We start from the raw sequence: 57671 nt of genomic DNA, 5'->3' as shown, positions 1-57671 counted from the left end.
CAGGATCGACGAAGCCAGCTCGACGATGTCCTGCGAATCCGCGTCCACCTTCGACATCGTGATTTTCTCAGGCGTGATGCCCGGTGCGACGGTGGCGGTGGCAAGCGTCGTCGTCTTCGTGCCGGCAACGTCGAAGCGCACCGGCTTGTCCAGCTTCCAGCCCGGATTGAGGTAGGCCGCATCCGGCGCGCGCAGCTGCTCGACGATCATGCCGTTGGCATCGCGCCGGTAAAACGTGACCCCGTGCAGGACCATGCCATTGCCGGTCCCCTCCAGCGACTGCGCCAGCAGGAGATCCCGCCCGTCGGCAAGGTACAGGTTGCTCTTTGCCCCGGCCTTCTTGGGGATCGGGCCATAATCCACGGCCTGCCAGGCATCGAGCGTGGCGCTGGCACGGGTTACGACGCGTTCGTTGAAGCCGAAGCTGAGCACCGATACGGCGAGCGCCGTCAGCATCAGCGGCGCCAGGATCTGGTGCGCGGACAGGCCCGCCGCCTTCATCGAGATGACTTCACTGTTCTGGTTCAGCGTCGCCAGGGTGATGATCGTCGCCAGCAGAACCGAATAAGGCAGGAATCGCGCGATCAGCTGGGGGATGCGCAAGCTTACGTAGTAGAACAGCTGCGCCTCGCCATTGCCCGAATAGGCCAGGATATCGCCGCTCTCACCGAGCAGGTCGAGCACCTGCAGCACCAGCACGAGCATGAGCAGCACCGCGACGATGCGGGTGATGAAGAGCCGCGCGAGGTAGAGCGTCAGCGAGCGCGAGGGAAAGAATTCAAGCTGCATGTCAGGACGGATCCGCTGAGGCCGGGAGGAGCGGGCCGCGACGCTTGCGGCGCAGCAGTGACTTCAGGCGCTTGCTGACGCTCTCGGCGCCTTTTTCGAGCCAGCCGATCGCCTGTCCGCCCGGTACATAGGCGACGCGGTAGTACATCAGGAGAATCAGCAACGCGAGCACCAGGAACGGCCCCCACAGGCCGATGATCGGATTGATCCGCCCCAGCGCGGCGACGTCCGCCGCGTACTGGTTCACCTTGTGATAGGCCACGACCATGACGATAGAGACGAACAGGCCGAGCGAAGAGCTCGATCGCTTGGGCGGGATTGCAAGCGCCACCGCGAGCAGCGGCAGCAGCAGCATCATGATCACTTCGACCAGGCGGTAGTTGAAGTTCGCCTGGCTCGCCACGCGCTCCTGCCTGGGCCTCTCGTCGCTCCAGCCCAGCTTCATCAGTTCAGGCAGGAGATACTCGCGGTCCTCGCCGCCGCGTTTGCGGAACTTCTCGATCTGCGGCAGGTCGATCGGCAGGTCGTGGCGGGTGAAGCTGAGGACGCGCGGGCTGCTGCCCGGCATATCCTGGATGATCTGGCCCTGCTCGAGCCGCAGGATGACAGTGTCGGGCGCGCCCTGCAGCGCAAGGAACTGGCCCTCGCGCGCGGAGATCGAGAGCACCTGCCCCTTCTCGTTGGCGACGCGCGCGAAGATACCGATGAGACGGCGCCCATCGTCGCGGCTCTCATCGATGCGCAGCGCAATTCGGTCCTTGAGCGCGGTAAATTCGCCCACCTTGATCGAGGCGCCCAGTGCACCGGACTTCAGCTCGTAGTTGAGCTGCTCGTAATAATAGCGCGAGAGCGGCTGCAGGTAGCCCACGATGGCCAGGTTGAGGCCGGCCAAGACGATCGTGATCAGGTACGGCACGCGCAGGAGCCGCGTATAGCTCAGCCCCACGGCACGCATGACGTCCAGTTCGCTGGACGTGGCGAGCTTGCGAAAGGCGAGCAGGATGCCGAGCATCAGGCCCAGCGGTATCGCCAGGCTGGCATATTCCGGCAGCAGGTTGGCGAGCATCTTGAACACGACGCCCACGGGACCGCCCTGCGTTGCGACGAAGTCGAACAGGCGCAGCATCTTGTCGAGCACGAGCAAGGAAGCCGCCAGCAGGAAGATGCCGAGCATGGGCATCAGCACGAGGCGGAAGATGTAGCGATCGATGGCGCTGAAGAATTTCACGTGTTCGTCGTCACATTACCGTCCTTCCTCTGGCCCTTAACGGCTAGCCGCGGCGGGCGAAAGGCATTTGTCGGCCTAACCCCGATAAGCTGGGCCTTTGAGGGCGCAGTGCGACCCAATGGCAGCCTCCGCCGTCCCAAGCGCAGGATCGCGCCCGACGCGGGACATCCTGCCTCGTGCCGCATGGACTATTGAACTTTCGGAAAGTGCAGGCGGTTCCCCGCCGAACGATCGGCGGGCAATCAGGCCTTTTCGAGGGTGCACTGCAGGGGATGCTGGTTCTGCCGGGCGAAATCCATCACCTGGTTCACCTTGGTCTCGGCGATCTCGTAAGGAAAGATGCCGCAGACGCCGACGCCCTTCTGATGCACGTGAAGCATGACGCGGGTCGCCTGCTCAAGATCCATCTGGAAGAATCGCTTGAGGACCATCACCACGAATTCCATCGGGGTATAGTCGTCATTGAGCATCAGCACCTTGAACTGGCTCGGCTTTTTGGGCTTTGCGCGGGTCTTGGTGGCGATGCCGACCTGCTCGTCGCCACCCGGGTTGCGGGTGGAATCATCATCGTCCCCACAGCGCATGGGCGAGGGACGGAAGAGATCTGAATCGGCTGGATCGGGATGCATGGCGGTTAGAATATCGTAACGGAGCACTGAACTACAAGATGCCCCGGCCAGATAGTACGATTTTCACGCTTGGCCGACCGGGTGCGCCATTGCCACCCGGTCGGCCATTATGCGTGCAATCCTTAGAGCGAGGTCTGGCGGACCTTCTCCATGGCCATGCTGACGCGGCCCGAGATCGGGGCCATCACGTCGCTCATGAGCTTGAGCATGGCTTCGCTGTTCTTCGAGCTGTAGGCGACAGCGCTGTCGAAGTTCTTGCGCATCATATCGCCCTGGATCTTGAAAAAGTCGGTCGGCGACTTGGCAGCGGCGAGTTCCTTGATGTCGCCCGACATGGTTTCGAAGGTCGAGCGACCTTCCGAAACGATCTCGGAGCCAAGGCCCTGCATGCCTTCGGCGAAGATCTTGCCGGATTCCATGACGGCTTCGACGTTGCCCTTGGTGAATTCGTTCACTTCACCCATCATGGTGGTGCTCTTTTCGAATGCGGCCTTGGCCTTGGCCTGGGCCTCGGTCATCGCCTGCTGAATTCCTGCGAAGTTAGCGCTCATGTCCATTGATTGTTCCTCGAGCATGAAGTTGGTGAAAAGTCCTGCGAATACGGGTGACTTGGCATCGACGGTCTTGGGCGCCGCCTTGGTTTGAGGTGCTGCGGGCTTGGCCGTAGCAGGCTTTACCTTTGCGACCTCCAGCGCCGGCTTGGCCGGAGCGGCCTTGACCGGAGCGACGGGTGCCGGCTTCGGCTTGGCAACCGCAGCTGGCTTCGACTTGGCGGCGGCAGCCTTGGGCTTCACCGCAGTCTTGGGTTTGACGGCCGCCTTGGGGGCAGTCTTCGCCTTGGGCGCGACCTTGGCCGTCGCGGCGTCGGACGTGTCAGGCGCCGCAGCTTTCGTTTCCACGACCGGAGCCGCTTCGGGCTTGGCTTCCGTGGCCGGAGTTTCTTCGGGCTTGGATGCTTCGGTCGGGGTCACTGCAAGCTCATCCTTTTTCGCTGCTGATTCCTCTGGAGCGGCTTTCGCCGCCGTCGCCTTGGCTGACGGCTTGACGGATTTCCCGGCCTTGACCGAAGGCTCATCCGAAGCAGACGCTGCCGCCGCTTCGTAAGCCTTTTCGGCAAGCGCCTTACCCTTCTCGTCTTCGGTGCCGGCCATACGCTTCAATCCTGCTTTCCGCATTCTGCGGTCGGGCCAACTGCAGCCCGATTCGGTAGTCAGCGATTCGAGAGTTCTGTTTGTTGCGTTGCACAATACGATCTCGCACAAGCGAAGTCAATATCGAAATTGTGCGCTGCACAATAAATGCTGCGATGCAGCAATCGCGCCCGGACAAGGGATCCGGTGCGGGGCGGCAGTCCTCTCTCCAATGTCGCGCCGCAGCGCGCTGCCGATGCGACATTACCGAATTCGGCACCGCATGGGTATCCGCAATTTCCGAAGGGTTCGTGACAGTTGCGCGGAACAGCCGATTAAATTTCGGTAGCGCCGGTGATCATCGCATCACTACGGACAGGTGTTCACCGGCAACGTGCCCCCAGGAAGCGCACAGCACCGGGCGGAAACGCACCCCGCCCGGCGCGCCCTGACAGCGGCCCTATCAGCGCGTCATCACGTAGCGACCCGGCGCGTCCTCGATGACCTTGTCGCCGCGTCCGCCCGGGCGCCGCTTGCCGCGCGCGGAGACTTCTTCGTTGCCATGCGCACGAATCCACTCAATCCAGTGCGGCCACCAGCTACCCGGGTGCTCCTTGGCTCCGGCGACGAATTCCTCAAGCGTGTCGGGCGATCCGTCGTGTGTCCAGTACTGGTACTTGCCCGAGGACGGCGGATTGACCACGCCTGCGATATGCCCGGATCCTGCCAGCAGGAAGGTCTGCGGCCCGGAAAGGTAATGGGTAAACTTCCAGACGCTCGACGGCGGCGCGATGTGATCCTCGCGACCGGCCTGGACATAGGCCGGCGTGGAGATGCGATGCAGGTCGATCGGCACCCCGCAGGCGCTCAGCGAATCCGCCACGACAAGCCGGTTGTCGCGGTAGAGATCACGCAGGTAATCGCGATGCCAGCGCGCCGGCAGGTTGGTGACGTCGCCGTTCCAGTGCAGCAGGTCGAAGGCAGGATATTCCTCGCCCTTGAGGTAATTCTTCTCGACGTAGTTCCAGATCAGATCGTTGCCGCGAAGGATATTGAAGGTGGCCGCAAGATAGCGTCCGTCGACGTAGCCCTCCGGCGAAAGCTGGCCGATCGTCTCGATCTGCTGGTCGTCGACGAAGACCTTGAGGTCGCCTGCCCCTTCAAAATCGACCTGGGCGGTAAAGAAGGTCGCGCTGGCAACCTTGTCGGCCTCGCCCTTGCGCGCCAGCACGGCCAGCGTCGCCGCCAGGGTCGTCCCGGCAACGCAATAGCCGATGGTGTGGACGGCCGGCACCTTCAGCCTCTCGCGCACGTGGTCGATCGCGTCGATCTGGGCCTGGATGTAGTCGTCCCACAACAGGTCCGCCATCGAGGAGTCGGCAGACTTCCAAGAGACCATGAACACGGTCAGCCCCTGCTCGACCGCCCAGCGCACGAAGCTCTTCTTCGCGTTGAGGTCGAGGATGTAGAAGCGGTTGATCCACGGCGGGAAGATCACCAGCGGCGTTGCCAGCACCTTGTCGGTGGTGGGCGTGTACTGGATGATCTGGAACAGGTCGGTCTCGTGAACGACCTTGCCCGGCGTCACCGCAATGTTCTCGCCCAGCTTGAACGCGGCCGGGTTGGTATGCGTCAGTTGGCCCTTGCGCAGGTCGTCGAGCATATGCTCGAACCCGCGGATCAGGCTCTCGCCGCCAGTCTCGTTGGCTTTGGCCAGCGCCACCGGGTTGGTAAGCGGAAAGTTCGCCGGGCTCAGTGCATCGACAATGGTCTTCGCCGCGAACATCAGCTGCGCCTTGCGGCCCGGCTCGATGTCCTCGATCGCCTCGGCGTGCTTCATCACTTGCGAGGACAACAGGAGGTAGAGCTGGTGCAAGACCGCGAAGATCGGCTTGCTGCGCCACTCCGGATCGGCGAAGCGCCGATCGCGAAGCGGCATATGGGGATCGCCCTTCGCTTCCTCGAATGCACGCGGTCCCATGCCGTATTGGCCGAGCACGGCCGTCAATACGGCGATGACCTCGTCCCACAAGCCCTGCTGCACTTCCGGGTTGGAGAGCGGCAGCTGGCGCATCACGGCCTCGAGAGTCGCGATCCACTTCACCGGGTCGGTGTAATGCGATTTCTCACCCGACGCCTTGCTCAGCTGCTCGACCTGAAATTCGGTCCAGATCGACTGCAGGCGCGCTGCCACTTCCGCCCATTGGACGGCCTTTTCCGCGCCCTGGGAACTTTCTGCAGGCAACATCTGACCGAAGAGAGTCGCCATGCCCTTGGCCTGGCTGCGAAGCATATCCGAGAACACTTCCGTAGCATCAGTAGCCATGAATCACGAAACTCCCTTGGTTCGTGACCTAGTCTTAGTTGCACTGCACAAACTGTCGACCCCCCTTCTGGGCAAGATCCTTGCGCAATCCACGCGATCGGCATTTGCGCCGCGCGCGTAATCCCCTACAGGAAGCCACGCGGCAATCCCGCCGCCATCATGGATTTATCGAGGTCATGGAAGACGAGTTCTACCGCATCAAGCGCCTGCCGCCCTACGTCATCGCCGAAGTCAACGCGATGCGGCACGCAGCACGCCAGGCGGGACGGGACATCATCGACCTCGGCATGGGCAACCCCGACCTGCCGCCGCCGCAGCACGTGATCGACAAGCTGTGCGAAGTGGCGCAGAAGCCCGATGCCCACGGCTACTCCGCTTCTTCGGGCATTCCGGGCATACGCCGCGCCCAGGCGAACTACTATGGCCGCCGCTTCAACGTCGACCTCGATCCCGAGACCGAAGTGGTGATGACCATGGGCTCGAAGGAAGGCCTGGCCAGCCTCGCCACGGCGATCACCGCGCCGGGCGATGTCGTGCTCTCGCCCAATCCCAGCTACCCGATCCACACTTTCGGCTTCATCATCGCCGGGGCGACGATCCGCTCGGTGCCGACGACGCCGGACGAGCGCTACTGGCAGTCGCTGGAACGCGCGATGGCCTTCACCGTGCCGCGCCCGTCGATCCTGATCGTCAACTACCCGTCGAACCCCACGGCCGAAACCGTCGACCTCGCTTTCTACGAACGCCTCGTCGCCTGGGCCAAGGAGAACAAGGTCTGGATCCTGTCCGACCTTGCCTACTCAGAACTCTATTACGATGGACAGCCGACCCGTTCGATCCTCGAGGTTCCGGGCGCCAAGGACGTTGCCGTCGAGTTCACCTCGATGTCCAAGACCTTCTCCATGGCAGGCTGGCGCGTCGGCTTCGCCGTCGGCAACGCGAAGCTGATCGCCGCGCTCAAGCGCGTGAAGTCCTACCTCGACTACGGCGCCTTCACGCCGATCCAGGCTGCCGCCTGCGCAGCGCTCAACGGCCCGCAGGACATCGTCGAGAAGAACCGCGAACTGTACCAGAAGCGCCGCGACGTCATGGTCGAGGCCTTCGGACGCGCCGGGTGGGAAATCCCCAGCCCCAAGGCCTCGATGTTCGCATGGGCCCCCCTGCCTCCTGCCCTCAAGGAGATGGGCAGCCTCGAGTTCTCGAAGCAGCTTCTTACCGAAGCCGAAGTCGCGGTCGCGCCGGGCGTCGGATACGGCGAGGACGGCGAAGGTTTCGTGCGCATCGCCATGGTCGAGAACGAGCAACGGCTGCGCCAGGCCGCCCGCAACATCAAGCGCTTCCTGACCTCCAAGGGGGTCAACACACCAGGCACCTGAGGGCCTCAAACAGGCCGACATGGTATTTTCTCACATAAAAAACTGTGATTGATGTGACATTCCTGTAAGTTTTTATGTGTTGTTTTTGAATGCTCAAGTCCGACAATCTGCGTGCACGAGTTGAAGGCCTGCACGGAGATGGGGGAAATGATGGCCAGCCTGGACACCGCCAAGAATGCCGACCAGCGCAAGGGAGCCAAGCAAGGCTTCTGCTGGTTGGCCTCGGGCGACATACCCAAGGAACTGGATCTGCGGCGGTCCGGCTGGAAGCTCGTCGAGCGCGACCGGCCGAGCGAGGAATGCATCGGCATCTTTCATGCCGCCGGCCTCGACAACATGGGCTGGATGCACATCCTCGCCTCGTTCGGAGTGGAAATGCGGCGCCACGTCCTGGTAACGGGCGTGGAGCTTGCACACGAACGGGCCACGCTGCTGCAGATCGGGTTCGGCGACGTCGTTTCTTCGGATATCAGCCTCGAGGAACTGGAAGCCCGGGCCAGCCGCGTCGCCGAGGCGCTGCAATGGCTGCCGCGGCATCGCAAGATCGGCTCCCTCTCGCTCGACCTGCTCGCGCGAGAGGCCTTCGGCGACGACAAACCGCTCAATCTCAACCCGCGCGAATTCGCCCTGCTATGGCGCCTCGCGGACTGTGTCGGCCAAACCGTCAGCAAGCAGTCGCTGATCCAGGACGTCTGGCGCATGGGCTTCGTGCCGGAGACCAACAGCATCGCCGTCCACATGTCCCGGCTGCGGCGCAAGCTTTCCTTCGTGGAGCTGTCGGGCATGATCGAGACAAGCTCGCCCGGCGGTTATCGCCTTACCCTGCCCGACGATCACGAAGAGAGTCGCGGCGTCCACTCGCAGTACGGCAAAGTGGCCCCGGCGGGCTCCGGACAGGCCCGCGCCTCCAAGCACTGACTAAAATGCGCGGCGCGCGTCATCCTAGGCCTTGCCCGCGATCGCGGAGAGGTCCGCCGGCGTGTTGATGTTCGGGATCGCGCCGTCGATCTTCACCTTGCGCGCGCCGATCCTGTCGGCGAAGCGCAGCATCGAATGCTTCTCATCGCTGTGGAGCAGCGCTTCGATCGACTTCGTCGCCGAGGCCGGCCAGAGGCCGATCACCGGCTGATCGGCCAGACAGGCCGGTGCTGCGCCCAGAAGGTCGAGCAGGTTGTCGGGCAGGGACGCAACATCGACGCCGCAAGTCAGCACCGTTTCGTAGCCCTCGTCCCGCGCGTGATGCAGGGCCGCGGCGATGCCGCCCAAGGGGCCCATCCCGGGGCGCGGCCAGTCCGGCAGGGTCGGCGCAGGCGCCGTCTCGCGCCCGACCACGATCACGTGATCGCACAATCCTGCAAGCGCATCGACCGCCAGGGCAAGCAAGGTGTGCCCTTCCAACTCCGCCAGAGCCTTGTCACTGCCGAAACGACTGGATTGTCCACCTGCAAGAACGGCTCCAAGGATCATCAATGCGGCTCCACCTGCGGCCCCGCCAAGGCCGGCGCGGCAATTCGAGCCCAGCGTAGCGCAACGAAGCCCTTAGCCAAACGATAGTTTTCAACCGACGCGCGAATCGGATTGCGCCCGGCCCTGAGGGTTGCTAGGGGCGCACCTCCACAGGAACACCACCTTGGATGGCCCGATGGCGGAGTGGTGACGCAGCGGACTGCAAATCCGTATACGCCGGTTCGATTCCGGCTCGGGCCTCCATCAATCGAACTTCTGATTTAACTCACTTAAAGTTTGAGCGTCCTAACCTTGTTTGGGGTTACGCGAAGTGAGGCCGTGTGTACTTCTGGTATAGCCGCATCAGGAATTTGACCTTGAGGCGCGAGATCCAAGACGTCGATTGCTTCATCGATATACCTGGCATGAACATGGGTATATCGCTGCACCATTGCGAGTGTCTTGTGTCCGCCGCTCCACATCTTCTGAATGGTCGGCAAGTTCCCCCTATCGCGTGTCCTGTGCGGGCAGCGCACGCCTCTCGAGCATAAGCTGCGGAGACACCTTGTACAATTTGTCACTTCCTCTGGGGCGGACCCTCGAACTAACTATCGCTTGAACTCTCATGCCGAAGGAATGTGCGCAGCCGATACGGACTGCCAAATGACCTTTGTACGGATGAAACAAGCAGCCGAGGCCGAGAAAGCCGGGAGACCGCAGTGACGATTTTACATACCAAGGGCATTCTTGCCATCACTGCCTCGACTTGCGCGCTGGCCCTCGCAGCCCCGGCCCAGGCGGCCTGTGCGGACCTGGCCAGTCTCGCCATTCAGGATGGCAAGGTCACCAGCGCCGAGATCGTCTCCAAAGGAGATTTCGAGCCGCCTGCCGGCTCCGGTCTGCCGCCCGGCGTTGCCGCAGCAAGCTATTCGGATGCGCCCGCCTTCTGCCGGGTGCGTCTGAGGCTGGCGCCTTCGTCGGACTCGGACATCAACAGCGAGGTCTGGCTGCCGCTCAAAGGCTGGAACGGCAAATACGCCGGGGTCGGCAATGGTATTTGGGCCGGCTCTATCAGCTTCGCGGAACTGGGCCGCAATATTGCGCGCAACTATGCCACGGCCGCTACCGACACGGGCCATGTCGGTAATGGCATGACGGCCGAATGGGCCGTGGGACATCCGGAAAAGCTGATCGACTTCGGCTACCGTGCAGTACATGTGACGACCGTCGCGGCCAAACAGGTAATCAAGGCGTTCTATGGCCGCGCGCCGGATCTTTCCTTTTGGAACTCCTGCTCGACGGGCGGCAGGCAGGGCCTTATGGCCGCCCATCGCTATCCGGAGGATTTCGACGCGATAAGCGCCATGGCTCCGGCCAATCCGATGACGGACCTGATGACCCAGAGCATGTGGCAGGGCTGGCAGCCGCAGCGCTTCAATGTGCAGATCACGCCCGCCGATCTGGGAATGGTTCACGCCGCCGCAGTCGCGCAATGCGATACGCTGGATGGGGTCAAGGATGGGTTGATCGGCCGGCCGCAGCAATGCAGCTTCACCCCTACCAGCCTGCAGTGCAAACCCGGGCAGACAAAAGGCTGCCTGAGCGCAGGTCAGGTTTCCGCCATTGGCAACTTCTATGGCGGAGTGCGCGCCACGGACGGTACGCAGTTGTTGCCAGGCTGGCCAATCGGTTCGGAAATGCAGCTTGCCGCACTGGTCATGGGCACCGAGCCTTTCCCCGTTGCGATGAGCTATTTCCGCGACCTGGTCTATGGCGGAAGCGATCGTTGGGATTGGCGCGCGACCGATTATCGCACCTTGGCGAACGACGCGCGCCAGTTCGGCGCCGGTATACTCAATGTGCCTTCGGACGGGCTCGGTCAGTTCTTCGCGCGTGGAGGCAAGCTGCTATTGAGCCATGGCTGGACCGATGGACTGATCCCGGCAACCAATACTCTGCGCTTCTATCGGGACCTCTACTCAGCGCTCCCGCAGGAAGTCGCGCAGGACCAACTTCGCCTGTTCATGGCGCCCGGCATGGACCACTGCTCGGGCGGCGAGGGCCCGAGCGAATTCGACACGCTCGGCACTATCGACGAATGGGCGGAAACCGGCAATGCGCCCGATCGGATCGCCGCCACGCGCCCGACCCGGGCCGCAACCTTTCCGGGACAACCGCCCGCCCTGCCACGCGCACCGATGGAACGGCCGCTCTGTGCTTATCCATGGGTTGCGCAATATGACGGCAATGGCGATCCATCGTTGGCCACCAGTTTTACCTGCGGCATGCCCGACGATCTGTGAAGCAGCGCAAGGATAGCTGAGCGGGTGGCTTCGCGTCCTGGCAACCGCGAGGACATGAAGCCGCCTTCCTGTTTTCGCCCCTCGCAGCCGTCCACGCGGCCCCGCAGCGCGACTGTCCTCTTCGCTGCGGGCCACGTCGTAATTGCGCCCACTGCATTATCGCATCCTGAAACGGCTGCAGTGAATCGGGCGGAACTTCGCTGAAAACATGACAGCGCAAGGGCTCGATGAGGACTTTTGCCAAACCGAACCCGCCGGGCCCGGGAGGGCGTCCAGGCAGATAAATTCGGTGTTGATCGGGCTCATTATTCATGATAGCGGGAATAAATAATTCATTCACCAAGGAATAATGTGGTGGAAGCAGAGGGGAGAGTGGGATGAACGTCTTACATCGTAGCGTGTCTGCACTTGCGATTTGCACGACCATGGTGCTGCCGCAGATTGCTGTCGCGCAGGAGAGCAATGCACAGGCTCCACTAGGAGGTCTGGAGGAGATCGTGGTCACTGCCCAGCGCGTCAGCCAGAGCGCTCAAAAGGCGCCCTTGCCGGTCGATGTGGTAACGAGCGCGGACCTTCGTCAGCAGATCGTGACGCGGGCGGAGGACTTGTCCCGCACCTCTCCGGCGCTCGCCACCGTCGGCGGCGCGGGCGGCACGACTACTTTCTATGTGCGCGGCGTCGGCAACAACACGGTGAACGCCTATTCTGACCCGGCAATCGCGTTCAACTACGATGGGGTCTATATCGGCCGCCCCAGCTCCACCTCCGGCATGTTCTACGATCTCGCACGGGTCGAAGTGCTCAAGGGGCCGCAAGGCACGCTCTACGGCCGCAATGCGACCGGCGGCGCGATAAACGTGATCCCTAACAAGCCGCGCCTCGGCGAGGTCGGCGCCGACGCCACTATCGGCTATGGTAACTACAACTGGTGGACCGCCCAAGCCGCGGTCAATGTCCCAGCGGGCGAAGCGGTGGCCATGCGATTGGCGGGTACGCTGTCCCGGCACGACGCGTTCATGAGCGATGGCACCGGCAACCAGCGGGAATATGGTGCACGCTTCCAGATCTATGCCGAGCCTGACCCGCAACTGGATCTGCGCATTGCCGCCGACTATGCCCATCAGGGCGGCGCCAGTTCCTCGAGCTATTATGTCGGCTCCGTGGATCCGACCTTCGGTCCGAACGGATTTGCCGGCTACGAATACACGCGATCGGGCTTCTCGAGCCTGCAAGGCCTGGGCGATCCGGCATCCCAGGCATACCTCGCCTCACGGTACATTCCGCAAGTCGGTCGCGCAGGTGCGGTAAGCGATGGCACGCCGTCGAACGACAACGACTACTGGGGCGTGACGGCGGAACTCAACTACAAGACCGATATCGGCACCCTGACAATCCAGCCCGCCTGGCGCGAGGCGCACATCGATTACCGCTTCGCCAACATATTCCGCGAGGGCGGCTCGAAGGAAGACGATCGTCAGGCAAGCATCGAGGCGCGCTGGGCGGGACAGGCCGGCCCTCAGATCGACTACCTGCTTGGCGGCATATATTTCGATGAGAAGATCGGCGCCACGGCCTACTATAACCAGTGGACGCTTTCGCCCTTCCAACAGTTCGATACGCACACCAAATCCTGGGCGGGCTTCGGCAAAGTCACCTTTCGTCCCGTCGAACGGCTGAGCCTGACGGCAGCGGGACGCTATACATCGGATCGCAAGTCCTTCGACGGCACCTCGAACGTCTATATCCTGTTCTGCGGCAATCCTGCATTGGGCAATAGCTGTCCGACGCTGCCGTTCATGCCGCTCGCAACCAGCGGCGCTGAGGTCGAGAGCTTCTATGGCGCGGCAGGTATCCCGGTCACGTCAGTTCCGCTCTTCGTCTTGCCCGATGCCATCGGCGGTTCCCAAACGGCGCCATTCGTGTTGCGCTCGCCCATCGTCATCAATTCGTCCCTGAAGGACAACAAGTTCACCTACCGACTTGCGGCGCAGTACGATTTTTCGCCCAGCAACATGGTCTATGCGAGCTTCGAAACCGGCTATCATGCAGGCGGATTCTCGTTTGCGCGGGGGCTGGACAGCTATGAACCCGAAACGCTCGACGCCTATACGCTCGGTTCGAAGAACCGCTTCCTTGGCAATCGCCTGCAGCTGAATGTCGAGGCGTTCCTCTGGAAATATCGCAACCAGCAATTCAGCCAGTTCGGATACGATCTGGGCGATCCGCCCTCGACCGTGCTGCTGACCCGGAACATCGGCACCAGTACGATCAAGGGCGTCGATCTCGATGTTGAGTTCCAGGCAACGCCCGATACGCTGCTTTCCGGTAGCGTCCAGTATCTGGACACGAAATACGACAGCTTCGTCTATTATGCGCCGAATCAGGGCCTGCCGCCCAAGACGGCCTGCGGCTACAGCCCAACGACGCAAACCACGCCTGGCGGTTCGGTAGTCAACGTCTTCGAGATCGATTGCTCGGGACGGCAGGCCTTCAACGCGCCGCGGTGGTCCTTCACGGTCAACGGCGAACAGACCGTGCCGCTCGGCGACCTCAAGCTCGTACTGCAGGCCGGAACGCGATACCGCAGTTCCACCTACTTCAGTGCCGATTACCTGCCTTTCCTCAAGAGCAAGAGCAATTTCGTCACCACACTGTCCGCCACCCTGGCCGAGGCAAGCGATCGGTGGTCGATCACAGCTTACGCATTCAATGTCACGGACAGTCGGCGCCTGGTGAACGGGGTTATCAACAGCGCCGACCTATACGTAGCCGATGCCGAACAGCCGCGCACTTACGGACTTCGCGCCAGCTTCCACTATTGAGGGTAACCCGTCCTGAGAGGACCGAAATGACAGTATCAGTAAACGATCTTCAATATGTCGCGCTTGCCGTGCCCAATCTCGCGGCGGAGCGGACTTTCTTCAGCAAGACCTGGGGCCTCGAGGAAGTCGCTGAGGTGGATGGCAAGGTCTATTTCGCCACCGCCGCCTCCCCTCACCCCTATGTGATCCGGCTGCGGGAGGACGAAGAAAAGAAGACCGACCTGATCGGCTTCACCGCCAACAGCAGGCCCGATCTCGACGCATTGTTCGCGCAAGTGAAGGCAGCGGGCGCAAAAATCATTACCGAACCCGGTCCGGCCGCCGGTCCGGGTGGCGGATACGCCTTTCGCTTCTTCGATCCCGATGGCCGCGCGCTGGAGATCGTTGCGGATACAACTCCGCGCGCAATACGCAAAGTCGATGAGCATGAGGCGATCCCTCTGCAGATCAGCCATGTCGTCCTGCACTCACCGCAGCATGCGGAGCTGGAACGCTGGTATCGCGAAGTTCTTGGCTTCCGTCTGTCGGACTGGCTGGGAGACTTCATGGTCTTCCTGCGCTGCAATCCGGCCCATCATCGCCTCGCGATCCTGCCCGGCCCGCCCGCGCTCAACCACATCGCCTTCGATGTCGCCTCCATCGACGCACTGATGAAGGGGCTCGGACGCATGACACAGGCGGGCGTCCATCTACAGTGGGGACCGGGCCGGCACACCGCCGGTAACAACACCTTCAGCTACTACTCGACGCCCAACGACAACACTGTCGAATACACCTCCGATCTCGAAACGGTGGACGAGGAAAGCTGGCAGCCCACCGTCTACAAACCGGGCCTGGAGGTAATGGACCAGTGGGGCACCGGGCGCATCATCCCGGGCAATCGCCCCCATGCGGAAATGGCGCCGGACAAGGGCCTGTGGCAGGTGCCGGCATGATTGCGACTGCGCTGGTCATCGGCGGCGGCATTGGCGGCATGACGGCCGCACTTGCGCTGGCTCGCCAGGGCGTCACTGTCGAATTGATCGACGCGGATCCGAACTGGCGGGTTTACGGTGCGGGCATCAGCGTCACGGGACTGTCGCTGCGGGCTTTCGACGATCTGGGCATCCTGGATGAAGTGCGCGAGCGCGGGCACGTCGGAGCCGGGATGCGCGGACGCGCTCCGGACGGCACGGTCCTGTTCGAGACCCCGGTGCCGGAAAACCCGGCGCCGATCCAGTCGGGCGGCGGGATCATGAGGCCCGTGCTGCATGACATCCTGTCCGCGCGGGTGCGGGCGGAAGACATCGCAGTGCGCCTGGGTGTGCGCGTGGATCGGCTCGAGGATGACAGCGAGGGCGTCGACGTTCGCTTCGACGATGGCGCTGCTGGCCGATACGATCTGGTCATCGGCGCAGACGGCATCAACTCCCAAACGCGTCAGACTGTCTTCCCCAAGGCCCCTGCACCGCGCTTTACCGGGCAAGGTTGCTGGCGCGCCATCGCTCCGCGTCCGGCGGGGTTCGACCGTGCTGAAATGTTCTTCGGCGGTCCGGTCAAGGTGGGTTTCAACCCGGTCTCCGACACGGACATGTACATGTTTGTCCTCGAGCATGTACCGAATAATCCCTGGTTTTCAGAGGATATGCTCGTCGATCACCTGAAGGACCTGCTGGCCCCGTTCGGGAGTTACGTCACCGAGGTACGCGAGGGCCTGGGGCCGCAGTCGTTGGTCAATTATCGTCCACTCGAATGGCTGCTGCTCGACGAACCCTGGCACAAGGGTCGCGTCGTGCTGATCGGCGATGCCGTCCATGCAACGACGCCGCACATGGCATCGGGCGCGGGCATGGCAGTAGAGGACGGGCTGGTGCTCGCCGATGAACTGGGACGGCACGACGATATCGAGACGGCGCTGGCAGCCTTCGTGGCCCGGCGGATCGAGCGCGCGCGGCTCGTAGTGGAAAACTCGGTGCGCATTGGCGAGATCGAAATGACCGGAGGCGACCAGGTCGAAGCCAACAGAATGCTGGGCACCACCATGGCCCAGCTCCAACAGGCCTATTAGGTGATCCCGGGAGTTTGACATGAGCGACTTTGGACTGGCGACTCTGGCGCTGGACGGCAAGGCGCAGCCCGTCCTGGTCCGGGACGGCAAGGCCCTGCCACTCGCCCGGCACGGCCTGAAAGACGATCTTCTGGCCCTTCTCGACGACTGGGATGCGACCTGCGCAGCCATCGAAGGGTTGGACGAAAGCCTCTGGGCCGATGCGGTTCGCTTCGACGAGCGCGCCGCGCTCGCGCCCTTCATTCCCCGGCAGGTATTCTGCGCCGGGGCCAATTACCGCAAGCACGTGGTCGGCCTGATGATGGGCGATCCCTCGATGCGAACGGCCGAGCAGGAGAACATGACTCCAGAGGAAATACGTGCCAATGCCGAGAAGGTGATGGACGCAAAGGCTGCGACCGCCACGCCCTTCTGTTTCATCAAGCTGCCGTCGAGCGTGATCGGTCCGAATGACACGGTGATCCTGCCCCACAATGTCGAGAAGCCGGACTGGGAGCTGGAACTGGGCGTGGTAATCGGCAAGCGTTGCCGCCACGTGACGCCCGAGACTGCCATGGACTACGTCGCCGGCTTTGCCGTGGTCAACGACATCACGGCGCGCGAACTCCTGTTTCGCCGTGACGGTTCCGCGATCGGACCGGATTGGCTATCGGGCAAGAGCTTTCCGACCTTTCTTCCCTTCGGTCCGCTGATCGTGCCGAAGCAGGCTATCGCAGACCCGTACAATCTCGGCATCCGACTGTCGGTGAACGGCAGAGTCTATCAGGACGAGAGCACGGCCGACATGATGATCAGTATCGAACGCCAGATCGCCTTCCTGTCCGAACGGGTCGTGCTTCAGCCCGGCGACCTCCTCTGCACCGGCTCTCCCTATGGTAATGGCTCTGCCTTCGGGGTCTTCCTGCAGCCGGGCGATGTGATGGAAGGCAGCATCACGGGCCTTGGCAACCAGCGCAATCCCTGCGTTGCCGAAGAGATGCCGTGAGCGGGCCAGGCCACAAGTCGCCTTCGTGCGAGGTCCGGTTGGCTCAGGACTCGCGCCGGCGCAACCCGTCCAGCAGAACACGCACGACAAAGGCCTCGTAGCGCTTCTCCAGCTCTGCGAGGTCCTCCCCCTCGGGCGCCAGCATCTTCACCACGGATGCGCCGGAATGGAAGAAGTCACTCATGCCGACGATCGCGAGATGGAGAAAGAGCGGATCGTAGTCCGCCAGGGAGTCACCATCATCGCGCTGCTTGATAGCCTCGTAGACGGAAACCGGCCGCTTCTGCCATTCGCGCAGCTTCTGACGGATCTCCGGCGATTTCGCCTCGCTCAGTTCATCCGTCATCAGCCGCTGCATGTATTTAGCCGATCGGGTGAAGGCGAAGGCGGCGTGAATGAACGCTTCCAACTGGTTGACCGGGTCGATATCGGCGTCGCTGCTCAGGTCTTCAGTCGGATGGGCGAGCCGCTGCGCGACTTCGAAAAGCAGGGATTCGCGATTGCCGAAATAATAGCGGATCAATGCGGGATCGACGCCGGCCTCGCGCCCGACCGCGGCGATCGTGACTTGCGCGGGAGGCAGATCCTGCAATAGCTTGCACGTAGCTGCGATCAACGCATCGCGCCCTACGCCGTTCTCGGAGGCGATCGGTCGCCCCTGTCCGCGCTTCTTCGATTTCCTGGTCGTCATGTCGCGGACGCTAGACGCAAACATTATTCTTGTGAACAGGAATTAAGGCGCTAGAGTCGGCGCAGATGAAGGAGGCATCCAATGGCGAATTGGCCATTCACGCAAGGCGTACATGATATCGGCAACGGCGTTTACGGCTATGTTCAACCCGACGGCACCTGGGGCTGGTCCAATGCCGGCCTGATCGCATCACGCGGCGAAACGCTACTGGTCGATACATTGATGAGCCGGTCGCTCACCCGCGACATGCTGAATGATTTTGCCCGCGTACCGGGGGGAGATCATATCGACAGACTGGTCAACACCCATGCCAACCCCGATCATTTCGTCGGCAACGGACTGGTCGAAGGCGCCGAAATCATCGCCACGCGCGAAACCGCAAGCGAGATGGCCGATTTCAACCCACAGCAATTCGCCAGCCTGCCCGACAACTGGGAAAAGATGGGTGATGCGGGCGCCTTCCTCTATGAGACGATGGGCCGCAAGTTCGACTGGACCGACCTGGACTCCGTTGCCATGCCGACGCGCACATTCGAGCATCGGCTGACGTTGAGCGTGGGCGACAAGCAGGTGGACCTCGTCGACCTCGGCCCGGCGCACACGACCTCGGATACAATCCTGTGGATTCCCGACGATCGCGTGGTTTTCACCGGCGACCTGCTGTTCAACGAAGGCCACCCGATCATGTGGGAAGGCCCCGTAGAGAACTGGATCGCCGCCTGCGACCATATTATCACGCTTGACCCGCAGGTGGTCGTGCCCGGTCATGGGCCGATCACGGACAAGTCGGCTGTCGCCAGCCTGAAGGCCTATTTCGAATACGTTCGCGAGGAGACCCGCAAGCGTTATGAGGCGGGGATGGGCTGGAAGGAAACCGCGCGCGACATCAATATGCGCGAATATCGCGGCTGGACCGATCCTGAACGGATCGTCGCCAATGTCTTTTCGCTCTATCGCCAATGGGGCGTGGAGATGCCGCCCGAGGATGCGCGCGACCTGTTCGGCGAGATGGGACGCTACAGCCGTGAATTGGCGGCGCATGCTGACGGCTGCGGTCATGACCATTGATCTGAACGAAACGCATGATCCCGCACGTCGATCATGGTTCGCATCCGCCAATTCCGACGATACCGATTTTCCGATCCAGAACCTGCCGTTCGGCCTCTTTCGTTCAGCCGGCCGGACGCGAGGCGGCGTAGCGCTGGGCGATGCGATCATAGACCTTGATGCTCTGCTCGAAAGTGGCCTGATCGATGGTCTGGCGTCGAACGCAGCACGCGCGGCATCGGGGGAAACACTCGCACCTCTGCTGTCTTGCGAGCCCGCGGCGGTCAGCGCCTTGCGCGCGCGCCTCTCAGACCTTTTCCGCCGGGGCGGCGGCGGCGATCCGAACATCCTGCAGAACATGCTGGTGCCCATGGCCGAGGCAGAATTGCTGCTGCCGCTCAAACCCACAGCCTTTACTGATTTCTGCACGTCCATCGACCACATTGTCCGCATGGGCGGCGCCCCACCCAAGCTCGCGGCAATGAGCCTGCCGGTCGCCTATAACGGGCGCGCCAGTTCAGTCGCAGTCAGCGGGAAACCGGTCGTGCGCCCCAGCGGCCAGTACGAATTGCCAACGGGCAGCGGCGCAGTCAGATTCGGCCCGGAGCCGATGCTCGATTTCGAACTGGAATTCGGCGCTTGGCTGCGGGCGGGCAACGCCTTGGGAGAACCGGTGGGCATGGCCGATGCGCATGCATCGCTATTCGGCTGCTGTCTCGTCAATGACTGGTCTGCGCGCGGCATCCAGTTCTTCGAGTCCATCCTCGGCCCGCATCTGGGAAAATCATTCGCCACCACCATCAGCCCCTGGATCGTGACCATGGAAGCGCTCGCACCCTTTCGCGTAGCCGCTCGCGGGCGCGCTGAAACGGAAGCGCCCGTTCCTGCCCACCTGCTCTGTCCTGACGATCAGGCGCGTGGCGCAATCTGCGTCGAACTCACCGCCGAGCTCTCCAATAATACGGGCGCTTCGCAGCGAATTTCGCGCAGCAATCTGCGCGACCTGTTCTGGACCCTGACCCAGATGGTTGCGCATCAAGGCTCGAATGGCACTCCGCTGGAAACGGGCGACCTTATCGCTACCGGAACCGTCTCCGGCCCGCAGGATGAAGCCCGCGCCTGCCTTGCCGAGATCACCTTGCGCGGCGGGGCGCCGATCCGCCTACCCGACGGCAGCGAACGCACGATGCTGGAAGATGGCGACACGTTGACCCTGCGCGGCCGCGCTATGGCCGAGGGCTTCGTACCAATAGGATTTGGCCCTTGCGCGGGCACCATTCACCCAGCACGGAGTTTTACATGACCCTTTTCACTTGCGGCGAGCGCAAGCCGATCCCCGTGCACGCGCGAGGCAAGCACCTGGTCGTCGACATTCATTGCCACCTCGGCATTCCTGCCGCAGACGCCATAGTTCAGGCGAAGTATCCGGGACCGCCTCCCGGCATCAACGATTTCACCAGCGCCAAGACAGCTGAAGTCAACCGCGCCCAGTTCGCCAGCATCGGGCGCACTCTCAACACGCTGGACACCCGCCTCGAGGACATGGACCGACTGGGTATCGACGTGCAGGCCATCTCGCCCAGTCCGGGGCAGTACTTCTACTTCACCGACGCCGAAACCGGCCGCGATGCGGCTCGCGCCGTCAATGACGGGATGGCACAGGCGGTCGCGCAACATCCGGACCGGTTCGTCGCAATGGGCTCGGTTCCGCTGCAGAATGTCGAGATGGCTGTCACGGAAATGCGGCGCTGCGTCAAGGATCTGGATCTGCGTGGGATCGAGATCAGCACCAACGTGAACGGCATGGACTTTCATGCCGAAGCGCTGCGCCCCTTCTGGGCCGCCGCCGAAGAACTGGGTGTTCTCATCTTCATCCATCCACTCGGCTTCACGCACGCGCAGCGGATGAGCGAGTATTACTTCAATAACCTGATCGGCAATCCCCTCGAATCCACGCTGGCAATCGGCCACATGATCTTCGGCGGCGTTCTGGACCGTTATCCGGGCCTGCGCATCTGCGTGGCCCACGGAGGGGGCTATATCCCGGGTTATTGGGGCCGCATGGATCATGGATGGCGCGCACGCGGCGATTGCAGCGAACATTGTCAGCACCCGCCCTCCAGCTATCTGCGCAAACTCTGGCTCGACACACTGGTTTTCGACCGGGACGAACTGGACAACCTTGTGCGCACCCATGGCGCGGACAAGCTGTGCCTTGGCACCGATTACCCCTTCGATATGTCAGAGCCCGATCCTGTAGATTTCCATGCAAGGCTCGACGCTGCTGACCGGGCCAAAATCCTCGGCCTCAATGCAGCCGCCCTGCTGGGACTGGAGGTGACGTGAGACTGATTGACCGGGGCATGGGCAAGTATCAACATCCCGTGCTCAAAAGTCATGATCGACCTAATTGCGCAGGTGTGTAGCAATGCGGCACAGCGCGACAAGAGATGGCGCAGGAATTTGTCGAGACCGATACGCTCATCGACGCGGCGATCAGACATTTCGGCCGAATCCCGCTGGCCCGACCAGATGCCGCCATCACGTGCGTCCTGGCCCTGCCGGAACCAGCGCGGTGACCAACTCGGCCAAACGCGAGCCGGCGGCATCCCACGATAGCGCCGCAGCTCGATGGCGGCCGCGCGAGCGCTGGCGCTCCGCCAATTCGGTATCCTCCAGCAAGGTCAGGATCGCCTCCCGATAGGCCTGAGGATCGTCCGCTTCGACCAGCAGGGCCGCGTCGCCGCAGACTTCCGGCATTGCGCCAGCACGAGCCGCCACCACCGGGGTATTGCAGTGCATGGCTTCGACCGGCGGCAGCCCGAACCCTTCGGTCAAGGAAGGGAAGACGAAAGCGCCTGCCGAGCCGTAAAGCGCGCGCAGTTCGCTGTCGGAGACGAAACCGGTGAAAATCGTCCCTTCGGGCGGCCTCCAGCCAGCACGCCGGTAATCCACCTCGTCAGGGCCACCGGCGACGACCAGCCTCTGCCCCCCCGGCAAGGGCGAGGCCATGGCATCGAACACACAGCGCAGGTTCTTGTAGACCTTGGTCGATCCGATCGTCAGCAAGTAGCCGCCGGGCAGCAGCCCATGGCGGCGCAGGACGGATGCATCTTCCGCCTCCGCGAGGATATGGTTGGTCCCGTTGTGAACGACCTCGATCTTCGTTGCCGCACCGATGCCGTGCGCGATCAACGATTCCCGCGCGAAGTGCGACACGGTAAGGATCTTGCGCGCACGCCGCGCGATGCGGGGCAGAAGCACGCGATAGGCCCGCGCCTGCCGCCCGCTGTAATCGTCAGGGTAGAGGAAAGTCTGCGCATCGTGAATCATGACCACCGAATTGCCATGGGCAAGGGGAGCGAGATTGCAGAAGTTCACCAGCAAATGCCCACGTGCTCGGGCCGGCAAAGTGAGCATTTCCCATCCCTGCCCGGTGCCGAACACTCCCTTCGCCACGCTGGGAGCGAGATCCCGGAAGCTGGCAGGCACCTCCGCGCCCTGCGGTGCGAGGACCTGCACCCGGTGTGCCTCCCCGGCCCGCCGGATCAATTCACGCGCATAGAGTGCCGCCGTGCGATGCACCCCGTTGAGCGGTGCACCGAGGAATTTGCCGTTGATCGTAATGGCCACCATGATTCAGGCCACGGACCTGATTTCCAGCCGTTCGGCAAAGGCCACAGCTTCGGCATGCAGACGGACATCTGCGGCATAATAGTCCGATATGAACCTCTCCACATCCGGGCCGAGATCGATCGAGTCATACCGGCCTGCCGCGTCGGCAAAAATGCCGCTGTTCCTCCAGAGCGGATATATCGCCTTCTTTAGTGCCAAGGGCAGGACCCGTCTCCCCACCATTCGCGCGGCCGGTTGAAGTGCACCTGCCCATTTGCGCGGCTCGCGTCGGACGTGATCGTGGGCGAATTCCAGGTGCAGGCCGGTCTCGATTGCCAACCAATGCGCAGCGCTGCCGATATGTTCGAGCGGGAAAAGCGCAGAAACGATCCGCTCACCGCCATGATCAGCATAGTCCACTTGCCGTGAGAAGTGGATGTACTCGACATCGGCAAAGTCATCGCGCCCATCAAGCCATGCGCAAACATGCTCCGCTTCTTGACGAACTCGAAAGTCGTCGGCTCGGATCGATCGCATATCCGCGAATTCTCCAAGTCGCTGCATCAGCGCCGAAAAGAACCGATCGCGCGGAGGTCGCGTGAGAATGAAACTGCGGGCGGACCGTATCGTTGCCCATGTCTGCGGAAAGTGCCCCGCTATGATCGGCAGCGGCAGATGCGCCGGCTTGACGATACCGAGCCCGTGTACTTCGACTTCCTCGTCCATCGCCCGTTCGGCTCGCGCTTCGTTGACACCAAGATCGCTCGCCAGAAACGACCACGAGAGAGCCGCATGGCGTGAAAGCGCATGACGCACGCTCTTTCCGGCATTCTTGGGCACATGAAGAAACACCAGGTTCTCGGCAGGACAGTGAAGCATGGCTTGATCTCCCGGATAAGTCGCTGTCAGCCCGAAAAGGCATGGAGACTGAAGATGCGCAGACGGGCCGACAGAGCGAGGAACAGCGCGCCCATTACTGCCGCAACCAGGAGGCCGGCAAAGAGCGTTTGTGCGGCCGAGAATCCCGCCAGCGGCAGGACCTGATACCGGACGGCAGCAAGTGCGAGGCCATAGGCAAGCGCCAGCGCGCCGGCGCCGAGAAAACGCCGACCGGCAGCGCCGATATCGACCCCGCCACGACGGCGCATGAAGAAGAACGCCAGCCCCGTCATCGCAAGAACTGCGAGAACCTGCCCCCAAGCCAGCGCACCAAGTCCGAAGGGCGCCGTCACCGCGATGGCGGCAACCGACAGCGTGCCGGCAATAAGGTTGAACAGCAGCACCCAACTCGTCCTGCCCAGCGCAGCGAAGACCGGCTCGACGAGGGACTGCCCTACTCCGGCCATTCCCCGCAAAGCCATCGCGGCGGTAACGGCGAGGGCCCCCCTGTACGAAGGCTGGAAGAACGCGGCTATGGCGTCTGCCGCAAGCACGATCACTACCGCCCCGACCATTCCGCCGAGCAAGGCGATCGTTCCGGTAAAGCGCGCGAGGACGGCGCCGAGTTCCCGGTCATCGCGGGCCGCCGCTCCGAACTGCGTGGCCGCGAAGTTGCTCATCGGCTGCATCGCGATATCGGTCGCTCCGGTGGCGACGCGGTTGCCGAACCGGTAAAGGCCAACGGCGCCCGACGAGTAGAACAGGCCGAGCAGGATATCCCCCGCATAGCGCGACAGGAACCCCAGCAGGCGCGAAAGATAGAGACCGCCCGAAAACCCGGTCGCGTCAATGGCCAGTGCACGAGAGAAGCGCAGGCCGGGCCTGTCGCGCCCGAGCACGGCGAACAGCACGGCCCCTGATATCACCCGTATATAGCGCAAGGCAACGAGCGCGTAGAGCGAATGCCAGAACCAGATCAGGAACCCACCAGCCAGGAGAGCGATGAGGTTCTGCAGGAACATGATCGTGAAATTCAGCATCACGGCCCGTCTGCGCAGCAAGGCCGCTGAAGACCATGCCCCGATGCTGGCAAGGGGCTGGATCAGGGCGAGCAGGACAATCACGTTGCCCAGGTGCCTTGCACCGAAAAGCCACTCGATCGGATAGGCCGCCGCAGCCAGGACCACGGACGCTGCGGTGACGAGCCCAAAGATCAGCCAGAAGCAAGTCGACAGCACAACGCCCTCTTCCTGCCTTGCATTGAGAATGAACTGATAGAAGCCGGTGTAGGTCAGCGTCTGGATCAGGACGACGAACACGATCCCCAGGGCATAGACCCCGTATTCGGCCGGCAGCAAAAAACGGGCAGCCAGAAAGGTCATGACGAGAGTCGACACCTGCTGCAGCGACCGCGCCACAAATGCAAAGAGCGCGATGCCGCCGCGCCTTCCGGACGCGTGCAGATCCCTGACCCGGCCCACCGTGGTTTCCAATTCTGCAGCCATCCTTCGCTTCAACTGATCCTCGTGCACCGGGCCGGGCGGACGCAGCAGATCCTGCATGCGATCGACTGGCCTCAATTCGGGAGAAACAGGCCCACCGGGCTAGGCCGCCTGTCACGCGTCACGTCTGGGTGACCACTGGCATGTAGCGGCCGCGGCCCCGCAATCCCAAGCGCGACTAGCTCCACGATGGACCCAATTCCGGCGGCGTCCTGCCGGCCGAACCGTTAGGGACTAGCCCTTCCCAGACTATCAAGGAGGCGTCCGCCCGATGATCCAGGCCCTTCGCGAAACGGGCAAGCGCTCTGCCGGCTGGCTCTTGAGCCGCACGAGCGATCTCTACAGCTATCGCAATTGCGTCTTTGTCCTCGCGCACATGCGTTGCGGCTCCACCGCCCTGGCCAACATCCTGTGTTCGCGCGACGACATCAGCGGCTATGGCGAAGCCCATGTGCGCCACGACGGCCCCGGCGCCCTTGGACGATTGGCGATCAACCAGATGCGGCGCAAAGGCTGGCGCCCAGAAGCACGGTTGCTGTTCGACAAGGTCCTGCACAACCGGCACGACGCGGACGCCCAGCCCGAATTCTTCGAAGCGCGCGCCATTTTCATGGCGCGCCACCCGGATGAGTCGATTGCCTCCATTGCCGATCTCTTCGTCCGGCTCGGACGCCAAGCTTACGATACGCCGCTCAAGGCCGCCGGCTATTACGCAGAACGTGCCGAGGCGCTGGCAAGGCTCTGGACCCGCTTTCCTCCCCACCGCCGGATCGGCATTCTACACGAACGGCTCCTGCGCGACCCGGATGAGACACTGGCACGGATTTCTGGGCGCCTGCGCTTCACCCCCCCACTCAAGAACGAATACATAAGCACCGCCGCATCGCGGGAACGTGGCGGCGGCGATCCCCTCATGAGCGGACTGTACAACCGGATCGAACCGGCGCTCCTTCGTCCGAAAGGGAAGTCGGTCATGGCCGACCTGCCCGCCCCCCTGCGGAAACGAGCGAATGAAGCCTACCTACTGCTTGCAGACCTGTTCGAAGAACGCCTTGAAGGCGCTGTTATTTAAATACATCGCGGCCAATCGCTTCAATTTCGGAATATTTATGGAAATTACCCGGTAATTATACGGATAAACAGTCAAGGTGTCTGGCTGATGAACATTTACCGCCGAATGCGAGCCATCCCCAATAGCCTAAGTTATACTATAAATATCATATTCTTAAAGCCCTAACGCCTCCAGGCAATCGTTGCAGAATCCCCACTAGAGTTCAATCTGGTGCAGTATGGAGGCAACTTCGATTGTGAGCCCAATCTGGCCGATGATACTCCGATGAAGACGATTATCGACAGTACAAACTGCGGCAACACGGGGGTATCCGGTGAACAAACCAATCATGGAAATAACCGTCACTCGAAATGACAACTATTTCCTGCCAGATACTGCCGACGATCACCCTTCAGCACCGAGCCCTTCGCCAGTTCTCGCAGCATTCCTCTGGCGATCATTCGATATCGTCGTCGCCGTGGCACTGCTGCTTCTTGTCCTGCCCTTCCTCGCCCTGCTTTCGGCGGTACTGCTGGCAAGCGATCCGGGGCCCCTCTTCTACAAGCATCGGCGCATCGGCTTCAGCGGCCGCTACTTCGATTGCATCAAGTTCCGGACGATGAAGGTCGATGGCGATGCCATCCTCTCGGTCCACTTGCGGCACAATCCGGAAGCCCGACAGGAATGGAACGCGACCCGAAAACTGAAGGATGACCCCCGCGTAACCCGGATCGGTGTGCTCGTCCGAAAGCTGAGCCTGGACGAATTCCCCCAGCTCATCAATGTCCTGCGCGGTGAGATGAGCATTGTCGGTCCTCGCCCGATCGTCGAAGCCGAGGTTGAACGTTACGGACGCCACTTCGAACACTATTGCCTTGTGCGCCCAGGCCTGACCGGGCTGTGGCAAACAAGCGGACGCAGCGACACCTCCTACCAGCAGCGTGTCAGTCTCGATGTCGCCTATGTCTCCCGCAAGGGCCTGCTGCTCGATACCTGGCTGATCTGCAAGACGGTGCCGACCGTCATGCTTGCACGCGGGTCCTATTGAGATGAAGCCCTGTCCAGCGCATCGACAGCGATGCGGGCACCCTCGTTGCAGGCGATCTGCACATGCTTGATCCCAGGCCCTCGCACGCCGCCGAAACCGTGGTGGTGCTCGGCGCCGGCATTGCCGGACTCGCTGCAGCCGATCGACTTGCCGATGCGGGATTTCGCGTCACGGTGATCGATCGACGCAGTGCGTGCGGCGGCATTCACCGTTCGCGCCAGATCGGCGAATATACCTTCGATGTCGGCTGCATCTTCTATGAAGACAACGCCAAGATCTTCGCACTGGCACCGGACATCAAGGAACTGTGCCCCGAAGTACGGCGCATTCAACGCCGCATAAGCCCCTCCGGCAATCTCCTGCATTACCCTCTCGACATTCGGGAGATCATCTCGGAACATGGCCTGCGGCTGTGGCCCGCCGCGCTCGACCTTGCGCTTTCCCGTATTCGCGTAAAACGAGACGGAACGCTCGATGCCATTTCCCGTCAACGACTGGGCAGCCGCTTCTTCGACGCGACTGGCCTCCGTGCCTACATGGCGCGCTATCATCATCGCCCACCCAACCAGATCGACGAAGAGTTCTTCTTTTGCCGTATGGGCCAGATCGAAAAGTCGACACGCCTTAATGTCCTACTGCGCACCGGCCTGGCCTCGCTCCTCAGATCTTCCCGCAGTCAGGAACCGAGGAGACGCCCCTTGCGCGTGCGCCCGCAGCGCGGGTTCGATATCGTGTTCGATCGGATCGCAGCCGCATTAGCGGCCAAGGGCGTTCGTTTCGAGCTGGGCCAGGACCTGCAGGCGATACGCTCCGACGGCAAGGTCCACATGCTGCGGACCGACAAGGCATGCCACTTCGCCGACGTCGTCGTCAGCACCATACCGATCGATACACTGCACCAAGCCCTTTTCGGCACGGCATCCGGCCTCGTTTCGCTGGACATGACAACCCTGTTCGTCTCGGCTCGCTGGATTGATCCGGAAGCAGGAAATGTCCTTTTCAACTTCCACCGTGACGGTCGCTGGAAGCGCGCAACGATATATTCCCGGATCTACGCCAAGAGCGTGATCCGGCGGGAATACCTCGCAGTCGAGACAACCATCCCGCCGGGCGGTCAACATGACCCGCTTTCGGCTTTCGACGATTTCTGTCGCCATGCCACCGTTCTCGGTGTCGCCCACGGGCTGTCGCTGGAAGGCCATGAGCGGGTAGCAAATTGCTATCCGCTGCATACACCGGGCACGAGGGCGAGAGTGCAATCGCTTCTCGCGAAGATCTCATCCAAGGGCATCGTCACGGCAGGGCGGCAAGGGCGCTTCGAATACCTGCCGACATCCAGCGGAGTCATTCGGCGCGTCATCGAGGAGCTCGAAGTCGCCGGCCTCGCCAAGCCTTCTCGTGAACTGGCCGCCTGATGACGCAGGGCCTGACACAGCCGCTTGACAATATCGAAGCCTTGCCGCGGGTCGGCCCGCGCATTCGGCTATTCAACGTGAAGTTCAGCCCCAACCTGGGCGACGGCCTGCTTTCCGAATGCCTCGAGCAGGCGCTAATCGATGCCGGGGCCAGCGCTGATACCTGGTCGATCGACTTGGCGGCGCGTACCGCCTACGGCGAAGGCGCAGAGGGTAGAGCGCTGAAAATGCGCGTCTTGGGCACCTTCCCCGACCCGGTGCGCAAGTTGGCCGTTCGCGCGCCCCTGGCGATTCAGGGCCGGCGATCCTGGATGCCGCACTACCTGCGATCGCTCGAAGGAGCCCAGTGTGCCGTTATCGGCGGCGGCAACCTGATCGCCGATCTCGACCTGAACTTTCCCACCAAACTGTCACTTGCCCTTGCGGCAGCAGCATGGCGGAACTTGCCCGTGTTCATATACGGCTGCGGCGTATCCTCCGGATGGAGCCGCCAGGGCCTGACCCTCATGAAAGCCGCCGTGCGACGGGGAAATATCCGAAAGGTATGGGTGCGCGACGAACGATCCCGCCGGATATGGAACGAACTGATCGGCCACGATACGACTCTTGCAGCCGATACTGTGCGCGACCCCGGGCTGCTCGCCAGCTCGCGCTACGCCATCCGCACAAGGCCATTCGCCCGGAGTGAGCCGCTGATCGGCCTCAACCTGACAAGCCCGCTGGCGGTCCGCTACCACGCCAGCCATGCCCCCGGCGAAGCAGAACTGACTGAATGGTATGTCGAACTGGCACGCAGCCTGCTCGATCGCGGATACAGGCTGGCGGTGTTCTCCAACGGCAGTCCGGAAGACCGCGAATATACCTGCCGCCTGCATGCCCCGCTCATGCGCCTGGACAAGCTGGGCCGCGTAAGCTTTCCGGTGATTGACACACCCGCCGAACTCACCAGGCTGATCGCCGGCTGCGCCGGCATTGCGGCGTTCCGCATGCATGCGATCATTGCCGCCTATTCCTGCGGCGTGCCATTCCTGGCCCTGAGCTGGGACCCTAAGCTGGAGTCCTTCGTGCGCTCGGTGAACCGCGCCGATTGGCTCTGCCCACCGGTACGGACCTCCAGTAAAGATGCCGGTGAACAACTCATCAAGGCCATGGATCAGGGCATCGCGCCCGGTGAACGCGCGCGGGTAGCCGGGCAGACGCGGCAAGGCGTGTCCGATCTGCTGGCCGAGATCTATCGCGCGATCGGATAGCATGAGCTGCACCCTGCTCAATCGCCCGACTGGATCGAGGATGCGACTCAAATGGCTAGCGGCCATCCCGTGTCTCGCACTGGCCTGCGCCTCCGTGCAGGCAGCGGACGAAAGCACGGAGGCCATTGCGCCGACGACGGCCACCGCCCACAACACCAGTCGTCGTCCGATGGAATTGGGGGCTGCATCGAACTTCTCGCAAGGATGGAGTCCCGGAACGTTTCAGGCCGCCGTGCAATTGCCGGTGCGCCGCTTCCGAGACGGCATTCGCTGGGGCGAGGTTGAGCGCAAACCGGGCCGCTACGATTTCGACAAACCGCGCACGGCCTATATGGCGCAGATCGGGCAGGCCGGAGCGCATCTGACCTTGACTCTCAACTGGGGCAATCCGCTCTACGATGACGGCAAGACGCCACATTCTGCCGAAGCGCTTGAAGCCTTCGGCCGTTTTGCCGCCGCCTTGGTTGCCCGCTTTCCTGCCATAGACCGGCTCGAGATCGGCAACGAGTTCAATGGCGGCAATTTCGTAAACGGTCCTGTTGCCAAGGCCGGGCTTGAGCAGCGCCGTCGCTATCACCTCGCAATGGTTCGCAGCGCCGCGCGGTATGCCAAGGCCGTGCGCCCTCAAGTAAAAGTGCTGGGCGGCGCCACCCATTCCCTGCCGGCGGGCTATCTCCGCCCCCTGCTGGAGGAAGATGTCCCACCTGTTATAGAGGGGCTTGCCGTTCACCCTTACACAACGGCGATCGACCAACTCCAAAGACAGATTGCGGTGCTGCGCAGAAGTGCACGTGCGGCACAGGTGCCGCTATATGTCACGGAATTCGCCAGTCGCGACCCGACCCGCGCCGCCGACGATCTGCTCAGGGCCTATGCGACCCTCTCGGCGGCCGGCGTGCAGGAGATGGACTGGTATCCACTCAATGAGCGGGGCGATGGGCACGTTCCGCTGCTCGGCCGCAACCAGAGCCTGACCGGGGCCGGCCTCGCCTTCCGCTTGGTGCAAAGCCGGTTGGCGCGCCATGCAGCCATCAACATCAGCCCGGATCCCTTCACCTTCATCCATGCCTTCGGACCCAGGACCTGGGCGCTATGGGGTGCGCCCCGCCCGGTTTTCGCCGATGGCAGCATTGTTCGCGCTTTCGATGCAACCGGCTCGCCCCTGTCAGTCGATGGACTGCAAATGGCGGCGGATCGCGCGATCATGCTCGTCGGTAGCAAGCCTCTCGTGCTGGGTGCCAACGTCCGCGTCGGCTGTAACCCGCTGATCGCAGACAGCTTTTACCAGTTCGCCTATCCTGATCCGGTCATCCCCACGAATTCGCAGGAGCCGGACGCTTTCGAGCGCTTCATCAAGATTGGTCGCAATAAGTTTGCACTGGAAACCATGCCCGGGCAACAGCGCCGCGGCGTACCCTGGACACCCTACCTTGGGCTGACGGACCTCCCCGGCTTGCGCCTTGCTGCCGACACAGTGGTCTTTGCGGGACGAACGCGGCGGGACACGAGTGCCGAGCGCCCAAATCCTGGTGCGACGGAAATCGTCCATCGCTATCTTGTCCGGCAATCCGATCGCCTCATGATCCGCGCCAGCTTTGCGCCCACTCAGGCTAGCGGCCCGGAATTACGCGTTTCGGTGGACAGCAATGACCGCCTGCTCCTGCAAAAGTCCAGCAAGTCTCGGCTCACCATCGAACAAGAGATAAAGGCAAAACGGGGCGACAGGCTTTCTATTACCCTCGCCGTTCCATCCGGAGCAAAGGCTGGTCCGATCACTTATCGTATCCGCCTGTTTGACCCCAAGAAATGTCCGGATGCGGTCGACGCCCTGACAAACTGATCGAGCCTTCAGAAGCGCCTTCCTGTATTGCCCCGATTCGCCCTCGCTCATCGCGACCGCGGAGGCTCGGCACGCCATCGAACCTGCCCGAAACTGACATTTCGCCATCGATTTCTACCAACTTTGCAGATTCCTCCTTTCCGCACCACTATGGAAACATCCCGAGGAATATGGCGATCCTGTGCCCTGCAGTGCAGACGGTCGACCTTCGAGCGAATGCGTTCTGACGTGACCTACCTCACGCAACGCACGCCAAAAAATTCAAAAAAGCGTAAGAATACTTAGAAACATCGCGTGGTCGAATACTTACCATCTACTGACCATTGGCAGCGAAATGGACCGAAAATGATTTACCACAAGAATACACACTCCATTTAAGAGGCGACCGATATCCGAATTGCACAGTCGCGGAAACAAAGGTGCTCGCCATAAGCACGAACCTGCGAACGAAGAAGTAACAAAGGGTCGCTCATGTCGGAAATTTTCAATGCCGTTGAGGCAGCCAGCAGCCTTGCGCCTGCCGGGCAGTATTACAATGACACCCGCGAGAACAAGCAATGGTATCTTGCCGGGTCTTCGCTCTCTTCGCTCAGCATCGATGTCTATTCGGTCTGGAAAGAATACGTCGGCACCGGCGTAAAGATCGGCGTCATCGATTCCCAGATCGATTACACGAATGCCGAGCTGAAGAAGGCCTACGACACCACGCACGATTACAACTTCGCGCTCAACACCGATGCCCCTGTCATCGATCCGAACGACCTTCCTCTCTTTCACGGCACATCGGTGGCTGGGATCATATCCGCCGAAGCCAACAATGACTTCGGAATCGTCGGCATCGCCTCGGGCGCAAGCCTTATCGGCCTTGGCATCGACTACAGTTCCGACGCGGCCACCGACCAGATCGTCTCCGCGCTAAAGGCCTCCACTGGCCTTGATGTCGTCAACAACAGCTGGAGCTTCGTCGCAAACCTGGCCGACAACTTCGCCAAGAACTCACAGTATCAGGATGCGCTGGTGGAACTCGCGTCCCAGGGCCGCGCGGGGCTTGGCACATCAGTGGTTTTCGCCGCGGGCAATGCCGGCACCTCCGGCACGTCGAACTACCACAATTTCCAGAACTCGCCCTATACGGTCGCGGTTGGCGCGGTCGATCCGAACGGGTCGCCGTCATCCTTCACCAGCCTGGGCGCCAATGTCCTGATCTCAGCGGCCGGACGGGACATCTATACCACCGACCTCAAGGATCGGTTCGATACGGTCAACGGCACCTCCTTCGCCGCACCGGCAGTATCGGCCGCCATCGGGCTGATGCTGGAGGCCAATCCCGAACTTGGCTATCGCGACGTCCAGCAGATCCTCGCTCGCTCGGCACACCGCGAAGGCCTCGCCGATTCCGCCAATTGGGGCGATGGCTGGCGGACCAATGGGGCTACCGACTTCAACGGTGGCGGCCTGCACTTCAGTGATGCGTTCGGCTACGGCTTCCTCAACGTACATGACGCGGTGCGCCTTGCCGAAACCTGGTCGAGCCAGAAGACGTTCGCCACCCTCGCCAAGATTTCCGAGACAGTCGAACTGTCACAGAACCTCGTCGCTGGATCGCGCGACCATATCTCGGTCGGCATCGAGGTCAGCGAGAAGATCGACGTTGAACACGTGCAACTGGCGATGGACCTGCGCTGGCTCAATACCGGTGATCTCGACGTCTACCTGACGTCGCCGGACGGCACCCAAGTGCGCCTAGTCTATGACATGCCTTACGACGACAGGATCGGCAACCTGCGCAATTTCACGCTCGATTCCGTCGCCTCGATGGGAGAGCAGTCGGCCGGGACCTGGACCGTGGACATCTACAATCGCAATCCCGATGCCACGGACAAGAGCGGCAACCCGCTCATCGGCGACTTGCAGGGCGTGACCCTGACGGTCTCGGGCGATGCCCATAATCTGGCCGACGATGTCTATATCTACACCGACGAATTCGGCTCGATCTATTCAGGCGCGGACCTCGCCGCGCGCAAGATCCTGCACGATACCGACGGGGGGAACGACACCCTGAACGCCGCGGCGGCGACAGGAAATTCCGTGATCGACCTCAGCGCGGCGACCCACAGCGTGATTGCCGGCGTATCGCTCACCCTCGACGCCAATGCGATAGAGAACGCCTTTGGCGGCGATGGCAACGACGTGCTGATCGGCAACAAGCAGGCAAACGTGCTGGACGCTGGACGCGGCGATGACGTCATCTACTTCAGTTTCGGCAATGACCATATCGACGGCGGACAGGGCAATGACACGTTGGTCCTCGATTGCAGCATCACGGCGCTCACCGGTCACGCTACTCAGGACGGCGAACTGGCGATTTCAGTGCGATCCGGAGAAGTGTCGAGGGTCTGCAATGTCGAGACTTTCAGCCTTGCCGATGGCCAGTACACCCTAGCCCAGATCCTTGGCAGACTGGACAGCGGATCTGTATCCGCGGACGTTCCCACAGCCGACGGGACGGACGAGCATGCGACGGACAGCGGAACCGATTCCGGCACCGACACTGGCAACAGTCCGGCGACCGGGTCGGAATCGTCCTTAGACGAAGCCACGCGCAGCTATGACAAGCACATGGCCGGAACCGAACTCGGCGAAAAGATCGTCGGAAGCAAAGTGGCGGATATGATCGAAGGACTGGCCGGCGACGACGTCCTGCTCGGTCGGGGCGGTGACGACGCGCTGCAGGGCGGCGAAGGCGACGACAAATTGATGGGCGGCGCCGGCAACGACCTGCTACAAGGCGGCAACGGCATGGACAAGCTCTATGGCGAGATCGGCATCGACAAGTTGATGGGCGGCGACGGCGACGACTTGCTCAGGGGCGGCGACGGCGGCGACTGGATCGAAGGCGGCAGTGGCAGCGATCGCCTCTACGGCGATGCAGGCTCGGACACCTTCGTATTCAACATGGCCGATCTCGACGGACTCGACGTGATCTACGACTTCAATGCCGCCGAGGGCGATCGGATCATGGTGACCGGCCTTGCCGCCAGCAGCGATGCGACCTTCGAATTCGTCACATCCGGCACGAGTACGTACTTCGAAATGCACCTCGACGGCAACGTGACGGAGATTGCCCGGATCAAGGGGGAAGGCCTCGACCAGCTCGGCCTGAGCGCCGCCGACATGGGCCTGATCTGGGCATAGCCCCTGGGGGGAGTCGGACGGTCGGTGCTTTTCCCGAATATAGAGCCCATGGGAAGCGGCGACCGTCCGATTTTTGCTTTCGCGTTCGACCGGTTAGGTTTCGTCCCTGCCATGGCGGGGACATTCTGCGTACGCGCAGTGCACGCTGCGGCAAGATAATGATCTGGATCGGATGATAGGCTCGTGCGCAGCGTTCCCTAGTGCTTGCTTGGAAATCCACACCGGAAAAGGCCCAGAAACCGCCTTCGATGCGCGGCCATGGGAAGAGGCCGCTCCGATACCGAGCCATCTAATCAGACAAAATGTCGTGAATTTAAGAGGGTTGGGCGCGTTCAATAACGCGCCTTGTTTCGTGCCGGGTCGTCGCGATCAGACCCGGCTCGCCGAAAAGACAAAAAGGGACGCCGGCACCTCGGAGTCGAGGCAGATCAACTGACGGATCGATTGGAAAGGAATGTTCCCATGGCAGAAGTTCTTGGCACAGAAGGTGGCGACAATATCGCCGGCACCGCGGATTCGGATGTCATTTCCGCTGGCGGCGCCCGCGATGTCGTGAAGGCAGGAGCGAGCGACGACGAAATCCATGGCGGAGCCAATGCAGATCGCCTCTACGGCGACGAAGGCAATGACTACATTGAAGGCGATTCCTCAAACGACAAGCTCTTCGGCGGCGTCGGTGACGACACCCTCGATGGCGGCGCCCAGAATGACCGCATCTACGGCGGCGACGGAAACGACATCATCATCGGCGGAGATGGCAACGACGTGCTCTACGGCGACAATGCCGGCGATGGAAACGACAACGAAATGGGACTCGACACTTTCGTATTCGACAGTGCCGACGGAACCGACAAGGTTTTCGATTTCGAAGTGGGATATGACAATGTCGAACTAACCGACGGCGGCACCTACAGCCTGTCCTATGCCGGCAGCAACACGATCCTCACTTACGGCAGTACCTCCGTCACGTTCTACGACGAACACCTCACCGGTAGCGACTTTTCCGGGGCGACTTTGGTCGTCTGAGGGGCGCGCCCGACAGGCGGGCAACGCGAGGCCGGATCGGGTAACCCTACGCCCGATCCGGCTTTCTCACGCATCGCGTGGGCAACCTTGCCCGCCGCGCCTTCACAGGAACGCGATTGCGAGGGCCACCCAGAAGCAGGCCGAAAATGTCAGGGCAATGGCAAGGCCAAGCGCAGGCTTGCGCGCTTCGGATTGCGTATCGGCATCGGCCGGGGCAACCGCGACAAGCCAGGGAGACGTATCCCTGCTCTCTCGCACGGTTCCCGACGCGACCTTGGACGTAGTACCCGAGTCCCTATGGTGCATTGGCTTGCGAAGTGTTGAGGCGGCCATTTTCCAGCTCCCGCGTTATGGCAGCGGCAATCTCCCTGCGCGCGACCTGTCAGGTGTCTAACGTCAAGACGTTAATTTTCAGGTAGTTCAATAGGCAGGATTGTCTTCCAGCCGGTCCTACAGACATAGTTAAATCGCGTCCTCGGGATTGCGGGTGCCGGTTAACCGGATTTGACCGAATCCAGACGCGCACCCCGGTAAGGCCAGGCCCACTCATCCCGCTCCAACCGTGCGCAACTTAAAAAAAAGGGCCACAGGTCCGCGCCAAAATGGAGCGAACGGCTATCGATAGCGTCATTCCCGAAGCGTCTCGGATTTCGAGTGCAGGCTGGCAGAGTTAGAGTGCCGACTTGCTCCGCAGCTGCATATGGATCGCGCAATTGCCCCAGGATAGCGCCCTTCTCCTCACCGAACCCCTGACCGACCCTGCCGCTGCCCGCGCACGTGTCTTCGATGTCGGATCGCATGGATCAACGGCGAATCCACTCGCGCCCAACCTTTTCGTGATCGGCGCTTCAAAGTCAGGTTCAAGCGCATTGCACGCCTACCTCAGACCGCATCCGGACATCTGCATGAGCACCGAGAAGGAGCCATGCTTCTTCGTCGATCAAGGTGAACTGGAAAAGGCCTGGCCCATCATGGCCCGCAGGCCCTGTTCCCACGACCCAGCCGCCTATCTCGATCTCTGGAAGGGCGGCCATACAGCGCGCTATCGCGGCGAAGGCAGCGTCTACTATTCTCAGGCTCCGCACCGCAGCGGGGTTCCAGCCCGCATTGCCGCGGCTTGCCCGGACGCGCGCATCATCTACACCGTTCGCGAGCCGGTAACACGCGCGATCGGTCACTACTGGCAGCGCTACAAGGAATTCCAGGAGGTCCGCCCCGTTGCCCAGGCGATGCGCGAAGATCCTCTCTATCGCGACACTTCGGATTATGCGCTGCAGCTTCGCGCATATCTCGAATACTTCGATCGCGATCAGATCCACGTTGTTGTCGCCGAGGAATTGCGGACGAACCGGCGTGAGGTTTTGGCCGGCGTATTGGATTGGCTGGGCCTTGCTCCATTCGATTATCACGAAGCGCAACTCAGCGATCGCCATCGCTCGCCGCCCACCAGCCGAAGACAGCGCTTCGCCGCGGTCCGCAAGCTGCGCGATTCCTCTCTGTGGGCAGCCCTGCGCACGCACCTGCCTCGCGGTTGGATCGACTGGCTGCGAGAAACATCAACCGTCACGTTCGACAAGGCAGAAGTCGACGAGGCTGAGGCCCGGCAGTTCCTATCCGAATATCTCACGCCGCGCCGCGCACAGTTTGAAAGCCTTATTGGGCGAAAGCTGGATTTGTGGGATGCGGAGCAAGCCAAGATTCAGGCCGGTGCCACTCAGGCCGATGCCACTGCAGCTGCAGCCAAGGCCCTCATCGATCCTCACACGGCATCGATGCGCCAGTGATCGATTTGCTCCCCATCGCCGCGTTCTGGAGCCTTGCGCTTTGGGGGGTCGCCAGCCGCAAGCCGGTGCTGATCTACCTGTTCTTCGCCACACTTCCGTTCGGAGCTTTTGCCGCAGTCCCGCCGTTTCTGACCGGCGGACTCACTTTCACGCCCACGCCGCTCGTCACCGTGCTCATCGTCTTGCGCACGTTCTGCAAGCCACAAGGGCCGGCAGAAATACTCTCGCTGGCCTTGGCACCGCACAGACTGATGCTCCTGTTCCTGTTCTGGCTTGTCGCTGGCGTCACGACTTTCTTCATGCCGCGCCTGTTCGAGAACGCCGTCATGATCGTGCCCATCCGCGGCATATTGAGCGATACTGCGCCCCTACGGCCGACCCTGCAGAACCTGTCGCAATTCGCCTATCTCACGATCGCGGTCTTTTCGGTTTTTGCCTTTGCCGTCAGCCTGCAATCTGCCGCCATGCGCCAACACGCGCTCAGAGCCTTGTGCCTGGGGGGAGCCATGACCGCTGCAACCGGTCTTCTCGATCATGCCAGTCGCTACCTGCCTCTCGATCCCCTGCTCGCGCCGTTCCGAACCGCAACTTATGCACTCGTTACAGATGTTGAGGTTCTGGGCTCACGGCGGGTCACCGGGCTCATGCCGGAAGCCTCGGCCTATGGCGGGATCTGCCTGGCGCTCATGGCAGGCCTCTACTTCTACCGCCGGGCAATCTTCGATGGCACACTCCGCAACGTCTGGGTTCCGATGATCTTCGCGTTGCTCACGCTTTGCGCATGGCTCTCCACCTCATCGGGCACTTATGTCGGGATCGCTCTTCTGCTCGGGGTCGCCGGGCTTGAGTGGCTGGTTCGCGCCAATGCAGACAGCCGACGGTTCGCAATCTATCGCCGGGGCCTGGGCGGCGAACTCTCCGTCCTCATCGCCCTTCTCGTAGGTGTCTCACTGCTACTGATCGTCCGGCCCGAAGTCCTCGCCCCGGTGTTCGAGCTGATCGATCGTATGGTCCTGCAGAAAACAGCGTCGAATTCCTTCGCCGAACGCGGCATGTGGCGCGCCGTGGCCTGGGACAGTGTTCTAGCCACGCACGGTTTCGGTGTCGGTATCGGCAGCACCCGCGCATCGAGCAGTTTCGTGGCCAATCTCAGCGGCGCGGGACTGGTCGGCGGTGCCCTCTATTACGGCTTTGCCTTGCAATCGCTCTTGCGGCCGACTGCAGGCACCCCGATTGAAAGCCAGTTGCTGATATCAGGCTTTCGCTTCTCTTTCGTTCCCAGTTTCGTCGTGACCTTGATGGTTGGCGATGCCGACTTTGGCGGAATGACGGCTTTCGGCTTCGGTTTGGTCACAGCACTTTCAATCACCAATGCAAGGCGCACGGAAAATCTCGCCGGAACCGCCCTGCATTGCGCGCTGCATGCCCAAGGCCAGACTCGCAGCGCGAACGCTCATGCGACCTGGATTGGATGACGCGCTCTGATCAATGACTGGCTTCGGTCAGAACCTGGCGATATTGGCTTACGACTTCGTCCGCCCAGGTTTCCTCCGAATTGCAGAGCGATCTGTAATCCGCGTGTCCCGCGCGCGACATCGCTTCGACCGCATGGTTGTCGCGATGCAGGGCAGTCAAGACGCCGGCAAAGGTATCCAGATCCGCCGTATCGACAGCCAAGCCGAAGCCAGCCTGCGCGATTTCCGGCGCAACGAGCGCACGATCGCTAACGACGACAGGAACGCCGGAAGCGACGGCTTCCAGCGCTACGAGCCCGAATGGCTCCGACCAGCGGCTCGGCATCACAGCGACGCGGGCCGATGACAGGGCGCGTGCAACACCCGCCCGATCCTGCCGACCCAGAAAGATTGCGTCCGGATTACACGTGCGGACCTGTTCGATTTCACTGCCTTCGCCCACGAACGTGATTGGCAGATTGGACCTTAACGCGGCTCTCGCCGCGAGGTCCGCACCTTTCTCCGCCGAAATCCTGCCGATGAAGACGATACCGCGATTGGCTTCGGCCGGAACGCGATCTGCCGAAAGTGGCGAAACAGGATTGCGGACTGCGCGAAGCCTTTCCGCGGTCCACCCACTGAGCCTAAACTGCGCCTCCTGCCCCGGGTGGATCATCAGCAAGCGTGCCGCATGGGCTCCGCACTGCTGAAAACCGCGCCGCAAGACTTCCCTTCCAACGCGCCAGATTTTTTGCGCATGAGAAGTCTTGTCGCAGCGGCTTTTCAGGCATGCGCTGCCCAGCGGCGTCAAAGTGCAGTCACGATCTCGCGGATAATCGAAAAAAGCGCCGTTGGGACACCCATTGAAGTAATCATGCCCGTGCAGGATCAGCCGATCCCCCACTTTGCGCAAGGCCGCAAATATTCCAGGGGTCAGAATCTTGGACCAGCCATGCAGGTGGTAGACAGTACCCGGCGTATCATTGCGCGCAATCCAATCGCGGGTCTGAGCATAGGCGCGATGGTTGTACAAACCGCAGGTCAGCGCGCTCAGCTTCGAACGTTCGAGCAGGGCCGTCCCATGGAGCGGCAGAAACTCGACATCGCTGCGATCGAAGCGCGCGCCGCTGTCTCCTGCGATGAAGGTCGTCGCAATGCCGCGTCGGCGCAATTCACCAATCAATACTTGCACCAGGTACGAAGCACCGCCCAGAGCCTCGCTATAATCATGGAGCAGGACCACCCTCTCCGGCGAGGATCCGATCTTCGAAGGTTCCACGGGGTCCCAATCAGAAATAGCGCTGGCCGACGCGAACCGTGTCGCCCGGCAGTACCGCGGCCCCACTCGTCAGCCGGTAAGCCTTCTCCTCGGCTTCGCGGCCATGGCGGATGTAAACCACATGCTCATTCGCGCGATACGTGAACCCTCCGGCCTTCGCGACTAGTCCATGGACGGACATGCCTTCTGCGTAGGGATATTCACCAGGCTTTTCCACTTCGCCGAGGATGTAGATCGGCCGATATCCCACGACATCGATGGCGATGCGGGCATCGCGAACATATTCGCGGCCGAGCAGCGATTGCAGGTCCTGTCGCAGTTGCGCGAGTGTCTTGCCTGCAGCTCGCACTTCACCGGCCAGTGGCAGGGCAATGAGGCCTAAATCGTCGATCACGTATTCACCGCTCAGGGTGTCCTCACGGAAAACCTCGAGATGCAGTCTGTCACCCGGCGAAAGCTGGTATGCGAGACTATCGACACTGGGCAAAGAACGCGTCGCGACCGTCGTGCAGCCCGCGATCAGCATGGAAAGTGCGATTATCATCGAGCGAATTGTCATCAATTCCCATCCCTTGTAAAAGCCCTGTCGAAACTCCGAAAGCGTCGTGAGGACTCATGCGGCGAAAATGGTCGAGCGCATCGCGGATGCCTCGGGCAAAGACTTCCGGACCAAATCTGGCCGCATTGCGAACGGCATCGTCGGGCCGAAACTGCACTTGCCATTCCTCGAAGCGGCGGATCGCGTTGACGACATCTATCGGCGTTTGACGATCGAAAAAGATCCCCGTTCGCCCCTCAAGGATGGAATCCGTCACCCCTCCCCGGCCAAAGGCTATAACCGGGCGGCCACTTGCATTAGCCTCGACCGGAACGATCCCGAAGTCTTCCTCCGGCGTGAACACAAGCGCACGACACGTGGCATAGGCGTGCCGCAGTTCCTCAAAGGAAAGCCGCTTGCGGACCTCTACGTTCGGTCCTGCACTTGCGGCAATCCTGTCGAACATTTCGCCATCGCCAACCATGAGGGCGGGCACGCCCAGCCGATTGAAGGCCTCCAGCGCAACATCGGCGCGCTTGTAGGGGGTCATCTGGCTGACCCATAGGTACCTATCGCTTACTTTCGATGACGGCGCGAAGGCATCCACGGCAACCGGCGGATGCACCACGCATGCCTCACGTCCCCAGACCTTGGCGATGCGCCTGGCGATGAAGCTGGAATTGGCGATAAAGCCATCGACCCTGCTTGCCGAGCTGACGTCCCACTGACGAAGGCGGTGGAATACCAGTGGGATGAGCCGGCGGCTGAGCCATCCCGCACTTTCCCGGTAGTCCTGATAGTGATCCCAGAGATAGCGCATCGGGGAATGGCAATAGCAAAGGTGCAGAGTATCAGGCCCGGTGATCACGCCCTTCGCCGGCCCGGACTCGCTGCTGATGACAAGGTCGTAGCCCCGCAGATCCAGTTCCTCGAGCGCGAGAGGCATCAGCGGCAAATATTTCTGATAGTGGCGCCGCGCACCGGGCAGACGGCCGACGAAGCTCTGCCTGACATTAGCCTTTCTGATCCGGGCAGAAACCTTCTGCGGATCATAGACATGCGTGAACAGGTCAGCATCGGGAAACAGGTCCAGCAGGTGCTCGATCACGCGTTCCCCTCCGCGCATCCCGACAAGCCAATAGTGCACGATGGCCACGCGATACGGGCGCGCGATTGTCCCCTCCCGCGTCATCGGTAGTATCCCTTGTAATGGGCGTAGAAGCTGGCGACATCCTCTCCTCCGAAACGCACCTGTTTCTTCATGTCGACCAGGTTCAACACCACGCCGCATTGCTTGAGGGTACGCCCGGGCAATTGCCGGATCGCCGCCTTGACGATCCGATCGACGGTCTTGCGCCATTGCACGACGAGCAAGACGCTATCGGCCAGTGCGACAATCGAACGGGTTTCAGCGATCGGCAAGATCGGGGGGCAATCCAGAATCACCACATCGAATGTCTCTCGCAGACGGGCGACCACCCTGTCGAGCCTCCCCCGCTCCGACAGGCGTTCGCCCTTCGGGAAAGCACGGGTAATCGGAATGATCCTCAAGGGGGAACTCGCATCTTCGTATTGCGCGATGTCCTGTGTTTCGTCATGAAGTGCTTCGTACAGGCCTGGCTCTCCCTCCGGCGCGCAGAAGCGCTTGCTGAGCTGCGAGCGAATGACGTCGCAGTCGACTACCACCACTCTTTCGTTGGCCATCGCCAGGGCCCGGCCGATGCAGGCAGCGAGCGTCGATTTTCCTTCGCCGGGAATGGCCGAGGTTATCGCAAGGACCTTCCCCGACCCCGACACCGAGTGACGCACCGAAACTATGACGTTGCGCAGCGCCTCGGAAAAGGGGCCTTCCGGGTATTCGCGCAAGGTATCCATCGGAGTATTCGCGTGAGGTTCGATAGAACGGATGGCTGGAACGAAGCCCCAACCCGGCAGGCCGATACGTGTCTCAACATCCCCAAGGCTTGTCAGGCCGCCGTAGGAAAGCTCTACCAGGATCGCCAGTATCATGCCCGAGAGCGCTCCTGCCACAAGCGCCAACCCCAGGTTCAATGGCAGGTCGGGCGAGACGGGAAGGACCGGGACATTGGCGGCCGATATCAGTCGAGCAGAGGGCTGCTCCGACCCGCTTCCCGCCACAACGGCATTGTAGCGGCGCAAGTAGGATTCGTAGAGAGTCTTCGAAGCGTCCGCCTTTTTCTCCAGATCAGCCAATTCGACCAGCGCGCTGTTGCCCGTCTGCAGTTGCGATTGCGTGCCGCCTCGGCTGCGGCGCAGCGAGGCCAGCCGTTGCGCCGAGGCCATGGCCTTGGTTTCCAGGCCGCTCAGGGTTCGCGAAACTTCCCCGGCTATCTGCCGATCGAGATCGGCGATCTGCTGTCGGACGGTCACAAGGTCGGGATGGCTGTCAAAATAGCGCTGCGAAAGGTCGCGTTCGCGGATCACCAGTTGCGCGCGTTGCGACCGCAAGGTGGCGACCACCGGGGCGCCTGCACCGACCCCCACGCCTTCAGGTCCGCCGCTGCGCAACTGTGCCCGAGCGCTGGCGAGTGCTTCGGCATCCTGTGCCGCTTCCGCCTCCGCGTTGACGATCTGCTGGTTGTAGGCCGAAAGCTCCTGCTCGGTCAGGCTCGTGGCCTGCGAACTGAGGAGTTGATGGCGATTGCGATACGCCTGCACTTCAGCGAAATCATGGTTTGCCTGCGCACGCAGCGCATCGACCTTCGATTTCAGCACGCGCGCGGCCGTGGCGTTGGTCTGCGCACGTTCACGGGCATCGTCGGTGGTGAACAGGCGCGCATAGGCATTGGCGATCGCAGCTGCGCGGGTCGCTTCTGCATCTTCGAAGGCAATGCGCAGATTGAACGAGTTGCCGACCCTCGCCACATCGAGCCGCGAGCTGAGGTAATTGACCGCATGTTGGCGAAACTGCGCTCCATCCCCGGTAACCCTGTCCCGCTGCCTGACGGCGCCAAAGCCGATGGAGGCCAGAATGTTATCGAGCGCAGAACGGGGCACTTCCACATCGCGGCGGAACATCGGATCATGCAGAAGCCTTGTCGCGTCGAGCACCTGCCCGGCCATTTCCCGTGACCTGACAAGCTGGATCTGCGTCTCGACCTCTTCAGAACGGGTTGGCGCTTCGCGAGGTTGCGCCTCTTCGTTCGGCACAACGTCTGTCGATCCGGTAATCATCACCACGTCAGCCGAACTGCGATAGATGCGCGGCAACGCTGAAGTCCAGACCACCGCCAGCCCGAGCGCCAGGAGCAGCGTCATGATCATGACCGACTGCCGGCGCCGCAGCAACGAAAGCAGATAGCGCACGGAGATCTGCTCATCCCTGCTGCGAAAGCCGCCGGCAGTGCCCTGCATGGGTGCCGGCAACCCCGCTTCTGATTCATATATGACAGGGAGATTCAATTGGCAGGCTCCTGACAGCACAATTCGAGAATGGCAGAGCGCATTGTCAGACATGAACTGACCGCCCCGGATCCCATCAAGACGACCACGCCCCGAATTGACGTGTATACGAATAAACCCTCATTACTTGACGGGGAACGTCCAAGCTGGTCCGATTTCATTTCTACCCGGGGGTGATAAATCCATTTCGGAGTGCAGCGCGCCGGACGCTGACGACATCTCCAGCCCGAATTGAGTTCATTCGCGAAGGGCGCGCCTCAGTTGGTCGCCAAGGGGGCGCAGGATGTAGTGCAACATCGTGCGCTCGCCCGTCTGGACAAAAACTTCGACAGGCATGCCCACCGCCAGATGCGTCTTGCCCAGCTTGCGCAGCTCCGTTGCCGGAATCGCGATCGTCGCGGGATAGAATGCCGTATTCGTCGCGCGGTCGATGGTTCGGTCAGCGGCGAGCTGAACGACTTTGCCTTCCAGCTCGGGCGTCGTGCGCATGCTCAAGGCGGTAAATCGCAAATGCGCGGCCTGGTCCTGCGCCACCTGATCGATGTCGGTGGGGCGGATCCGGGCCTTCACGACGAGACGGTCCTTCTCGGGCACGATTTCGAGCAGAGTCTGCCCCGCAGGTACGACGCTACCCAGCGTCCGCACGGCCAGCTTGTCGACGATACCGGTCTGCGGGGCGCGAATGACGGTGCGATCGTTCTGATCGCTGGCGGCGACCTCCTCCTTGCGCACCTGGGCGATAGCATTGCGCACCTGGGCCAGTTCGATCGCTGCCTGACTGCGGGCCACGCTCTCGATCGAGGCCATCTGCGCGCGCAGTTCGGAGATCCGCGCACGCGTCTCGGCCATGTTCGACTGCGCCGTCGCATGGTCTGCTTCCACGCCGACTGCGGCGCGTTCAAGCGCATTGAGCCTGTCGAGTGTGGTCAGCCGTTCTGCGTAGAGTTCACGTGTCTGCGAAAGTTCCTCAAGAACGAGGTTGGATTGCCGGGCATAAGCTGCAGCGCGGCTGCTTTGCGCCGAAATCTCCGCCCGCGCCTGCGCAATGCGCCGGGCCAGTTGCAACCGTTGGTCGCTGCGCGCCATCTGGTCGAGTTCGAAAGACCGGCGCTCGTCTGCCAGAATGACCGCCACTTGCGGATCGTCGGCCCGGCTGCGCAATTCGGCAGGGAAAGCGATCCGCACAGCATTGTTGCGCAGAGCCCGCAGCCTCGCTTCCTTTGCAAGCAATTGAAAGAGATCAAGCCCTGTGTACTGCGCCGCCGCACCAGCCACGCGCGAATCCAGGCGGATCAGCGCCTGCCCCTTGCGAACATGATCTCCATCCTCGACCAGAATCGCCTTTGCGACCCCGCCGAATGGATGCGAAATCTCCTTCACGTGCGTTTCGACGCTCACTTCGCCGGGCGCGATGACTGCGCCAGCCATCGGCAGAAAGGCGATCAGCACTCCGAAACCCAGGACCAGGACAGCCACTGCGCCCAACCCCAGCCGCAAAAGATCCGAGAGCCCCCGCTCCACCCCGGTGGAGAATTCACCCCCACCCGTCGTCGCATGGGAAGCCAGCAAAATGGACGAGGCTTGGGCAAGGACGCTCACTCGCCCACCTCCACCGGCCTGCCTGCAGGCCTGACATCCTTCGAGGGATCGCCCGAAGCCTCATCCTTTTCGTTTTCATCGCGGCGCGATCGCAAACTCCCGTCGGAAGTAGCTGACGGTGCGAGGCGTGCCTCGAATTCTTCCCTTGTTTCGAACCTTTCGATCCTGCCGTTGGCCATCGCCATGATGTGACTGGCATGAGCGATTACGCTGGGTCGATGGGCAATGACGACGACGATCGCCCCACGCCTGCGCGCCTGCCTGATCGCCAGACCCAGGGCCCGCTCACCGTCATGATCGAGATTGCTGTTGGGTTCATCGAACACGAGCAGGAACGGGTCAGCAAACAGGGCCCGCGCGAGTGCGATCCGTTGTTGTTGCCCGGCCGACAGGCCACTGCCATGCGCCCCGATAACATGATCGTAGCCTCCCTCGAGCCGTACGATGAGGTCGTGGCAGTCCGCAGCCCTTGCCGCAGCCAGGATCGCTTCGCGATCCGCATCTGGCTGGAACCGGGCGATGTTCTGGCCGATCGTTCCTTCGAACAGTTCAATCGACTGCGGCACGTAACCGAGAATTCGGGCGATCTCGTCCGGCGACCACTGGTCCAGAGTCGCGCCGTCCAGCCGGATCGCGCCGCGCAAGGGTTTCCAAATGCCGCAAAGCACACGCGCCAGGGTCGTCTTTCCGGACCCGCTTCTGCCCACTACCGCCAGCGCATCGCCCGCACGCAATCGGAAGCTAAGATCGAGCACGGCGACTTTCTGCGTTCCCGGGGGGCCGGCTGCGATTCCCTGCACCACAAGATCGCGCCGGGGTCGCTCCAGCCCCATGGGCGTAACGTGATAAGGCACAGATTCGAACTGGCTTCGCAGGCGATCCAGCGCCTGCCGGGATGAAACCATCCCCTTCCAGTTGGCAATGGTCTGTTCGACCGGCGCAAGCGCACGGGCCGACAGGATCGACCCTGCAATGATGATGCCCCCGGTCGCGCGCCCGTCGATCACCAGAAAGGCGCCCAGTGCCAGGGTCGCCGACTGAAGCAACATGCGAAAGGCCTTGGTCGATCCCGACAAGGTGCTCGAGATCGCCGAAAACCGGTCATTGGCACGAAGGAATTCGGCCTCGACACTGTGCCATTCGCTTTGGCGCGCACTCGCCATGCCCAGCGCCTTGAGCGTTTCGGCGTTGCGCAAAGTGGCTTCGGCCAGGCCGACACGCCTTGCCCCTGAGCGCATCGTCGCCAGCGCCAGCGGTTCGGTCATCCGGTTGTTGACGAACATCAGCGTCACCAGCACTGCCACGCCGATCAAGGCGAGCAGGCCGATGCTCCAGTGGAATATGGAAAGAATGAGCAGGTAGACCGCGATCCAAGGCAAGTCGACGACCGCCAGCGGGCCCGGCCCCGACATGAACGCCCTGACGGTATCAACGTCGCGCACGATCTGCGTTCCATTCGGTATTGCGCCGCGCGTCAGTTCATGGCGCGACAGAACATCGAGCACGCGATCGCTGATCCCGCGCATGAACATCGAGCCGACTTGCACCATCACCCGCCCCCGAACCACATCGAGAAAGGCCTGGAATGCATAGGCGAGCGCCACCATCAGCAGCAGGCTGACGAGCGAGGGAACGCTGCGGCTCGGCAGGACGTCGTCATAGACGAGCAGCATGAAGAACGATCCGGAGAGCAGCAGCACATTGTAGACACTACTGATTGCCAGAACCGGCAAGAGCACGCGCCTGAGCGGCACGAGCGCCTGCTTCAGTTCCGTATTCAGCCGGGGCGCGAGGATCATGCTGTCGTTTCCATGGCGAGGGCCGCATTACATATCGCCGAGCATGATTCTGGCGATCAGAAGTAGGTCCGTTCCCGAGCCAAACCGGATGCACTCGCGGTTCCCATCTGCCTCGCATCTCCTAGGATCGATGCAGCAATCGCGCCTTTGCCGGAGGGAGGCGGCGGAGCGGGCTGCCGTTACCCGAGCAGCCCGCTCCGCAGGAACCCCCACGCACGGTCCGATACCTTCCAAACCACCCCTTGGGGAACCATGCGTGAAGTGCAGGACTTTGTTGCATCTGTCGATTATCCCGTTTGCGGCCCTGTTCGCTGGCCAGGCAATGGCGGACACACTGGAGCAGGCCATTGCCAAGGCGCATGAATACAATCCGCAACTGAAGGGGACGCAATTCCTGGCCCGGTCTGCCGACGCCGCAGTTGCCAGGGCCAAGGGGGCCTATGGCCCCAGCCTCGCGGTTTCGGTCCGTCATGAATATACTTTTGATCGAACGACGCTGAACGATCTTGCGTTTGACGAACAGGGCTTCGGCACCACCGCCTCCCTTTCGCTTTTGCAACCGCTGTTCACCTCGGGTCACCTTGCCTCTGGACTGGATGGGGCCCGCGCCGGCCGGATGATCGCGCGGGAGAACTTGCGCGCTGCCAGCCAGCAATTGATGCTTGATGTCGTGAATGCCTATGCCTCGGTGCAGCGGGACCTGACACTCTTTCGTGTCGCCCGGGATATCCACGCCCTGCTCGCCCAACAAAGCGACGTCACTGCCGCCCGCTTCAGGCTGCGCGATTCGACAAGACCCGATCTCGATCAGACTACCAACCGGCTCGAAATCGCCGCCGGACGGGTGATCCGAGCCCGCGCTGCCGTGGAAACCAGCGCGGCGCGCTATCGCAATATCGTCGGCACCTATCCCAGCGATCTGGCCGCGCTTCCCGACCTTGCGCCCATTCCTCCGCTCGCGGACCTTTACGCGCGTGCGGATGCGAGCAATCCGCAGGTCCGGGCAGCCAGATATACAGCACTCAGATCACGTGCCGCTGTCGCTTCCGCCCGCGCAGCCATGGGGCCGCAAGTCAGCGCCTTCGCTTCGGTCGAGCGCGCGCCGTTGACCCCTTACCAGAACACGCGGCGGGTCGAGCGGCTCTTAGCCGGCGTCAGTCTGGCGATGCCGCTTCATTCGGGCGGACAGCTCCTTGCCGCGCTGCAGGAAGCAGAACAGCGCAACCTTGCCGACATCCAGTTCGCCGAACAGACCCGGCGCGACGTGCGCGAAACGCTGGCGACAGACTGGAACCTCTATCGCGCCGCGGCAGAGGCCCTGCCTCGATTCGAAGCGGCCGTCCGCGCGGCAGAGAGCGCCGTCGCCGGGGTCAAACGTCAGGAAATGGCCGGCATACGCACCCTGCGCGAGGTTCTGGACGTAACCAACGACCTGCTCACCGCCCGTACCAGCGCGGCCGAGACGCGCGCCGAACTGTTCATCCGCAAGATCGCGGTCCTGCGCGATGCCGGACTACTCAGCCCCGAATTGTTCAATGTCGATTCGTCGCCTCGCGGTGCGGTCCCGGCTGCCGATAGCGCCGAGCAACCCTTCATCCCCGCCGGGCTGCCCTTGCGCCCATTACTCGATCCGATCGACCGCATCCTGAGCAACGGCCGTGTTCCGCAAGTCCCCGTCCAGATCGAAAACGAAGGAACCTATCTCTGGGAAGATGGAACGGAAGCTTTGGAAAAGCCCTCTCCCTAAATCGTGTGCGCCTAGTCAACGCGGCACAGGTCGGCAACGAAGCCCCTGTGATCCGAGCCCAGATCGGGGCTGGTCCGGATGGATTGGACCTTCCAGTCACGACCAACCAACAGGTGATCGATTTGCCAGAACCCGGGGTAGCGGTGGCCTTCGTAAGTGATTGGCCATGTGGGACGATCGGTTCGCGTCAGGCTCATGCCATTGCGCCCGGCGTAATCGGCCAGGAGCCGCATTCTTGGCGAAAGATTGAAATCGCCGACAATCACGGAACCAGCCGGCATGGTAAGCGCCTTGTCGAGTTGCCGCAGTTCATGGGCCTGTCGCCCCAGCGGCAGAGGACGGGACAAATGCACCGCGAAGACTTGAAGACCTCTCTCGTCTCCGGCACGATCTGCCGGTCCTTTGAATGGGAGAACCATGCCTGCGGCCGGCAGGGACTTGCGATTGAAAGGGTCGCCGTGCGTCAACGCCTCAGTCGCAGTTGGTTCGATGCTGGAAAACAGCGCCGTCGAGCAACGCCCATTGTCGAGGCACGACTGCCAGTGCGGATAACGCTTTTCGAGCACACTGTGCAGCGGCAGGTATCTGGGCAATTCGGCCACGCCGACAACCTGCGGCGATTCGGAGTCGAGCCAGGCGGCGATGCGATCCGGATTCTTCGGCTTGTGGGTGTTGATCCAGGCGATCCGCAGGCGTGCGCTGGAGGGTGAACAGGCAGGGGATCGGGCCAGGTCCGGCCAGAACAGGCCAAGCGCAGGCAGGCAGCAGAAGGCTAAAGCCGCCCTCCCCGCCCATGATCGGGCCCGCAGCGCGAGGACGCAAACAAGGACCAGGCTGGCCCATCCCAGCGGTGCGGCAAAGAGATTGATGAGGTCGAGCGCAGGATGCGCATTGCCGAAGCGCCCAAGGATCATAAGCAGGAGGAGCGGCGCCAGCAGGCATTGCCCAAGGCCATACCAGCAGGAATGTCTTGTGAAGCGCGACCGGCCATCCATGCACCGCTTCTCCTTGCTGAAACGACTGCGACTGGATCGCAGGCTCCTGCCGGCACTGCAACATCCTCTCCTGGCTTCGCATTGCCCCAAGGGCGCAATTGGCTCCATTTCGGCGGATTCCGGGCCACGCACTGCGTGCCGATGGGGCTAGACCCGACGGCACGCAGCATTTGGGTCCTCGCCCGCGGCAGGGCCCCGGACGCGCGCCAACCCTTCCGGGAGCAACGGAACTTGCGAGAATCCTTCTTTCTGGCGCTTGCAAATCGCATGCCACGCGGCCGCTTCGGAATTCGGGCGCGCCGGGAATTGCTGAAGCTTGCCGGCATTGCAATGACAGGAAAGGTCATTGTCCTGGGCCCGGTGTCGATAGTACCGGTCGGTGGCGGCCGCCGCATTCGCATCGGCGAACGGACTTTCATCAACAATGACGTGCGCTTTGCCAGTCGCGGCGGCGTAACGATCGGCAGGCACGTACAGATTGCCGCGCGCGTCAGCTTCGAAACCGCGACGCACCCACTCAACTTTACGCAAGGCTGCGCAAGGCCGAGCGTCTACGCGCCGATCGTCGTCGAGGACCATGCCTGGATCGGCGCTGGAGCCATCTTGCTACCCGGCGTGAAGATCGGCCGCGGGGCGGTTGTCGCCGCCGGGGCCGTGGTGCACCGCGACGTCGCACCGATGACAGTTGTCGGGGGGGTACCCGCACGCTTCCTTCGCGACGTGCGCCCACCAAGCGCAAACCCGGTCCAGACGACAGGCACCTGTACCGCGAGCGACGAAGGAAAGCGCGGCTGATCGAGCCTGCCAGCGCAAGCCCCGAGCGATCGGCGCCCCCCAGCCATGGATCGGTTTCGGACTTGCCTGACGTTCCGGCCCTCGACGCGGCGTTCTAGTGTGGCCTGAATGCATGCCCCATTTTGCGGAACCGTAAGCGATGACTGCATATGACCAGATCCCGGCCCTTCAGCCCTCGGTGGCAGTTGTCGTCGCCAGCCTCGGCCGCCCCGACCTGATACGTCAGTTCCAGATCCTGATGGAGCGGCAGACAAGCAGCCCGGACATCCTGATGTTCTCGGTCGTCAGCGCGGCAGACCTTCCGCCCAGCCTGGAGGAAAGCACCCGCTTGCGTGTCATCCGCGGCAGCAAGGGCCTCTGCGCCCAGCGCAACCGCGCGCTGGACTGGCTGAAGGCGCGCTTCGACATCATCGTTTTCTATGACGATGATTTCGTCCCATCAAAGTTCAGCATCCAAAACATCCGCGCATTTTTCGCCGAGCATCCGCAAGTTGCAGGGGCGACCGGAAAGGTTCTGGCTGACGGGATCAATGGTGCAGGGATCTCCTTCGGCGAGGCGATGCAGATCGTGCGCGAGCATGAGAAGCGCCGGTTCGCACCCAACTGCATCGTCAGGGGATTACGGGGTCTTTACGGCTGCAACATGGCCTATCGCACCGCCGCCATCGGTGAACATCGCTTCGACGAACGGCTGCGGCTCTACGCATGGCAGGAGGATATCGACTTTGCCGCTTCGGTCGGCACGAACGGCCGGCTTGTGCAGACTTTTGCCTTTTCGGGGGTTCATCGCGGCGTAAAGCTGGGGCGTACGCCTGGATTGAAGCTTGGCTATTCGCAAATCATCAATCCCTCCTACCTTGTGCGCAAGGGCACGATGTCACGCCGCTTCGCTGCCCGGCTGATGCTGCGCAACCTGGCTGCCAATCACCTGAAGGCCCTGCGACCGGAACCGTGGGTGGACCGCGCCGGACGGATGAAAGGCAACTGGATCGGCCTGTTCGATCTTATCCGCGGCAATCTGACTCCGGAACGGATCGAAACGCTCTGATTTCAGTTATGTGTATCAATAGAAACCTAACTTATGATTGCACGCAACTTAAGGCGTGACGGAACTCGTTAGCCCCACCTGACTTCTGCGGCAGAGGGGGGAGTGGCGGGGATTGATGGTTTCATAACCACACAAGTTCTTCTAGAACCGCAAAATCAGGTGCGATATAACCGCTGCTAGATAGCGATAACGATGAACGAAGGTCCGCACAAATCCAGTCCCATGCAGCGGGGACGACGAGAGCAGAGTCGCTTGCGCGTCCGCCTGCCCGTGCGTCTGGAAACAAGGTCCGTTACCTGTCGTGCGATACTGATCGATTTGTCGTCAAGCGGCGCGCGACTGGCTCTGGAGAACCTGCCCAGGGTGGGGACCGAGGCGCTGATCCTATGGGACAAGTACGAAGCATTCGGCGAAGTGGTCTGGGCTGAGGGAGTTCAGTGCGGCATCGCCTTTTTCGATCCGCTCCCTGGGGACGTGGTGCTGAAAACGCGTGAGCTCGATGATGCCGCCCACCTGCCGCAGGATAAGGAACTTCTGCGACAGGTGGCACGGCAATGGGTCGAGGGGACGACCCGGCTCTGACCGGAGCGGGGTTTCCCGTGCCTGAGGGGGTCAGACTGGCACGGGAGCGGTCAGAGAAACTTCTGAAAAATAGCGAGCCATGGCATCGACGGCGGGCTCGGTCAGTTCGATGAAGGCGCGGCGGCGATCGCTGTCGTCGCATACGCGCACGAACAGGCCAGCCTCGACCATCTGGCCGATCCAGCGCAGCGCCGTGGTCGGCGGCACGCCGGAAGCGATGCACAGCGAGGTGACCGAAACCCGCTTGCGTTCCAGCCGGGCGGCAGTGAGATCGAGCAACATGTCCCATGCCGGATCCGCGAAGAGTTCCTCATCAAGGAAACGTCCCCGCAATTGCCGCATGCGGATGATCTGCCGCACCGTCTGCGCATCGGGCAGCGCCAAGCGCGCAGGCTCCCGTCCGGAATGGGCGCTGCGCGCCTGCGATCCTGCGGGTTCGAACGAGAAGGCCGATGCCGCGCTGGCCGGGGCGGACGTACCGCCGGGTGCCAGTCGATCGATACGTCCGGCAATCTGGCTGACCTGCTCGGTCAACCGCAAGAGCATCAACCGGTCATTCTCGGACAATTCGCGCAGGCGCCCCTGGGGGAATTCCGAAAGAACGCGGCCCAGTGCCAGCACCCGCTCGGCCCGGTTGGGATCGACGAGCAGAATTGGGGCGGACTGATCCATGCAAGCGAACACCGCATCGAGCGCATCGACCGTGGTCGAGACGATCAGGCGGCAGCCTCCCGATGCCGCGCGCTGGTCCAGTTCGGACAAGGCGGCCATCGTCTGCCCATCGACTTGCGGGCAATCGAGCAGGACGACATCGCCGAGGGCTCGCATCGGCGCATCGACGACATCCCGCAGCGGACCTGCCGCCGACACCGTCAACCCGGCGGCAGCGGCATCTTCGCGCAGGCTTGCCCGCAAGTGGCCGCGATTGGCATAGATCGAGATCGAAACCGACTGCCCTGTATCGCCATGGCCGGCGGAGCCGGCACCCTTGCCGAGGCCGGCCTTGCCGTAGGAAAAATCGCTCTCGGCAAAGTCCGTCGCTGCCATCTCGTCCCGCCTCCATGCTCCTGGATAGGAACATAGTTGGAACAAAATGGCCGCAAGTCAATGATGACGCGCGTTAACTTACTGTCACCAGCCGGACAGCTCCCGCGTGACCAGCGCCTCGAGCATGGTCATCCCGGCCCGGGTATCGTTGAGGCAGGACAGCACGGCATAGCGCTCTCCACCCGCCGCCTCGAACACCTCGCGCCCGCGGATCGCCAGTTCCTCCAGCGTTTCCACGCAGTCGGCGGAAAAGCCCGGCGCCGCAATCGCCAGTCGCCGCGTGCCCGACTTCGCCTGCTCTTCGAGAACCGTCTCTGTGGCCGGTTCCAGCCACTTTGCGCGGCCGAAACGCGACTGGAAGGTGGTCTCGATCCGCAGGTCCGGGTAGCGCTGCGCAAGGCGATCTCCCAGTAGGCGCGCGGTCTTGCGGCAGTGACAGTGATAGGGATCGCCCAGGTGAAGCGTTCGTTCGGGCATGCCGTGGAATGACAGCAGCAGGACTTCAGGCGCGAAGTCGAGACCTTCGACCTGCGCCGCGATGTCCGCCTCCAGCGCCCCGATATAGGCTGCGTCGTCGAAGTAGGGCGGCAGCGTGCGCAATGCCGGCTGCCAGCGCAGATCGCGCAGCGCATCGCCTAGCTTGTCCATCACCGAAGCCGTCGTCGCGCCCGAGTACTGCGGGTAGAGCGGGGCCACGAGAATGCGGTCACACCCTGCATCCATCAGCGCCTTGAGCTTCGAGGGGATCGACGGATTGCCGTAGCGCATCGCCCAGTCCACCCGCACGCCGTCTCCCAGCATGCCCTGCAGCTTGCGGGCCTGTGCGGCGGTAATCGCGGCAAGTGGCGAGCCCTCCTCGGTCCAGACCTGGGCATAGGCATGCGCGGATTTCGCGGGGCGGGTGCGCAGGATGATGCCGTGAAGGACCGGCTTCCATGCGATGGCGGGGACTTCCACCACGCGCTTATCCGAGAGGAATTCGGCAAGGTAGCGCCGGACCGCACCGGGGGTGGGCGCATCGGGCGTGCCAAGATTGACGAGCAGGACCGCCACGCCTCCGCTCGCCACCGCGGGGTGATCGACAGGGCGGATATCTGGGCTGGTCATCACAGTTCCTCGGCAAAGAGCGGCAGGCGCCGGAATCGGTATCCGGTCGCGGAAAAAAGCGCATTGGCAACCGCCGGGGCAACGGCGGCAACGCCCAGCTCTCCCGGATCGGCCGGTTCGGCATCGCTGGCGATGAAGGCTAGATCGATCTCCGGGCTGTCTGCCAGGGTCGGCAAGGCAAGGTCGCCCAGGCCATCGAGATCGGGGCGGCCATCTGTATAGCGGGTGCTGCTGCCCAGCGTCAGGCCGAGCCCGAATATCAGGCCGCCTTCGATCTGCTGGCGGGCAATATCGAAATTGACGATCCGGCCGATGTCGGCAACTGCGCTCAGCCGCTCGACCCGCACGCCGTTCTCATCGCGCCGGGCGCTGGCGACGACGGCGATGCGCCCTTCGCCGATCATGTGGCAGGCGATCCCCTGCCCGCTGTTGTCACCGCCGCCGCCCCACTGCGCCAGCGCGGCGACGCGCTGGAGACATTCGGCAAGGCGCGGGTTCTGGCCCAGCATCGCCATGCGGAAGGACAGCGGCTCGCGCTCGGCCTTGTGGGCGAGTTCGTCGATGAAGGATTCGGTGAAGAAGGCGGTGTAGCCGTGGGCATTGCCGCGCATGCGCGCGGTAGGCAGATCGATCCGCGCAGGTACGTGATCGACCGCCACATTGGCAATGCGATAAGGCGGGATTGCGCCGTCCACCGCCATGGCATCGCCTTCCCCGGCGACGGCGCGGATCGCATCCTGCGGCGTATCGCCATCGAACAGGCGCCGGCCGAATTCGCGAGCCGTCGGCGGCACGGCTATGCGCGCCCGCCAGCCGACCGGATTGCCCTCGGCATCGGTCCTCGCGGCCATCACGGCCACTGCCGGCGTGCGCGGCAGTCCTGCGGCCTGCTCTTGCCGGCGCGACCAGGTCAGTTGCACAGGCTTGCCCACTTCGCGTGCGATCAGCGCGGCTTCCACCGCATGATCGAGCTCGAGGCGCCGGTCGAAGCTCCCGCCGATCGGCATGGGATAGAGCACCACGTCGACCACGCTCATGCCCAATGCACGCGCCGCAGCCTTGCGCGTTGCCTCGGGCGCCTGCGTGCCGACCCACAGCTCCAGCCTGCCGCCCTCGATCCGCGCCGTCGCGCTGGCAGTCTCGATGGTGGCGTGAAGCGCTGGCGCGACTTCATAGCGGATCTGCAGGGGCAGGCCGCCCTTTACCTGCTCCATGTCGCCGTAAGCGAAGATGCGGTGGGTTTCGCCCTGCTGCATCGCCGCGTCGAGCGCGGTGTCGGCCTGGCCGCTGTCGGCTGCGCCGGACACGCGGTACCTGGGCGCAGCGCGGGAAAGCGCGGTGTCTGCCGTCCACCAGTCACGGGCGACGGCGGCGAGCCACGGGCCGTGCTGCACGAAGCGATCGAAACCGCGCAGGCCCCTGGCGGCATCCTGCCTGTAGCCGATGACTTCGGCGCGGCCGAGCGGCGCATGACGGATCGCGGCGTGGACCATGCCCGGGATCCGGACGTCGCCAGCGAAAGTCCAGGTGCCATCTACCTTGGAGGGCAGGTCGAGACGGGGATAGGCAAGCTGCAGCCCAGGTACGAAATCGCCCGGATCCTCGCCCATCGGCTGCGGGTCGAGCGGCGGCGGATCGGGCGGCGAGAAACCGACTGCCTCGCTGGCGAGCACGCCGAAAGGCAGGCGATGGCCCTCGTGAATCACGAAACCGCCCTGCACCGCGCACTCCTCCCAGGCAACGCCCCAGCGAGCCGCGGCGGCCTGCATCAGCATCGCGCGGGCCGAGGCAGCCGCTTCCCGGACCGGCGCTTCGAAGGCGGCAACCGCGGTGCCGTCCGCCGTCACGTTGAAGCGGGTATCCTGCGCCCAGCGGCGGGTGAACACGCTGTCCGGTTCCTCGGCGAGCTTGGGAAAGGCCGGCATCCACAGCGGCGCCCATCGCGCGGCGAGGACCTGATTGGCATAGATCGCGCTGGTGGGCGCCGGTTCGACCGCCACCTGCCGCCAATCCGCGCCGAGCTCATGGGCGACAATCTGCGGGATCAGGGTGGTTACGCCCTGCCCCATCTCGACTTGTGGAACCGCGACCGAGACGACGCCGTCGCTGCCGATCTTGATCCAGGCGTCGAAGGCATATTCGTCGCGCCCCGGCTCGAGCGGCAGCGGGAAATGGCGCGGGCGCAGGGCGTAGCCGATGGCAAGTCCGCCACCTGCAAGGGCGCCGATCAATATGCCTCGGCGCGTGATCGCCATCAGGGGTGAGCCTTGCTCGCGCCGCCGTCCAGCCATTCCCCGACCTTGCGTGCCAGGTCGGCGAAGGCCTGCGCCTGCGGCCCTTCGCCGGCAGCGGGGGGCTGGCCGGCATCGCTGTCGAGCCGAATCGACATGTCGAGCGGGATGCGGCCCAGGAAAGTCTGGTTCATCGTCTTGGCCGCCGCTTCCGCGCCACCGGCGCCGAAGGGATCGCTGACTTCGCCGCAATGCGGGCAGGCGTAGCCGGCCATGTTCTCGACGACGCCGACGATCGGCACGCCGCCCTTCTCGAACAGTTCCATCGCGCGGGTGGCGTCCATCAGCGCGAGGTCCTGCGGCGTGGAGACGATCACCGCGCCGGCCGGCTTGAACTTCTGCAGCATCGTGAGTTGCACGTCGCCGGTGCCGGGCGGCAGATCGACGATCAGGATTTCCGCCCCGTCCCAGTGCCCCTCGAGCAATTGCGTCAGGGCTCCCGCCGCCATCGGCCCGCGCCATGCAATGGCCTGCCCGGGGTCGGAAAGGTGCGCCATCGACAGCACCGGTACGCCCCAGCGGCTGGCGATCGGCACCAGCTTG

General features: G+C 62.5%; 45 protein-coding genes and 1 tRNA gene (2 of these 46 running past the window's edge). 24 read left to right on the top strand and 22 right to left on the bottom strand.

Translation table 11 applies throughout. The annotated features are described in order from the left end of the window. The 5 genes from lptG to J3474_RS00790 form a co-directional block, all read right to left on the bottom strand. Positions 1–789 carry the 5' portion of an LPS export ABC transporter permease LptG gene (gene lptG, locus J3474_RS00810; RefSeq protein WP_013832231.1) on the bottom strand. It extends 309 nt beyond the left edge of the window, so 789 of the gene's 1098 nt are visible here — the first part of the coding sequence; its start codon is at positions 787–789; its stop codon lies off the left edge, out of view. 1 nt (position 790) lies between these two features. Continuing rightward, positions 791–2017 carry an LPS export ABC transporter permease LptF gene (lptF, locus tag J3474_RS00805; protein WP_013832230.1) on the bottom strand — a complete coding sequence of 409 codons (1227 nt, stop codon included), beginning with the start codon at positions 2015–2017 and terminating at the stop codon, positions 791–793. A 242-nt stretch (positions 2018–2259) separates the two neighbouring features. Continuing rightward, positions 2260–2601: an ATP-dependent Clp protease adapter ClpS gene (gene clpS / locus J3474_RS00800; RefSeq protein ID WP_013832229.1), complete on the bottom strand. Its 342-nt coding sequence runs from the start codon at positions 2599–2601 to the stop codon at positions 2260–2262. Positions 2602–2768: 167 nt separating this feature from the next. Then, positions 2769–3797, bottom strand: coding sequence for a phasin family protein (locus tag J3474_RS00795; RefSeq protein ID WP_242528118.1), 1029 nt, complete (start codon positions 3795–3797; stop codon positions 2769–2771). 442 nt (positions 3798–4239) lie between these two features. Beyond that, positions 4240–6102, bottom strand: coding sequence for an alpha/beta hydrolase (locus tag J3474_RS00790; protein WP_207092774.1), 1863 nt, complete (start codon positions 6100–6102; stop codon positions 4240–4242). Between the two features lie 176 nt (positions 6103–6278). On the opposite strand from J3474_RS00790, the gene J3474_RS00785 reads away from it, so the two are divergent. Further along, positions 6279–7478 (top strand): LL-diaminopimelate aminotransferase, encoded by a 1200-nt coding sequence (locus J3474_RS00785; RefSeq protein ID WP_013832225.1) that lies wholly within the window; start codon positions 6279–6281, stop codon positions 7476–7478. 147 nt (positions 7479–7625) lie between these two features. Further along, positions 7626–8396 (top strand): DNA-binding response regulator, encoded by a 771-nt coding sequence (locus J3474_RS00780; RefSeq protein WP_242528117.1) that lies wholly within the window; start codon positions 7626–7628, stop codon positions 8394–8396. 24 nt (positions 8397–8420) lie between these two features. Here J3474_RS00780 and J3474_RS00775 read toward each other — a convergent pair whose 3' ends face one another. Further along, positions 8421–8945 (bottom strand): molybdenum cofactor guanylyltransferase, encoded by a 525-nt coding sequence (locus J3474_RS00775; RefSeq protein ID WP_207092773.1) that lies wholly within the window; start codon positions 8943–8945, stop codon positions 8421–8423. 169 nt (positions 8946–9114) lie between these two features. On the opposite strand from J3474_RS00775, the gene J3474_RS00770 reads away from it, so the two are divergent. From J3474_RS00770 to J3474_RS00745, 6 genes are all read left to right on the top strand, one after another. Next, positions 9115–9188: transfer RNA gene (locus tag J3474_RS00770), tRNA-Cys, on the top strand. A 455-nt stretch (positions 9189–9643) separates the two neighbouring features. Then, positions 9644–11227 (top strand): tannase/feruloyl esterase family alpha/beta hydrolase, encoded by a 1584-nt coding sequence (locus J3474_RS00765; protein ID WP_207092772.1) that lies wholly within the window; start codon positions 9644–9646, stop codon positions 11225–11227. A 377-nt stretch (positions 11228–11604) separates the two neighbouring features. Next, positions 11605–14049: a TonB-dependent receptor gene (locus tag J3474_RS00760; RefSeq protein ID WP_207092771.1), complete on the top strand. Its 2445-nt coding sequence runs from the start codon at positions 11605–11607 to the stop codon at positions 14047–14049. 26 nt (positions 14050–14075) lie between these two features. After that, positions 14076–14984, top strand: a complete 909-nt coding sequence (locus J3474_RS00755) for a VOC family protein (RefSeq protein ID WP_013834204.1) — start codon at positions 14076–14078, stop codon at positions 14982–14984. Continuing rightward, positions 14981–16096 (top strand): FAD-dependent oxidoreductase, encoded by a 1116-nt coding sequence (locus tag J3474_RS00750; protein WP_207092770.1) that lies wholly within the window; start codon positions 14981–14983, stop codon positions 16094–16096. The genes J3474_RS00755 and J3474_RS00750 overlap by 4 nt, the downstream gene beginning before the upstream one ends. 19 nt (positions 16097–16115) lie before the next feature. Beyond that, on the top strand, positions 16116–17081 hold the full coding sequence (locus tag J3474_RS00745; RefSeq protein WP_207092769.1) for a fumarylacetoacetate hydrolase family protein: 966 nt from the start codon (positions 16116–16118) through the stop codon (positions 17079–17081). Positions 17082–17124: 43 nt separating this feature from the next. Here the strand turns inward: J3474_RS00745 and J3474_RS00740 are convergent, their stop codons facing one another. After that, positions 17125–17772: a TetR/AcrR family transcriptional regulator gene (locus J3474_RS00740; RefSeq protein WP_013834207.1), complete on the bottom strand. Its 648-nt coding sequence runs from the start codon at positions 17770–17772 to the stop codon at positions 17125–17127. 81 nt (positions 17773–17853) lie between these two features. Here J3474_RS00740 and J3474_RS00735 point away from each other — a divergent pair, with 81 nt between their 5' ends. From J3474_RS00735 to J3474_RS00725, 3 genes are read left to right on the top strand one after another with little or no spacing between them, the layout of a single operon-like run. Then, positions 17854–18840, top strand: a complete 987-nt coding sequence (locus J3474_RS00735) for an MBL fold metallo-hydrolase (protein WP_207092768.1) — start codon at positions 17854–17856, stop codon at positions 18838–18840. Then, positions 18830–20122, top strand: a complete 1293-nt coding sequence (locus J3474_RS00730; protein WP_207092767.1) for a fumarylacetoacetate hydrolase family protein — start codon at positions 18830–18832, stop codon at positions 20120–20122. The genes J3474_RS00735 and J3474_RS00730 overlap by 11 nt, the downstream gene beginning before the upstream one ends. Continuing rightward, positions 20119–21165 carry an amidohydrolase family protein gene (locus J3474_RS00725; protein ID WP_013834210.1) on the top strand — a complete coding sequence of 349 codons (1047 nt, stop codon included), beginning with the start codon at positions 20119–20121 and terminating at the stop codon, positions 21163–21165. The genes J3474_RS00730 and J3474_RS00725 overlap by 4 nt, the downstream gene beginning before the upstream one ends. A 195-nt stretch (positions 21166–21360) precedes the next feature. On the opposite strand, the gene J3474_RS00720 is transcribed toward J3474_RS00725, so the two are convergent. The 3 genes from J3474_RS00720 to J3474_RS00710 form a co-directional block, all read right to left on the bottom strand. After that, positions 21361–22455 (bottom strand): glycosyltransferase family 1 protein, encoded by a 1095-nt coding sequence (locus tag J3474_RS00720; protein ID WP_207092766.1) that lies wholly within the window; start codon positions 22453–22455, stop codon positions 21361–21363. Positions 22456–22458: 3 nt separating this feature from the next. Then, positions 22459–23274, bottom strand: a complete 816-nt coding sequence (locus J3474_RS00715; RefSeq protein ID WP_207092765.1) for a hypothetical protein — start codon at positions 23272–23274, stop codon at positions 22459–22461. Positions 23275–23339: 65 nt separating this feature from the next. Next, on the bottom strand, positions 23340–24818 hold the full coding sequence (locus J3474_RS00710) for an oligosaccharide flippase family protein (RefSeq protein ID WP_242528116.1): 1479 nt from the start codon (positions 24816–24818) through the stop codon (positions 23340–23342). Between the two features lie 268 nt (positions 24819–25086). On the opposite strand from J3474_RS00710, the gene J3474_RS00705 reads away from it, so the two are divergent. The 7 genes from J3474_RS00705 to J3474_RS00675 all read left to right on the top strand — a co-directional run bounded on the left by J3474_RS00705 (position 25087) and on the right by J3474_RS00675 (position 35640). After that, complete coding sequence (locus tag J3474_RS00705; RefSeq protein ID WP_207092763.1) at positions 25087–25887, top strand: sulfotransferase; 801 nt, start codon at positions 25087–25089, stop codon at positions 25885–25887. A 313-nt stretch (positions 25888–26200) separates the two neighbouring features. Further along, entirely contained in the window at positions 26201–26914 is a 714-nt protein-coding gene (locus tag J3474_RS00700; protein WP_242528115.1) for a sugar transferase, read from the top strand. Positions 26915–26976: 62 nt separating this feature from the next. Continuing rightward, entirely contained in the window at positions 26977–28329 is a 1353-nt protein-coding gene (locus tag J3474_RS00695; RefSeq protein ID WP_207092762.1) for an FAD-dependent oxidoreductase, read from the top strand. Then, on the top strand, positions 28329–29579 hold the full coding sequence (locus tag J3474_RS00690; RefSeq protein WP_013834218.1) for a polysaccharide pyruvyl transferase family protein: 1251 nt from the start codon (positions 28329–28331) through the stop codon (positions 29577–29579). The genes J3474_RS00695 and J3474_RS00690 overlap by 1 nt, the downstream gene beginning before the upstream one ends. A 94-nt stretch (positions 29580–29673) precedes the next feature. Beyond that, on the top strand, positions 29674–31419 hold the full coding sequence (locus J3474_RS00685; protein WP_242528114.1) for a hypothetical protein: 1746 nt from the start codon (positions 29674–29676) through the stop codon (positions 31417–31419). A 471-nt stretch (positions 31420–31890) separates the two neighbouring features. Then, complete coding sequence (locus J3474_RS00680; protein ID WP_207092761.1) at positions 31891–34614, top strand: S8 family serine peptidase; 2724 nt, start codon at positions 31891–31893, stop codon at positions 34612–34614. 462 nt (positions 34615–35076) lie between these two features. Further along, positions 35077–35640 carry a calcium-binding protein gene (locus tag J3474_RS00675; protein ID WP_013834221.1) on the top strand — a complete coding sequence of 188 codons (564 nt, stop codon included), beginning with the start codon at positions 35077–35079 and terminating at the stop codon, positions 35638–35640. 102 nt (positions 35641–35742) lie between these two features. Here the strand turns inward: J3474_RS00675 and J3474_RS00670 are convergent, their stop codons facing one another. Next, complete coding sequence (locus J3474_RS00670) at positions 35743–35946, bottom strand: hypothetical protein (RefSeq protein ID WP_207092760.1); 204 nt, start codon at positions 35944–35946, stop codon at positions 35743–35745. 377 nt (positions 35947–36323) lie between these two features. Here J3474_RS00670 and J3474_RS00665 point away from each other — a divergent pair, with 377 nt between their 5' ends. Both J3474_RS00665 and J3474_RS00660 read left to right on the top strand, forming a co-directional pair. After that, on the top strand, positions 36324–37424 hold the full coding sequence (locus tag J3474_RS00665) for a sulfotransferase (protein WP_308632740.1): 1101 nt from the start codon (positions 36324–36326) through the stop codon (positions 37422–37424). Beyond that, a complete protein-coding gene (locus tag J3474_RS00660; protein ID WP_242528113.1) occupies positions 37421–38899 on the top strand; it encodes a hypothetical protein in 1479 nt (492 codons plus the stop codon). Before J3474_RS00665 ends, J3474_RS00660 begins: the two co-directional genes overlap by 4 nt. 10 nt (positions 38900–38909) lie before the next feature. Here the strand turns inward: J3474_RS00660 and J3474_RS00655 are convergent, their stop codons facing one another. The 6 genes from J3474_RS00655 to J3474_RS00630 all read right to left on the bottom strand — a co-directional run bounded on the left by J3474_RS00655 (position 38910) and on the right by J3474_RS00630 (position 47516). Then, entirely contained in the window at positions 38910–40157 is a 1248-nt protein-coding gene (locus tag J3474_RS00655; protein WP_207092758.1) for a glycosyltransferase family 4 protein, read from the bottom strand. Positions 40158–40167: 10 nt separating this feature from the next. Next, entirely contained in the window at positions 40168–40683 is a 516-nt protein-coding gene (locus tag J3474_RS00650) for a polysaccharide biosynthesis/export family protein (protein ID WP_148275149.1), read from the bottom strand. Continuing rightward, positions 40628–41887, bottom strand: coding sequence for a glycosyltransferase (locus J3474_RS00645; protein WP_207092980.1), 1260 nt, complete (start codon positions 41885–41887; stop codon positions 40628–40630). The genes J3474_RS00650 and J3474_RS00645 overlap by 56 nt, the downstream gene beginning before the upstream one ends. Next, positions 41884–44070 (bottom strand): AAA family ATPase, encoded by a 2187-nt coding sequence (locus tag J3474_RS00640; protein ID WP_242528112.1) that lies wholly within the window; start codon positions 44068–44070, stop codon positions 41884–41886. Before J3474_RS00640 ends, J3474_RS00645 begins: the two co-directional genes overlap by 4 nt. Positions 44071–44355: 285 nt before the next feature. After that, positions 44356–45717 carry an HlyD family type I secretion periplasmic adaptor subunit gene (locus J3474_RS00635; protein ID WP_242528111.1) on the bottom strand — a complete coding sequence of 454 codons (1362 nt, stop codon included), beginning with the start codon at positions 45715–45717 and terminating at the stop codon, positions 44356–44358. Beyond that, positions 45714–47516, bottom strand: coding sequence for a type I secretion system permease/ATPase (locus J3474_RS00630; RefSeq protein WP_207092756.1), 1803 nt, complete (start codon positions 47514–47516; stop codon positions 45714–45716). Before J3474_RS00630 ends, J3474_RS00635 begins: the two co-directional genes overlap by 4 nt. 322 nt (positions 47517–47838) lie before the next feature. Here J3474_RS00630 and J3474_RS00625 point away from each other — a divergent pair, with 322 nt between their 5' ends. Further along, complete coding sequence (locus J3474_RS00625; protein ID WP_242528110.1) at positions 47839–49263, top strand: TolC family protein; 1425 nt, start codon at positions 47839–47841, stop codon at positions 49261–49263. 11 nt (positions 49264–49274) lie between these two features. On the opposite strand, the gene J3474_RS00620 is transcribed toward J3474_RS00625, so the two are convergent. Further along, positions 49275–50258 carry an endonuclease/exonuclease/phosphatase family protein gene (locus tag J3474_RS00620; protein WP_242528109.1) on the bottom strand — a complete coding sequence of 328 codons (984 nt, stop codon included), beginning with the start codon at positions 50256–50258 and terminating at the stop codon, positions 49275–49277. Positions 50259–50618: 360 nt separating this feature from the next. On the opposite strand from J3474_RS00620, the gene J3474_RS22940 reads away from it, so the two are divergent. The 3 genes from J3474_RS22940 to J3474_RS00605 all read left to right on the top strand — a co-directional run bounded on the left by J3474_RS22940 (position 50619) and on the right by J3474_RS00605 (position 52683). Next, positions 50619–51053, top strand: coding sequence for a DapH/DapD/GlmU-related protein (locus J3474_RS22940; protein WP_305798457.1), 435 nt, complete (start codon positions 50619–50621; stop codon positions 51051–51053). A 139-nt stretch (positions 51054–51192) separates the two neighbouring features. Beyond that, positions 51193–52101 carry a glycosyltransferase family 2 protein gene (locus J3474_RS00610; RefSeq protein ID WP_207092753.1) on the top strand — a complete coding sequence of 303 codons (909 nt, stop codon included), beginning with the start codon at positions 51193–51195 and terminating at the stop codon, positions 52099–52101. A gap of 192 nt (positions 52102–52293) precedes the next feature. Beyond that, positions 52294–52683 carry a PilZ domain-containing protein gene (locus J3474_RS00605; RefSeq protein ID WP_242528108.1) on the top strand — a complete coding sequence of 130 codons (390 nt, stop codon included), beginning with the start codon at positions 52294–52296 and terminating at the stop codon, positions 52681–52683. Positions 52684–52713: 30 nt separating this feature from the next. Here the strand turns inward: J3474_RS00605 and J3474_RS00600 are convergent, their stop codons facing one another. The 4 genes from J3474_RS00600 to J3474_RS00585 all read right to left on the bottom strand — a co-directional run. After that, a complete protein-coding gene (locus J3474_RS00600) occupies positions 52714–53730 on the bottom strand; it encodes a MarR family transcriptional regulator (protein WP_207092752.1) in 1017 nt (338 codons plus the stop codon). A gap of 84 nt (positions 53731–53814) precedes the next feature. Beyond that, positions 53815–54837 carry a ferrochelatase gene (hemH, locus tag J3474_RS00595; protein ID WP_207092751.1) on the bottom strand — a complete coding sequence of 341 codons (1023 nt, stop codon included), beginning with the start codon at positions 54835–54837 and terminating at the stop codon, positions 53815–53817. Continuing rightward, positions 54837–57092, bottom strand: coding sequence for a xanthine dehydrogenase family protein molybdopterin-binding subunit (locus J3474_RS00590; RefSeq protein ID WP_207092750.1), 2256 nt, complete (start codon positions 57090–57092; stop codon positions 54837–54839). The genes hemH and J3474_RS00590 overlap by 1 nt, the downstream gene beginning before the upstream one ends. Then, positions 57092–57671: the 3' portion of an Mrp/NBP35 family ATP-binding protein gene (locus tag J3474_RS00585; protein ID WP_207092749.1), read on the bottom strand. It continues 407 nt past the right edge of the window; only the last 580 of its 987 coding nucleotides appear in the window; the start codon falls outside the window, past its right edge; its stop codon occupies positions 57092–57094. Before J3474_RS00585 ends, J3474_RS00590 begins: the two co-directional genes overlap by 1 nt.

It is taken from the genome of Novosphingobium sp. PY1 (genome assembly GCF_017312445.1).
Lineage (GTDB): Bacteria > Pseudomonadota > Alphaproteobacteria > Sphingomonadales > Sphingomonadaceae > Novosphingobium.
The sequence above is the reverse complement of the archived record's forward strand: the minus strand, read 5'-3'. Positions and strand labels throughout refer to the sequence as shown.

Excerpts from the sequence above, each read along its gene's own strand:
- J3474_RS00695 (WP_207092762.1), top strand. The coding sequence starts at position 26,977 with ATGCTTGATCCCAGGCCCTCGCACGCCGCCGAAACCGTGGTGGTGCTC.
- J3474_RS00760 (WP_207092771.1), top strand. The coding sequence starts at position 11,605 with ATGAACGTCTTACATCGTAGCGTGTCTGCACTTGCGATTTGCACGACC.
- J3474_RS00625 (WP_242528110.1), top strand. The coding sequence starts at position 47,839 with ATGGCGGACACACTGGAGCAGGCCATTGCCAAGGCGCATGAATACAAT.
- J3474_RS00790 (WP_207092774.1), bottom strand. The coding sequence starts at position 6,102 with ATGGCTACTGATGCTACGGAAGTGTTCTCGGATATGCTTCGCAGCCAG.
- J3474_RS00750 (WP_207092770.1), top strand. The coding sequence starts at position 14,981 with ATGATTGCGACTGCGCTGGTCATCGGCGGCGGCATTGGCGGCATGACG.
- J3474_RS00605 (WP_242528108.1), top strand. The coding sequence starts at position 52,294 with ATGAACGAAGGTCCGCACAAATCCAGTCCCATGCAGCGGGGACGACGA.
- J3474_RS00670 (WP_207092760.1), bottom strand. The coding sequence starts at position 35,946 with ATGCACCATAGGGACTCGGGTACTACGTCCAAGGTCGCGTCGGGAACC.
- J3474_RS00650 (WP_148275149.1), bottom strand. The coding sequence starts at position 40,683 with ATGCTGATCGCGGGCTGCACGACGGTCGCGACGCGTTCTTTGCCCAGT.
- J3474_RS00775 (WP_207092773.1), bottom strand. The coding sequence starts at position 8,945 with ATGATCCTTGGAGCCGTTCTTGCAGGTGGACAATCCAGTCGTTTCGGC.
- J3474_RS00730 (WP_207092767.1), top strand. The coding sequence starts at position 18,830 with ATGACCATTGATCTGAACGAAACGCATGATCCCGCACGTCGATCATGG.
- J3474_RS00755 (WP_013834204.1), top strand. The coding sequence starts at position 14,076 with ATGACAGTATCAGTAAACGATCTTCAATATGTCGCGCTTGCCGTGCCC.
- J3474_RS00645 (WP_207092980.1), bottom strand. The coding sequence starts at position 41,887 with ATGACGCGGGAGGGGACAATCGCGCGCCCGTATCGCGTGGCCATCGTG.
- J3474_RS00795 (WP_242528118.1), bottom strand. The coding sequence starts at position 3,797 with ATGGCCGGCACCGAAGACGAGAAGGGTAAGGCGCTTGCCGAAAAGGCT.
- J3474_RS00785 (WP_013832225.1), top strand. The coding sequence starts at position 6,279 with ATGGAAGACGAGTTCTACCGCATCAAGCGCCTGCCGCCCTACGTCATC.
- J3474_RS00630 (WP_207092756.1), bottom strand. The coding sequence starts at position 47,516 with ATGATCCTCGCGCCCCGGCTGAATACGGAACTGAAGCAGGCGCTCGTG.
- J3474_RS00590 (WP_207092750.1), bottom strand. The coding sequence starts at position 57,092 with ATGGCGATCACGCGCCGAGGCATATTGATCGGCGCCCTTGCAGGTGGC.
- clpS (WP_013832229.1), bottom strand. The coding sequence starts at position 2,601 with ATGCGCTGTGGGGACGATGATGATTCCACCCGCAACCCGGGTGGCGAC.
- J3474_RS00720 (WP_207092766.1), bottom strand. The coding sequence starts at position 22,455 with ATGGTGGCCATTACGATCAACGGCAAATTCCTCGGTGCACCGCTCAAC.
- J3474_RS00620 (WP_242528109.1), bottom strand. The coding sequence starts at position 50,258 with ATGGATGGCCGGTCGCGCTTCACAAGACATTCCTGCTGGTATGGCCTT.
- J3474_RS00600 (WP_207092752.1), bottom strand. The coding sequence starts at position 53,730 with ATGGCAGCGACGGACTTTGCCGAGAGCGATTTTTCCTACGGCAAGGCC.
- J3474_RS00780 (WP_242528117.1), top strand. The coding sequence starts at position 7,626 with ATGATGGCCAGCCTGGACACCGCCAAGAATGCCGACCAGCGCAAGGGA.
- J3474_RS00680 (WP_207092761.1), top strand. The coding sequence starts at position 31,891 with ATGTCGGAAATTTTCAATGCCGTTGAGGCAGCCAGCAGCCTTGCGCCT.
- J3474_RS00745 (WP_207092769.1), top strand. The coding sequence starts at position 16,116 with ATGAGCGACTTTGGACTGGCGACTCTGGCGCTGGACGGCAAGGCGCAG.
- J3474_RS00690 (WP_013834218.1), top strand. The coding sequence starts at position 28,329 with ATGACGCAGGGCCTGACACAGCCGCTTGACAATATCGAAGCCTTGCCG.
- J3474_RS00725 (WP_013834210.1), top strand. The coding sequence starts at position 20,119 with ATGACCCTTTTCACTTGCGGCGAGCGCAAGCCGATCCCCGTGCACGCG.
- J3474_RS00610 (WP_207092753.1), top strand. The coding sequence starts at position 51,193 with ATGACTGCATATGACCAGATCCCGGCCCTTCAGCCCTCGGTGGCAGTT.
- J3474_RS00705 (WP_207092763.1), top strand. The coding sequence starts at position 25,087 with ATGATCCAGGCCCTTCGCGAAACGGGCAAGCGCTCTGCCGGCTGGCTC.
- J3474_RS00710 (WP_242528116.1), bottom strand. The coding sequence starts at position 24,818 with ATGGCTGCAGAATTGGAAACCACGGTGGGCCGGGTCAGGGATCTGCAC.
- J3474_RS00735 (WP_207092768.1), top strand. The coding sequence starts at position 17,854 with ATGGCGAATTGGCCATTCACGCAAGGCGTACATGATATCGGCAACGGC.
- J3474_RS00740 (WP_013834207.1), bottom strand. The coding sequence starts at position 17,772 with ATGACGACCAGGAAATCGAAGAAGCGCGGACAGGGGCGACCGATCGCC.
- J3474_RS00675 (WP_013834221.1), top strand. The coding sequence starts at position 35,077 with ATGGCAGAAGTTCTTGGCACAGAAGGTGGCGACAATATCGCCGGCACC.
- hemH (WP_207092751.1), bottom strand. The coding sequence starts at position 54,837 with ATGACCAGCCCAGATATCCGCCCTGTCGATCACCCCGCGGTGGCGAGC.
- J3474_RS00640 (WP_242528112.1), bottom strand. The coding sequence starts at position 44,070 with ATGCAGGGCACTGCCGGCGGCTTTCGCAGCAGGGATGAGCAGATCTCC.